The sequence below is a fragment of the Mycobacterium sp. AT1 genome (assembly GCF_002043095.1).
In the GTDB taxonomy this organism is placed as follows: domain Bacteria; phylum Actinomycetota; class Actinomycetes; order Mycobacteriales; family Mycobacteriaceae; genus Mycobacterium.
The window spans coordinates 1-57,671 of the sequence record NZ_MVOC01000012.1; the positions used below are offsets into that span (position 1 = coordinate 1).

Here is a 57,671-nt window from a genome sequence, read left to right on the forward strand (position 1 = left end):
CGAACGCGACCTCAACGAAGCCAGCTAGCTGGTGCTGGCCAGCGCGAACGGAAGCACCTCCGACGCGCCCGCAACCCTGACCACGCGCGCGGCCATCGTCAGCGTCCACCCGGTGTCGGTCATGTCGTCGACCAGCAGCACCGGTCCGGCCGCACCGGCGATCACGCCAGGATCGGGCGCCAGCCACGCACCGTGCAGTGCCGCGACCCGGTAGGCGGAGTTGGCCGCCGTCACCGGGCGTCGCTCCGGCGCGTACTGCAGCGTGCCGAGATCGGTCAGCCGCCCCAGTCGCGACAACTCGCGGGCCAGCGAGCCGATCAACAGCGGATGCCGATCGGAGTCCATCGCCAGCACCGCCGTCGGCCTCGTCGACCACTCCCACGACGCCAACACCTTCACCGCCGCCTGCACCACCTCCGCGGGCACCTCGGCGTCCGGTTCGTCGAGCAGTCGCCGCAGCCGCGCCCCCCAGCCGAGGTCGGTCAGCCTGCCGATCACCCGGCCCGGCGCCGGACCGTCACCGATCTTGCCGCTCAGTTTGACCCCGAGCTTCGCCAGCCCGGACGGCCACTGTTTGCGCGGTGCGATCTCCACCCCCGGCCGCATCAGCCGCTGGCGGGTGTCCTCGGCCGAGGACGGGTCGACCGAGGCGTCGTACTGCTTGCCGGTGCAGTTGTCGCAGCGGCCGCAACGCTCGCCCTCTGCGAGTTCCGGGTCGTCGAGCTGCCCCCGCAGGAACGCCATCCGGCAGCCCTCGGTCACCTGGTAGTCGAGCATGGCCTGCTGCTCGCGCTTGCGCGCCTCGTCTAGCTTTCGGTACCGCGCCTCGTCGTACTCCCACGGCACCCCGGTGCCGATCCAGCCGCCCTTCACCCGCCGCACCGCCCCGTCGACGTCGAGCACCTTCAGCACCATCTCCAGCCGCGTCCGGCCCAGGTCGACCAACGGCTCCAGCGCGGGCGTCGACTGTGGGCGCTCGGACTCCAGCGCGTCGATCACGTTGCGCACCATGACCTCTGACGGAAACGCCACCGACGAGAAGTACCGCCACACATCTTGGTCTTCGTGACCGGGCAGCAGCACCACCTCGGCACTCGCCGTCGACCGGCCCGCGCGGCCGACCTGCTGGTAGTACGCGATCGGCGAGGACGGTGCGCCCAGGTGGACGACGAATCCGAGGTCGGGCTTGTCGAAGCCCATGCCGAGCGCCGAGGTGGCGATCAGCGCCTTGACGCGGTTGGCAAGCAGATCCCCCTCCAGCTGCTCGCGCTCCGAGGTCTCGGTGGCTCCGGTGTAGGCGGCGACCGCGTGCCCCTGATCGCGCAACAGCGTCGCGACGTCATTGGCTTGGGCCACGGTCAGCGTGTACACGATGCCCGACCCGGGAAGTGAATCGATATGGGCGGCAAGCCATGCCGCTCGTTGGGCCGGGTTGTCAGCCTTGACCACCGACAGCCGAAGCGACTCGCGGTCCAGCCCGCCGCGCAGCACCAGGGTGTCCTTGCCGCCGACCCCGAGCTGGCTGGCAACGTCGTCGACGACGCGGTCGTTGGCCGTCGCCGTGGTGGCGAGCACGGGGACGTCGGTGCCCAGTTCGGCGATCAGCGTTCGGATGCGCCGATAGTCCGGCCGGAAGTCGTGGCCCCAGTCCGACACGCAGTGCGCCTCGTCGACGACGACAAGGCCCGCGTCGTGCGCAAGGGCGGGCAGCACCTCGTCGCGAAAGTCGGGATTGTTCAACCGCTCCGGACTGACCAGCAGCACGTCGAGATCGCCGCCCCGCACGCGCTCGTGGATCTCGGCCCAGTCGGTGACGTTGCTCGAGTTGATGGTGGCGGCGCGGACGCCGGCCCGGTCGGCCGCCTGCACCTGGTTGCGCATCAGCGCCAGCAGCGGCGACACGATGACCGTCGGACCGTGCCCGCTCGCGCGCAGCAGCTTGGCGGCGATGAAGTACACCGCCGACTTGCCCCACCCGGTGCGCTGCACCACTAGCGCGCGGCGCCGCTGCACGACGAGCGCCTCGATGGCGATCCACTGGTCGTCGCGCAGGACGGCCTGTGGTCCGGCCAGCTGCTCGAGGATGGTCTGAGCCTGCTCGCGGGTCGCCATGACGTACATGGTGCCCGCACGGTCCGACGTCCTAGAGGCCGAGGCAGCGTCGCAGGGCGGCACTGAGGTCGTTCGCGCGGTGGTCGCGCGGCGAGATGAGGTTGTTGACGTACCCGAAGCCGGTCTTGCTGTCGGCGTCCGCGAACCCGAGGCTGCCGCTGGCGCCGTCGTGCCCGAACGACGAATCGGACAGCAGCGGACGGAACGGGATGCCGTTGACCAGGAACCCCGTCGAGAATCGGATCCCCGGCGGGCTGAGCGCGGCGGACCACCCGTCCCCCACCGAGCGCACGGTGACGGCGTCGACGGCGGAGGCCGCGGACAACAGGGGCGCTCCGGTCAGGGGTGCCACCGCGGAGGCGTAGATCGTCGCCAGCGCGCGGGCGTCGAGGATTGCGTTGGCCGCCGGGATCTGGGCGGCGTGCACGGCCGGTGTGTTGAAGTCGCGCGCGCAGCCGTCGATCAGCGAGAAGGGGAACGCCGAACCAAGCGTGACGGTACGCACCGCGGGTGCCTTGCCGATGCGGCGCAGGATGGCGGGCATCGCGCGGTAGCCGGTCCGCAACAACCGCGACCGCGGCGCGTGCATTCGGGCCACCCGATGCTCGAGATCCGACGGCAATCCGATCCAGGCGTCGACGCCGAGCGGGTCGGTCAACCACGCGGCGAGCAGTGCGCCCGGCATCATTCCGGTGGCACGACGCAGGATCTCGCCGGTGAGCCAGCCGAACGTCAGCGCGTGATAGGCGAACGCGGTCCCGGGCTCCCACAGCGGACGCTGCGCCTCGATGGCCCGGATCACCGGCTCCCACGCCAGCACGTCCTCGAGCGTGAGATCGGCGTCCAACGCCATCAAACCCGCCCGGTGTGCGAACACGTCACGAATCACGATGTCCTGCTTGCCATGTGCGGCGAACTCCGGCCACACCGATGCGACGGGCGCGTCGAAGTCGAGCAGCCCGCGCTGATGCGCGAGGTACCCGCACAGCGCCATCAGGCCCTTGGAGACGGAGAACCCGATCGTGAGAGTGTCTGCCGCCCAAGGCCTTCCGGTGGTGACGTCCGCGACGCCGCCGTGCAGGTCGACCACCAACCTGCCGTCGTGGTGGACGGCGCACGCCGCGCCCATCTCGGTACCGCGACGGAAGTTCTCGGCGAAGGCGTCCGCGACCGGCCCGAAGCCTTCGTCCGCGAAACCGGAAATGTCAGTAGGCATACGTGTTGGCAGGCTTGGCGACTGGGGTGGCGCTGGTGACCGTCATGGTCGGGATGAAACCGTCCTCTGCGTGCGATGAGCCGGGCACGATCTGACCTTCGATCTGTAGCCAGGTGTCCTCGGAGTGGTCGGCGACCGACGGTGCCGCCGGCCCGGTCAGGTGGATGCGTGCGAGTTGGGCGTCGGCCGCGCAGCAGACGATGACGACCCGAGCAAGGTCGACTTGGTCCGAACCGTGCAACGTGAACCCGGTGAGCGTGATCGACCGTCCGGCAAGCGAATTCGTCGAGTCGGCAGCGGCCCGCATCACCACCTCTGGCAGCGAGACCGTCGGTGCGTCACCTGCGGGCAGCGGCGGAAAGGCACGTCGTTGCGGTGCGCTGACGGGGGCCGACGTGGCGCCACTGGCGTCAAGGGGCGGGGGGACGACGAAGGCGACCATCGCGATGGGGATCAGCAACAGCCAGCCGAGCCACGGTTGGTGCCGATGGCCATGCTCGTCCTCGTGGTCGTTTCGAGCCGATCGCAGGTCGCGCACGATCGCCACCAGGCCGAGCGTCACCAGCACCGCCGCCGCGACCGCGAGCCACGGCAGCAGCGCGGGCTTCACGTAGTTGAGGTAGGTGCCCTTCGCCAGCATCACCGCGGTGCTCAGCCCGACCAGCAGCAGCACCAGATTCTGGGTCACCCGGCTCACGAGCCACCGCCAAGGATCGCCAACCCGACGAGGGTCGCGATGACGCTGGCCACCACCAACGTGGCCGGACCGAAGCGCAGCGCGAAGGCGCGCCCGAACATGCCCGCCTGCATCGCAGCCAACTTCACGTCGAAGGCGGGGCCGACGACGAGGAACACCAACCGCGGCACCAGCGGAACCATCGTCAGGCTCGCGACGACGAAGGCGTCGGCCTCCGAGCACAGCGCCAGGACCGCCGCGAGGAGTGCCATCGTGACGACCCCGACCACGAGGTTGCCCGCGAGATGCTCGAACACCCACGCCGGAACCAGCACGTGCAGCGCCGCCGCGGCGGCCGCCCCCAGCACCAAATAGGAAGCGGCCTGCAGGAAGTCGTGCCGCGCCGCCTCGGTGAACACCGCCCACCGCGACGATCCGTCCGGCGCCGCCTCGGGCAGGTCGCGGGTGACCCACTCGTTCTTGCCGAACCGCGACCACAGCAGACCCATGACGACGGCGGTCGCCAGCGAGGCAACGCACCGCGCGAGCACCATGGCCGGCTGGCCGGGGAACGCCACGGCCGTCGCGACGAGCACCACCGGGTTGATCGCCGGCGCGGACAGCATGAACGTCAACGCAGCCGCTCCGTTCGTGCCGGGCCCGAAGAGCCTGCGAGCCACCGGAACGGAGCCGCACTCGCACCCCGGCAGCGCGGCGCCACCGACACCGGCCACCGCAACGGCCAGGGCGGGCCGACGCGGCAGCCAGCGTTGCAGCCGCTCGGCGCTGACGAACGCGGCGATCAAACCGCTGACCACCACGCCGAGCACCAGGAACGGGAGGGCCTGGACGAACACCCCGCAGAACACCGTCGCGGCCGTCCGCAGCCCGGAATTGCCTGCGACGAAACCGCTGACCACTCCGGCAGACAACGCCAACGCGATCAAGCCGACCAGCAGAACCTCGAGTGAACCGACGCGTCGTCGACTCTGGGGCGGGGCCGATGTCACGGCCCCATCCTGCCTCGCTTTTCTGTCAGGACGGTTGGGCCTACGCGGTTGCCGCTGCGTCCTGTTCGCGTTTGATCTCCAGGGCGATGTCGATGAGCTGGTCTTCCTGGCCACCGATCAGCTTGCGCTGCCCGGCCCGGTGCAGCAGCTGATGCGCAGGCACGCCGTAACGGTCGGCCTGACGAATCGCGTGCTTGAGGAAGCTCGAGTACACCCCGGAGTACCCCATCACCAACGCATTGCGGTCCAGCAGACACTCCTGCGGCATCGCCGGACGCACCACGTCCTCCGCGGCGTCGGCGATCTCGAAGAAGTCGATACCGGTCTTGACGCCGATCTTGTCGAACACCCCGATCATCGCCTCCACCGGCGCGTTGCCCGCGCCAGCGCCGAAGCGCCGGGTGCTGCCGTCGATCTGCTTGGCGCCCGCCCGGACCGCCGCCACCGAGTTGGCCACCCCCAGCCCCAGGTTCTCGTGCCCGTGAAAACCGACCTGCGCGTCCTCACCCAGCTCGGCGACCAACGCCTCCACGCGATCCGAGACGCCCTCGAGCACCAGCGCACCCGCGGAGTCGACGACGTAGACGCACTGACAGCCGGCGTCGGCCATGATCCTGGCCTGCGCCGCGAGCTTCTCCGGCGGAGTCGTGTGCGCCATCATCAAGAAACCGACGGTCTCCAAGCCCAGCTCGCGGGCCAGCCCGAAATGCTGGATCGACACGTCGGCCTCGGTGCAGTGGGTGGCAATCCGGCAGATCGAGCCGCCGTTCTGCTGCGCCTCCTTGATGTCCTCCTTGGTGCCCAAACCGGGCAGCATCAGGAACGCGATCTTGGAGTTCGTGGCCGTCTCGGCGGCCAGCTTGATCAGCTCCTGCTCCGGGGTCTTGGAGAACCCGTAGTTGAAACTCGACCCGCCAAGCCCGTCACCGTGGGTCACCTCGATGACCGGCACCCCCGCGGCGTCCAAGGCGAAGACAATCGACTGCACCTCGTCCTTGGTGAACTGATGCCGCTTGTGATGCGACCCGTCGCGCAGCGACGTGTCAGTCATCCGGACGTCCCAGCTCGCGTCGAAGAAGACCTCGGCACTCATGCGTGTCCTCCTGACACCGTCTGCTCTTCGCGCAAGCGCTCATCACCGGTAGCCCGCAGGCCGTCTTTGGCGATCTCCTCGCCGACCTTCGTCGCCGCGGCCGTCATGATGTCCAGATTCCCCGCATACGGCGGCAGATAGTCCCCGGCACCCTCGACCTCCACGAACACCGTCACCAACGCGTAGCCGCCGGAGTGCACCGACGGCGGGTCGAACTGCGGCTCGTTGAGCAACCGGTACCCGGGCACGTAGGTCTGCACCTGCGCCGCGACCTCCTTGATCGACGCGGTGATCGCATCCTGGTCGGCGTCCTCGGGGATCGCGCAGAAGATGGTGTCGCGCATGATCATCGGCGGCTCCGCCGGATTCAGGATGATGATCGCCTTGCCACGCGCGGCACCACCGATCACCTCCACCCCACGGCTGGTGGTCTTGGTGAACTCGTCGATGTTGGCCCGCGTGCCCGGCCCGGCCGACGCCGAGGACACCGACGCCACGATCTCCGCATACGGCACGTCCACCACTCGCGAGACCGCGTGGACCATCGGGATGGTGGCCTGCCCGCCGCAGGTGACCATGTTGACGTTCGGCGCGTCGAGGTGCTCGCGCAGATTCGCCGGAGGAATCACCCCTGGGCCGACGGCGGCCGGGGTCAAGTCGATCGCCCGAATGCCGGCCTCGGCGTAGCGCGGCGCGGCGGCGCGATGGACATACGCACTGGTCGCCTCGAACACCAGATCCGGCTTCTCATCCAAGCCCAACAACCAATCCACCCCCTCGTGGCTGGTCTCCAACCCCAGCTTGCGCGCCCGCGCCAAACCCTCGCTCTCGGGGTCGATGCCGATCATCCAGCGTGGCTCCAGCCACTCCGAGCGCAGCAGTTTGTAGAGCAGGTCGGTACTGATGTTGCCGGACCCGACGATCGCGACGGTTGCCTTATTCGGCATGGCTTCTCCTCATCGAAACGCTCACTCGAAAGAAAGACGGACTGAACCCAGCCCAAGGAAATCTGCGACGAAGTCGTCACCAGGACGGGCGTCAATCGCCCGCGTGCACGAGCCGGGCAGCACGATGTCCCCCGCCCGCAGCCGCACCCCGAAGTCGTCGACCTTGCGCGCCAACCAGGCCACCGCGGTGACCGGATTGCCGAGCACCGCATCGCTGCGCCCCTCGGCGACGACCTCACCGTTGCGGGTCAACACCGCGTCGACGTTCTTGATGTCAACGTCCTTCGGCGACACCCGATCGGCGCCCAACACCCAGCCCGCCGACGAGGCGTTGTCGGCAATCGTGTCACCCAACTTGATCTTCCAGTCAGTGATCCGGGTGTCGATCAACTCGATCGACGGCGCGAACGCGGCCGTCGCGGCGAGCACGTCGTCCTCGGTGCACCCGGCCCCCGGCAGATCGTCGGCGAGGATGAAGCCGACCTCGACCTCCACCCGCGGATAGAGGAACTTCCCGGCCGGGACCGCCCGGTCCTCGAAGACCTCCATGTCGTCGAGCAGGTGACCGTAGTCCGGCTCGTCGACGCCCATCATCTTCTGCATCGCCTCCGACGACAAACCCACCTTGTGCCCGACCACCCTCGCACCGGCGGCCACCCGCGCCCGGATGTTCAACAGCTGAATCTCGTAGGCGTCCACCACGTCCAGATCGGCATACCTGTCGGTCAACGGCTTCATCGGCACCTTGCCGCGCTCGGCCTCGGCCAGCTCGGCGGCCAGTTCGGCACGCACATCAGACGACAACATCGGTGAAGTCCCCTCGTTTCGTCGACCGGCACAGTTGTGGGCCGGCCGGGCAATTCTATAACGTGTTCTACATGACCCAACAGGAGTACGACGTCGTCGTGGTCGGAAGCGGCGCCGCCGGCATGGTGGCCGCACTCACCGCAGCCCACCAGGGACTCTCGACATTAGTCGTCGAGAAGGCTCCGCACTATGGAGGTTCCACTGCGCGGTCGGGTGGTGGCGTCTGGATTCCGAACAACGAAGTCCTCGAGAAGGACGGGGTGAAGGACACCGCCGAGGCGGCCCGCACCTACCTGCACACGATCATCGGCGACGCCGTCGAGCCCGAGAAGATCGACACCTATCTGGACCGCGGCCCGGAGATGCTGTCGTTCGTGTTGAAGCACTCGCCGTTGAAGCTGTGCTGGGTCCCCGGGTACTCCGACTACTACCCCGAGGCCGCGGGCGGCAAGCCCACCGGCCGGTCGGTGGAGCCGAAGCCGTTCGACGCCAAGAAGCTCGGCGCCGACGAGAAGGGACTCGAGCCGCCGTACGGCAAGGTGCCGATGAACATGGTGGTGATGCAGCAGGACTACGTGCGGCTGAACCAACTGAAGCGTCATCCGCGCGGCGTTCTGCGCAGCCTCAAGGTCGGCATCCGCGCGACCTGGGCGAAGTCAAGAGGCAAGAATCTGGTCGGCATGGGGCGCGCTCTGATCGCACCGATGCGGATTGGCCTCCAAAAGTCCGGTGTGCCAGTCGAACTGAACACCGCACTGACCGACCTGTACGTCGAGGACGGTGTCGTGCGTGGCGTCTACGTGCGGGACACCACCGGTCCGGAGAGCGCAGAGCCCCGGCTCATTCGCGCTCGCCGGGGCGTCATCCTCGGCAGCGGCGGCTTCGAGCACAACGAACAGATGCGGGTGAAGTACCAGCGCGCTCCGATCACCACCGAGTGGACCGTCGGCGCGGTCGCCAACACCGGCGACGGCATCCAGGCCGCCGAGAAGCTCGGCGCCGCACTGGAAATGATGGAGGACTCCTGGTGGGGCCCGACGGTGCCGCTGGTCGGGGCGCCGTGGTTCGCGCTGTCCGAACGCAACTCCCCCGGTTCGATCATCGTCAACACCAGCGGCAAGCGCTTCATGAACGAGTCGATGCCGTACGTGGAGGCGTGCCACTGGATGTATGGCGGCAAGTTCGGCCAGGGCGAGGGCCCAGGCGAGAACGTGCCCGCCTGGCTGATCTTCGACCAGCAGTACCGCGACCGCTACATCTTTGCGGGACTTCAACCGGGACAACGCATTCCGAAAAAGTGGCTGGAATCGGGCGTCGTCGTCAAGACCGACACGCTCGAGGAGCTGGCCGAGAAGACCGGCCTGCCGCTCGGTGAGTTCAAGGACACGGTCGCACGGTTCAACGGCTTTGCCCGCTCGGGCGTCGACGAGGACTTCCATCGCGGCGAGAGCGCGTATGACCGCTACTACGGCGACCCGACCGTCAAGCCGAACCCGAACCTCGGCGAGATCAACCACGGCCCGTTCTACGCGGCCAAGATGGTCCCGGGCGATCTCGGCACCAAGGGCGGCGTCCGCACCGACGTCAACGGCCGGGCGCTCCGCGACGACGGATCGGTCATCGACGGGCTGTACGCGGCAGGCAACGTCAGCTCACCGGTGATGGGCCACACCTACCCGGGTCCAGGCGGGACCATCGGCCCCGCCATGACGTTCGGATACCTCGCCGCGCTGCACCTGGCCGGCAAGGCCTAGCCGCATGCCGATCAACCTCGACGAAGCCCTTGGCGCCGAGCTTCCGCCGGTCGAGTTCTCCTGGAGCAGCAGCGACGTTCAGCTGTACCACCTCGGCCTTGGGGCAGGCGCGGATCCTCTCGATCCCCGCGAGCTCCGCTACCTCACCGACGGCACGCCTCAGGTGCTGCCGACGTTCGGCAGCGTGGCTCAGACGTTCCACGAGACCGCGGCGCCGACGGTGAAGTTCCCCGGCATCGACGTCGAGTTGTCCAAGGTGTTGCACGCCAGCGAAGCCGTCACCGTTCCCGGGCCCATCCCGCCGTCGGGGACCGGGCGGGCGGTCACCCGCTTCACAGACATCTGGGACAAGGGCAAGGCGGCGGTCATCTGGTCGGAGACGACGGTGACCACACCCGACGGCAACCTGCTCTGGACTCAGAAGCGCTCCATCTTCGCCCGCGGTGAGGGCGGCTTCGGCGGCGAGCGCGGCGCGTCGACGTCGGACGAACCGCCGGACCGCGCCCCCGACGTCGAGCTGTCCATCCCGACACTGCCGCAGCAGGCCCTGCTGTACCGGCTCTGCGGTGACCGCAACCCGCTGCACTCCGATCCCGAATTTGCCGCGGCGGCTGGTTTCCCCAAGCCGATCCTGCATGGGCTGTGCACCTACGGCATCGCCGCGAAGGCGCTCGTCGACCGGTTCCTCGACGGTGACGTGTCCCGCGTCGGCTCGTACGGCGCCCGCTTCGCGGGAGTCCTCTTCCCAGGCGAGACCCTGGTGGCACGGGTATGGGAGGACGGCGGGCGGCTGCTCGCCGTGTTCGTGGCACCGGATCGTGACTGCGCGGTCGTTCTCTCGGGCGTGGAGCTGACGCCCGCGTAGCGCACGGATTGCGGGCGTTCCCTGTGAGCGGTAGCCTGGCTATCCGTGGGGCTGTTTGCTGAATTTGAATCATCGCGTAGCGTTGGTTCGCATTACTCGGCTTCGCTGGCATTTCGTTGCAGTCGACTGTCCTGACGAAGTCGTTGCGGTGCACGAACTGGCAAACATGAATGTCCGTCAGCTTCATCCCAGGAGCCCGCACAGTTAGGCATCCAGTGCACTCGTCGTCCACGCCTTCGTTCACGCAGTCCAACCGTCTGCAACGACGTCTTCACGAACTCGTACCGGGAGGCGCCCACACCTATGCGCGGGGCTCCGACCAGTATCCGGAATGGATGGCTCCCGTCCTGTCCCACGGTCAGGGTGCCCGGGTGTGGGACGTCGACGACAACGAATACGTCGAATACGGCATGGGTTTGCGGTCGGTGACACTCGGCCACAACTACCGCCCAGTCGTCGACGCCGTGTGCGCCGCCTTGGGTAACGGCGTGAACTTCACCCGCCCCACGGTGCTGGAATTGCAGGCCGCTGAGGAGTTCTTGGATCTCGTTCCCAGCGCCGACATGGTGAAGTTCGCCAAGAATGGATCCGACGCGACTACGGCCGCCGTTCGGCTGGCGCGCGCGGCAACGGGGCGCACGAAGATCGCCGTGTGCAACCATCCGTTCTTCTCGGTCGACGACTGGTTCATCGGCACATCGGAGATGTCGAGCGGCATCCCGAATTCCGCCGTGCGCGACAGTCTGCGCTTCGACTACAACGACGTGGCGTCACTGGCGGCGTTGTTCGACGCTTCGCCGAATTCGATCGCCGCGGTGATCTTGGAAGCCGCCACCGGGATGGCCGAGCCGTTGCCCGGATTCCTCGAAGGAGTGCGCGCACTGTGCGACAAGCATGGGGCGGTGCTGATCTTCGACGAGATCATCACGGGTTTTCGGTGGTCCGTCCACGGAGCGCACAGCCTGTACGGGGTGACGCCAGACCTGTCCTGCTGGGGCAAGGCAATTGGCAACGGATTCCCCATCTCGGCGCTCGCCGGCCGGCGCGACATCATGGAGTTGGGCGGGCTGAACACCGATTCCGATCGCGTGTTCCTGCTCTCCACGACCTACGGTGCCGAAACGACGGGCCTTGCCGCGTTTCTCGCGGTGGCAGACACCTATCGACGCGAGGACCCCGTTGGCCAAATGGAGGCGTCCGGTCGGCGATTGGCTGCCGAGGTCAACGCGATCTCCAAGGATCTCGGCATCCTCGACTACTTCGAAGTCGCCGGCCGACCGTCGTGCCTGGTCTTCGTGACCCGCGATCCAGCGGGGCAACCCTCACAGCTCTATCGGACGCTGTTCCTGCAGGAGATGCTGAAGCGCGGCATCCTCGGACAGTCGTTCGTCATCTCGGCTGCGCACACCGACGCCGACATCACCGAGACCGTCGAGAAGGTAGGGCAAGCCCTGGCCGTCTACAGCCGCGCCATCGAGGCGGGCAGCGTGGACGGCTTCTTGGTCGGCAACCCGGTCGCACCAGCGCTGCGGCGTCTGGCCGCGCCGCGTCGCGTCGACGTCCGTTCAGAGGTCGACGCCTGACGGCCTCAGCGCATCACGCGCTGAGGCTGGCCGAATCCCAGCGCGCACCCGTAACCGTCTGGAACCACTCGACGACCGCCGCCAGGCCTTCCTCGAAGTCGACGGCCGGCTGATAGCCGATGGCCTGGATCTTGGAGATGTCCACGATCAGCTTCTCGGGGTCACCGGGCCGGTTGACTCCGGTGTAGCAGAGCAGCGGATCGAGACCGAGCAGCGCACACAGCGACGTGGCCAACGTGTCGATCGTCGACCCGCGGCCGGCACCGACGTTGTACGCCTCGCCGTTGAGTTCGCCGTTCTCGGCGACGATCATGGCCGCCCGCGCGGCGTCCTTGACGTACAGGAAGTCACGCACCTGGGTGCCGTCACCGTGGATGGGCAGCCGCTCCGCATCGACGCTCAACTTCGCAAGGAGATCGAAGACCACCTGCTTGCGCTGGCGGGGACCATAGGCGGAGAAGAACCTCACCGACGCCAGATTGAGCCCGTACAGCGGCGCGAAGACCGCGAGATACCGCTCCGCAGAGAGCTTTCCGACTCCGTACGGGGAGATCGGAACGGTCGGGTCCGACTCGCTGATGGGTACCCGGACGGCGTTGCCGTACACCGCCGCGGAGGACGCGAACACCATGCGACCGCCCCACGACGTCTCGCGGAGCGCCTCGAGCAACCGGAACGTGGACGCGAAGTTGATCTCGTAGTCGAATGACGGGGATTCAACGGATGGGGGCACATAGGCGTTCGCGGCGAAGTGAAAGATCGCCTCGGCGGGCTCGTCGCGGAGGTGCTTCTTCCAATCTAATTCTCTGACATCGCATTCCAGCATGGTGATGGAATCGGCCACGGCAGCGACGTTCTCGCGAGAACCCGAGGAGAAGTCGTCGACGACGGTTACCCTGGCGCCCCGTTCGACCAGCAACTCGACCAGGTGCGAACCGATGAAACCTGCGCCGCCGGTTACGAGCACGGGCTTGCCGTTCCAGTCGAACGAAGTCTTTGTGATCATTTCATCTCCTCGAGCACTTCCGTGGATGTCCTAGCGGGGCTTCCGAGCGCGGCCCGGTACGCCTCGACGGTTCGAGCTGCCACCGCGTCGGGCGAGAAGCGCTGCCGCGCAACGTCATGAGCTCGCCGTCCCATGTCCAAGCAAAGGTCCTGATCCTGCAACACGTTGAGCAGTCGATCCGCAAGTGCCGTCTCGTCTTCGGAGTCGACCAGGAAGCCGGTCTCGCCATCGACGACCATCTCGGAAACCCCACCGACCCGCGACGACACGACCGGCTTCCCTGCCGCCATCGCCTGAGCGATGATCGTCGGAGCGGTCTCCTCGCGCGAGAAGAGGACGACAGCACGGGCGGCCGATATCTCGTCACGCAGCCGGTCGTTGCCGACGAAGCCAACCCGGTCGACCGCACCGTCGAGACCCAACTCGGCGATCCGCGCCTCGACGACAGCGGCATACTCGGCATCGGGAGCGGGGCCCACCATCGCCAGTCGAGCCTCCGGCATGCTGTTGCGCATCAGCGCAAACGCATTCAACAGGCCAATCACGTTCTTTCGTGGGGTCAGCACGCCGGCGAACAACAGCCGAGGCGAGGTCGACCCCGACGGCGCCAGCTCGAAGAACGACGCGTCGGTCGGGTTCGCAATGCTGACCCGGCTGCCGCTGATCATCCCGTCCAGCCGCTCGGCGTCGTAGCGCGATATCGAGATCACGACCTTCGCCCTGCGCAGCACACGTCGAACCATGTTCTCCACCGGCATGATTCGCAACTTGTGCCGGAAGCCGTCGCGGGCCTGCAGTCTGATCTCCACGTGGGGAAGGCCGTGCACCGTGACGACGGAGTGCGCTCCACATCGGGTCGCGATGTCGCCGAACCAGCCGATCTCCTGACCGTGGACGACGTCGGGCTGGATGTGCGCGATCAGCTTGCGCGCCTTGCGGACGTCGAGAAACGAGCCGGTGATGGTGCGCAACCGATCCTGCCCACGGAGATAGTGGACCTCGACCTTGGGACCCTCCCGTCGATAGCTCGTCACTGCATCACCACGGTGGAACCGGATCACGGTGATGCCTTCGATGTCGTCGCACTCGGCGAGGCTCGGCACCAGCGTGCTGGTGACCGATTCGATGCCACCCTTGATTTCACCAGGCTGAAGGGGGTAGGCCCCGATCATCACGACCTTCATCAGACCCTCACCACTTCTTCGTCTTCTTGGTTGCGCTTCCTGAGCTTGGTCACGGTCTGTCCAACCGCTCGCCAGACTGCGTTCGACCAGGTCGGCGACAGGACACGCAGAGCGCCCAGATATACGACGGTCACCAGCAGGATCACCACGACGATCGATGCCAGCCCAGGAAGAAGGGACATCTGGTCGGAATGGAAGATCAGTTGCTCCACCGAGAGGGCCACGCCGAGCGCAGCCAACGCGGCAGCCAGTGGTGCCAACAAGCAGTTCGCGAGCTCACGGAGTGTGGCCCCCACCACCGAGCGGGCCACGAACACCATCGCGAAACCCGTGACGATCTGGGTAAGCGAAATGGCGGCGCCGACACCGACCAGTCCGTAGGGCAGCAGCAGCAGGATTACCGGCAGACCCACCACCAACTGAAGCGCTGCGGTCCAGATCAACAACGACGATCTACCGCTTGCCTTGATCACGTCGGCGGTAACCGAACACAACGCACTGCCGAGCCCAATTCCGGCCATCGCCTCGGTCGCGTTGCCCGCGCCCCGCCACTCCTGTCCGAGTAGCAGCACCACGATGGGCTCCCCCGCCACGGCCATGATCACTGCAATGGGCAGTGCGGCGAACCACAGCCAGCCGAGTGCACGAAGGAAGGCCTGCCGGAATCGAACGGCGTCACCGGCGATGCGCGAGAACGTCGGGAAGAGCACGTATCCGCAACATCTGATCACCATTGCGGTGGGAATCATGCCGATTCGAAAGGCGTATCGAAACTGTCCGAGCGAGGCGGCACCCAGGGCGCGTCCGACCAACATCTGTTCCGCAGATTCGCGGATTCGGTCAGCCAGGCCGTCGATCGCAACGGGCAGACCAAATCTCGCCATCTCGCGGTAGATCTGCCAGGAGAAGCGACCGCGGAATGGCCGCCAACGCGCCATCGACCAACTCATCACGACCCACACGGTCATCGACGCGTAGGACCCGATGACCATGGCCCACGCGCCGTAACCCAGCAGCGCGAAGACGATCGCGGTGCCGGCGAAGGAGATGGACACCGCCGGATCGACGAACATCCGACGCTTGAACTGAAACGCTCTCTGCATCAAGGCATCCGGCACGACGGAGAAGGCGTGCAACAGCATCACGCCAGAGCTCGCAGCCGCGATCAGGCCAGCCTCGTGGCTGTGAAAGATCCATCCGATGAGGGGAGAAGCCGCCAGGGTGGCAAGCGCGAGGAGCAGCCCGTTGACCGCAGTTGCGATGAGGGCCGTGTTCGCGGCGTCCTCGACGTCGTGCTCACGCTGGATGAGCGCATGCGCCATCGTGCCTTCGGTCATCATCAGGACGAATCCGACGAGGACCGCTCCAGCCGTGTAGACACCCACCTGCTCGGGCCCCAACAACCGACCCACGATGAGTGTTTGAGTAATCGAGACCACCTGGACGACGACCACACCGGACGCCGCCATCGCCATTCCTCGCTTGACCATGCCGGCGAGGCCCCCGGGGTGCTGGCGATCGAGTTCCTCCGTCACGCAATCTCACCCTCGGTCAGGCGAAACTTTGCGCGGGCCAACGCATGTTGCACACGGTTCTTGGGAGCATGCAGAACCCGCAGCAACCGCGGACTGAGCTCGATCATCCCCGCAACCAACGCAGCCCGAACCGTACGGCGGTATCGAAACGCTTCCCGGGCGGCGCCACGGGCACCCGCCACGTCGCCGTCGAGGAGCGCCCATCGCGCCCGTCGCATTGCCTGAAGGTAGCGAAACCGGCGCACCAATCGGGAGTTGGCTACGGCTTCCTCACTCACCGGGTAGGTCTCACACACACTCATGAAGGCCTTCTGAAACCTGTTCTCGAAACTCGCAATTCGAGAGGCGTCGTGCGATTCGGAGTCGCTGCGGACCCTGATCCGGGCTAGCCGGTCAGGCAGGATGCGGATGTCACGACCGGCGGCCGCCATGCTCAACCAGAGATGGACGTCCGGTTCGACGTCCTCGGCGCAGCGGTCATACCCGCCGTGTGCCTCCCACACGTCGCGGCGAATCGCACCCAGGTAGTGCGGTATGCCGTTGTCGAGCATCTCTTCCAGGGACACCGAACTCTGCGGACCAGGTACCGACCGCCATCCGATCGTGCTGAACCAACCCTTGGGCGGCACGCCGTCCTGAGGGTCTCTGAATAGGTCCGCATCACAACCGACGGCGTCGATACCGGGATCACCGTCGACCAACTCACTCACGCGCTCGGTGAAGGAGGACTCCAACAGGTCGTCGCTGTCCAGCAGGCAGACGTAGCGCCCCGCAGCGGCATTGGCGGCCGCGGTGACGCCCCCACGAACGCCCTTGTTCTCCTGTCGAATCAACTTGATCCGGGGGTCCGAGGTGAAACTTCCTACCACCGCAGCCATTTCATCGGAGTTCCCGTTGTCGACCACCACCAGCTCCCAGTCGGAGCGAGTCTGCGTCAACACCGACCGGATGGTCTCGCCGACGTACTTCTCGGTTTGATAGGCGGTCACCAGGTAGCTGATGAACGGCGTCGTCGTGGTTACCACGCGATGCCCTGATAATTCGCAGACCGGGACGCGCCTGCGGGGACGGGGAGACGCACCAGGTCGAGAATGATCTTGTCCGGGTCGGCACGCATGATCGCGTCGACGGCCTCTGGCGCCCGGGACCCGGCAATCAAGACCTCACCGTGTGCCAGGACCTCGTCGACGTCGTCGACCAACAGGTGGCCGACGTGCGGCAGGAGCTCGTCGATGTAGGTCCGGTTGGCTCCGATCACTCGCGACAGAGTCACGTTCGCATCGTGGATCAGCACGTCGAAACCCTTGCCGATGAGACGTTCGGCCATCTCCACCAAGGGACTTTCCCGCAGGTCGTCGGTGCCCGACTTGAAGGACAACCCGAAGATTCCCACCTTTCGCCGACCGGTGGCGACCACGAAGTCGACTGCGCGGCGGAGGTGAACCTCGTTGGACATGAGCACGTTTCCGAGCAATGGAACGTCGAGGTCGTTGCGCCGCGCGGTGTGCGTCAGTGCCCGGATGTCCTTCGGGAGGCATGACCCGCCAAAGGAGAAGCCGGGCTGTAGGTAGGCCGGACTGATATTCAACTTGGTGTCGGCCAAGAAGATCTCGGCGACGTCGTGTGAGTCCAAGTCCAACGCCGAGCAGATCGCGCCGATCTCGTTCGCGAAGCAGATCTTCACCGCATGGAAGCTGTTGTCGACGTACTTCGTCATCTCGGCGACCTTGACGACCGTGACGAACCGGGGACCGGGCAGCCCTTCGTAGAGACTCAGGACGGTGTCGCTGCTGCGCGAATCGGTAGCTCCGACAACGGTCTTGGGCGGATCGAGGAAGTCGTCGACGCTCGTCCCCTCGCGGAGGAACTCCGGATTGACGCAGACGCCGAAGTCGACGCCCGACTTCTTGCCGGACGTCTTCTCCAACAGCGGAATGAGCAGGTCTTCGCAGGTTCCGGGGACCATGGTGCTTCGGTACACCACGACGTGCCAGCGGTCCGTTTCGGCAAGGGCGGCTCCGATGTCCTTCGTCACCTGCTCGAGGGCAGTGGTCGACAGACCGCCGCTAGACGTGGACGGGGTTCCGACGCAGACGAGGGAGATGTCGGTGCTCGCAACGGCCATCTTGAAGTCACTCGACACCGTCAACATGCCGGAGGCGACGACCTCAGCGGTGAGCTCACCAATCTTGGCCTCCACCACGGGGGATCGGCCCTGTCGCAACGAGTCCATCTTGTCGGCGTTCACGTCGACGCCGATGACGTCGAATCCGCGCCACGCCATGCACACGGCTGATACGCACCCGACGTAGCCGAGGCCGTACACGCCCACCTTGACCTGCGAACCATTCATTTCGTATTCCCTTGGTTGGCCGCCGGTGATGGATGGACGCCAAGCACGGCGCCACCAGCGGTGCGTTCGATTACCCACTCGCGTCGAACCCGCTCTTCGAGCCAGCTCACGAATAGGAACTGACCATCGAGCACGATTCTGGGCTCGGTGATCGTGTTGGTATTGCTTGTCTGCAACAGCGTCAGCACCGCCAACGGCAGCGTGGCGCGACCCTGTAGCCCTACCAGCCAGGCTGGTTGTCTGGATTCGAGGCGATCCGAATGCCAGCCGAGATTGGTCTCGGCGTTCCCGCGAATCTCCTGCCATGGCAGCGGAGTCGTTGCGGCATAGGAAAGTCGAAGCACCGGTGTCCCGCCGATCTTGGCCAGGTGGCCGTGCTCCGTCGGCTCCATGTCAAGGGTTGGATGCAAGGGCCATGACACCGCAACGTCGTGTTCGGCGCACCCGTCGAGCAGATCGACGACGGCCACCGTGTCTTGGTCCGGCGGCGCGATGACCCAACGCCGGTGCACCACGGCGTCGTCGAGGCGACGGTAGCCATCGTGTTCGGCGTCGACGATTCCGCGACCGACGTCGACCGCATGCACCGTGGTCTTGGCGTGACTCCGCCAATAGAAGGGACCGCCGATGACGGATTGGTCGACGTCGTCGACGCATACCGTGGCGTGTGCGCGCGTGCCACGGTCGGCGTTTCGCCACGCCGGCTTGCCATAATAACTGCTGGTGCCGGGATCGACGATCAGATCGCGACCGTGCTCACTGAGCGTTATCGCGAGCGCGTCGGCGTGGCCGTGCGCGGCGATCGACAAGTAGCCCAGCGGGCCCACGTCCATGGTCAGACGTCGGCGGTCCGACCGCAGCACCGCCAGACCGCCGTCGGCGGCATAGAACCCGTCGACCGCCGATGCGATGTCCGTGCCACGGCCCGTCTCTCGGCCGGAGGGCTCCGACGACGCTGCCAGCCACGCCGACGTCAACGTCTGCACGCCCGCGGCCCGGCTTCCCGTGCTGGCCGCCACTATCGCCAGATGGTCACGCAAGGTGCGCTTGGGCTCGACGCCGAGCCGCAGCGCGAAGCCGTCGTCGTCGTCCCCGTAGGCAGGAACCGACTCGTCGGCGCCAAGAAGGTTTGCGAGGAAGCCGGCGTTGCGTTCCAAGGCGTCGGTCAAGGGCGACGGCACGCGGTCCCCACGCAAGCGCACGAGGGCGACGACCGTGGCCAACAGCTCCGCGGTGAACATCTGGTAGGCAACCGATTGTTCCGCGCCGGCTCCGTCCGGCAGGATCTGGCGATCCGCCTCCTGCGACAGGAGCCTGAATGCCCTTGGCGCCAATCGATTCGGGGCGTCGAGTTCGGGAAAGAGGAGGTGAACCACCAGCAGGCCGGCAATCTCTCCGACGAGGTGGTTGTTCGCCGAGCTGTACAGGGACCGCGCGGACCAGCAGTAGCGAGCGCTGGCGTCGAGCATGCGCACCACTCGCCGGTAGCGCTCGGTGGTGAACGACGGCGCATGCCTCAACCCCTGCATGGCTATGGCGACCGACATCGCCCTGATCCCCGCCTCGAAGGCGCCGCGCCAGGCGACACCCATGCCCACGGGATTCTGGTCGAGCCACGTGTCGAGTTCGTCGAATGCGGCGTCGGCGAAACGCGTGTCGCCGGTGAACAGCCAGGCCTGCGCAAGCACCGGCAGGTGCTGCAACCGGTTCAACTCCCATATCCACTTCGGATCACTCTGCGCCGCACGATGGTTGATGCGCTTCGCGGCGATCGTCGGCCAGTGATTACCGCTGATCGGATCGAAGTTCCAATCCACCGGCGCGCTCAGCGTCACGGTGCCGTAGCCGAAGTACGTCCGCTCGCCGCGGAGCAACTTCTCCGCTTCGCTCAGTAGCGCGGCGACGTCGACCTGGTGCGTTTCGGCGATGCGCTCCGCACGGGACTCGTTCAGTAGGACCGGCCTGTCGACGCCGTCGCGGAACGCCTGCGCGAGCGCAGCCCAGTCGCGGTTGGCATCCGTCAGGACCGTGACGTCTGCCCTTTCGCGCGGTTCACCAGCACCGAACAAGTCGGCACCGAGCCTGCGCACGCGCCAGGCCGCCTCCGACGGAGACATCGCCCCCGCCCGTCCCAAATACCAACCCAATGTCGACACGCGCTCCCCCTACTGCTGGCGATCTCGAGAACCATCAGCACGCACCAATTTGAGGAAATATTAACTTGCCTCTGCACTTCTGGCAAATTTATTACAGTTTCCTAGATCCACCGGTCTAGGACAGGTTTGCCTGGCCAGGCTGTGGCATGCTCGGGTCATGCACCACTACTCGTCCACACCGGCCAACCTGAGCCTCGGCCGTCGTCGATTCGTGCAGTTGTCGATGATCGGCGCGGCTGCGGCACTGACCGGTTGTACGACAGAGCCGAGTGCTCCACCCGAGCAGGCCCCCTTCACCAAGACGCAACAGGTCGACGACCGGCGCAGTCTGTTCGTAGGCGACTACAGCACAGGCGATTTCAGCCAGTGGTGGGTCCAGTGCAAGGGGTACAACGGCGAGGGAAGCGAGTTCAAGTCCGACTACTCGGCCAGCATCGTGGACGACCCCACCTACGGGAAGGCGGCTCGCTACGAAGTCCGCACCGGCGACGTGCCGCCATTCGGCGGGGGCGAACGCTCTGAAGTCAGCGGCACCGACGCATCCGGCGGCGCCGAGGGCCAAATCCGGTGGTACCAATTTGCTACGAAGTTCGATGAGAGCTTTCCCAGCAACCATTCTGCCCTTGGCTGGGGACTCACGAATCAATGGCACGGCGACGGGTCGCTCGGCAGCCCGCCCCTCAACTGGACCGTCGGAGAGCAGGACGGTCAGTGGACCCTCGTCGCCGAGCGGCAATCCGATCCCGGTGGCTACCTCGGCCAGCTACATCTGTTCCGAACGCCCATCAACCCCGGCTCCTGGCACGAGGTCAAGATGGAGGTCCTGTGGTCGACGTCGGACACCAAGGGTTACGTCCGGCTGTGGCTCAACGGCGCGCGCCAGACGTTCACGGACGGCAGCGACACATACTTCGTTCGAACACTGCTCCCGGGCAGCAGTCCAGCACCGACCGTCTACTACAAAGAGGGTTACTACCGCGAGAACGACATCCCGGCGACTGGAATCGTCTACCACTCTGGATTCGTCTGCGCGGCAGCCGAAGAGGAGCTGTAGACGTACCAGCGCTCCTCATCGGCTGCCGCCATGGCCGCACGACTCGGCTCAATGCGCCTTTCGCGCAATGACGTACACCGACGGTGCGGCGAACTCGCGGACGGGGCGGGCAGTGATCGTGCGCAGAGCCCGCTCCGACAGGCGCTTGCCGTACTTGAAGCGCAGGTAATCGCCGGTGAGGACGCGGACGTCGACGAACTCCTCGGCGACCAGCCCACACAGCTCATTCTCGGCAAACCCCGCATGGGCGCCGAGCTCATTGCGGAATCTGTTGGCGAGCCGGGCACGATAATCCGTCAAGTTCCATTGCAGCTTCTGCATGGCGGTGGCGCCGTACGAACCCACGTATCCCACCGCGCGATGACGATTCGGTGTTCCGATGTAGATGACACCACCCGGGCGTAGAACTCGGGCCAGCTCGCGCAGACTCTGGGCGGGATCGCTGACGTGCTCGATCACGTGGTGATAGAAGACGATGTCGAAACTGTTCGCGTTGAACGGCAAGTCGAGAACGCTGGCTGCCGTCAGCTCGAAGCCGTCGACGTCAGAGCCAAGGTCCGGATCCCATTCCTCGCCGATGTCCACGCCGGCGAGGGACCCACCGAGTTCCTTGCGGATGAACAGCGCCTCGTGCCCCTTGCCGCACCCCGCGACGAAGACGTGCGGGTCCGGCCCCACTCCGTCGACGGCACGCACCGTTCGGCAGAAGTGCTGTGCGCCGGCGTGTGTTTCGACCGGTGTGTCCGTTGCGGGAATCATCGTGCTCCTTGACTGTGAATTACATCGTTGGTGGGCAACATCTGCCGGTAGAACTGGACCAGGGCCTCGCTCGACGACGACCACGACAGCTGCCGTTCGACCCGGTGGCGGCCGAGCTCGCCCATCTCCCGTCGGCGGTGGGGGTCGTCGAGGAGTTCGTCGATCGCCTCTGCGAACGCGAATTCGTCGTTGTCGGCGACGTATACGGCTGCGCCGCCTGCCGAGACGCGCGCCTCGAGGAGCTCGAACGAGACGATCGGGCGCGCCATTGCCATGTACTCGACGACCTTGTTCATGGTCGAGACGTCGTTCAACGGATTGTGCGGGTCCGGCGACAAGCAAACATCAGCGGTCGAAAGGCATCGCCGCACGAACTCGTCGGGCACCCGTCCCGGAAACTCGACCATGTCGGACACTCCCAGGTCGTGCGCGAGCTCCACCACGTCGTCATAGGCGTCGCCGGCACCCATGAATATGCAATGCACGTCGTCACGACCGAGCTTGTGCCGCAGCATGCCCAGCGCCCGCAACGCGTAGTCGACGCCATCCTGCGGGCCCATCACGCCAAGGTAGGCAAGGAGGTACTTCCTGCCGCGCTTGAGATCTGGGTCCGGGTCACTCGGAACGAAGCGGTCGAGGTCGGGTGCGCTGCGGACGACGACCACGCGATCGGCCGCCACCTTGCCTCGCTCGATCGCGACCCGGCGATAGCTTTCGTTGGTCGAGATCACCCCGTCGGCAACGGCGAAGGTGAGACGTTCGACGAACCGCGTCATCCCGTGGAGCACCTTCGCGCGCCCGGGAAAGCGGGACAAGAACAGTTCCGGGACCAGATCGTGGTGGTCGAAGACGAACCGAGCTCCAGTCGGCCTCAGCAGCATCGCGATCAGGAAGAGCAGGTCCGGTGGGTTGCACGCGTGGACGACGTCGACCCGTCCCTCGAGACGAACCTTGATCGCCAACCGCGCGCTGTGCCACAGCGCAAGGCTGTACTCGCGGAGATACCCGAGCGGGCCGCCCGTCGCGGGGCGCAAGGGGTAGCGCAGGATCCGGACACCCTCGATCGTGACCTCCGGTTCCCGGTCTTGCTTGACCCCGGCCGGGCAGATGACGGTGACCTGATATCCGTTCTCGACCAACGCCAGGGATTCCTGCCAGACCCTGCGGTCGAACGGAACCGAAAGGTTCTCGACGAGAATCAATATGTGACGAGACATCCGTTGACCACATCCTCAATCGCTTCTTGTGCCTTGTTCACGCTGCGGTCCAGGGTGAATTCCTGCTCCACCCTGGCTCTGCCCGCGCGGCCAAACTCCTTGGCGACGCTTGGATTCGACAACAAATCCAAGATCCGCCCACTTAGACGTACTGAATCGTTCGGCGGCACCAGGTAGCCGGTTTCGCCGTCCCGGACGATCTCCGGAATTCCCCCTACCGCCGTGCACACCGCGGGTCGCGCAGAGGCCATCGCCTCGAGCAATGCAATCGGAAAGCACTCCACGGTAATCGAACTCAGCACGAACACGTCGATCGCCGCAAGCAGCCGAGCGATGTCGCCACGGGCGCCGGCGAAGTGCACGTTCGCGGTGAGTTCCAAGTCCTCACACAGTGTTTCCAGTCGCGTACGCATCGGCCCGTCCCCGACCACGAGGAACCTCGCGGTCGGTTCGACGTCGACTACGCGTCGAGCCGCCCGCAAGAACGTTTCGTGGTCCTTCTCGGGGCGCAGCGCCGCGACGATGGCCACCACCGGATCCGACGGGTCGACGCCGAACTCCGCGAGTATCGCCCGGCTCGGATCGACCGCGAAGCGTGCCGGGTCGACGCCGTTGTGGACGATGCGAATCTTGTCCGCCGGGTAGCGCAGCTCATCGGTCAGATAGTTGCGTTGCAGCTCGGCCACCCCGAAGTACCTGCTGGTGTGGCCCTCCAAGATGCGATCCAGCCAAGCCCGAACCCGGCCACGCGGGCGGGCGTCGCCGATGTTGTGCGCCCACACGATGGTGTGCTTCACACCGGCAATCCTGGCGGCAATCCGGCCGAGCGTCTCCGCGTTGTAACCCCGCATGACGACGACGTCGGGACGCGTGCGACGCAGGGTGGCGACCAGTGTGCACAGAGCGCGAACTGCCTGACGCTTGCGCAAGCGCAGCGCGGTGGCATCCACCCCGGCCTCGATCACCTCGGGGTACAAATCACCTTCTGCGCCAAGGCAAATCAGTGAAGGCGTGAAGCGCTCGGGGTCCATGCGCGGCAACAGGGTCGTCACGTGGCGCTCCGCCCCGCCCACCCGCAAGTCTGGCACCACGAACAATGCCCGGATCGGACGTCGGCTCATCTGGCCACCTCCCGGTAGAGCGCGTCGAGCTGCCGGGAGACCACGTCGACGTCATAGCGTTCCCGTGCTCGGGCGTATGCGGCCGCGCCGTAGCGGTCCCGGAGTTCGGCGTCCTCGATGACCTCGTCCAGCGCCTTCTCGATCGCGTCGACGTCACCGGCCGAGACCAGTACGCCACACCCCCCGCCGACCATCTCCGGCAACCCACCCGAATCGCCGGCGATCACGCACAGACCCCGCGCCATCGCCTCCAACACCGCCATGGGTTGTCCTTCGTTGAGCGACGGCAGGACGAGAACGTCTGCACGGTCGAGCAGTTCACCGACTTCGCTCTGCGGCAACCATCCAAACAGTTCGACGCTGTCTTCGAGGCCGAGTTCGTCGATGCGCCGTCTGGCCCGATCCACTTCACCGTCGCCTGCGATGGTGAGGGTCGCGGATCGCCCGCCGAGCCGAGCCCATGCGTCGAGCAGTCGGAACGTACCCTTGCGGTCGCCGATTCTGCCGAGGAAGACGACGCCGACCGACTGTCCCGGCTCCGGTTGCCTTGGTTCGTCGGCGACGTGAACGGCATTGGGGACGAGCACGACTCGGGCGCCTGGCGCGATCGAACGAAGTCGCTCGGCCCAGGTTTCACCGAGCGCCACGACCGCCGACGCATTCAGCAGGGTCGACCGAATGACCGCTTGCACCAGCGGCGGCGACCCGGCGAAGTACTCGTGAAAGCTGGATCCGTGGATGTGCAGCACCACGGGCACACCGGTGACGCGACTCATCCAGAACAGCGTCGCCTTCCTGATGAAGCTCGCGTCGGCGCTGGAATGCAGGTGAACAACGTTGGGCCGCAGTCGGATCAACTGCACCATGAATAGAGCGGCACCTCCGAGGAAGGCGGCCAACTTGACGGCCTTCGACCCGTCTCGGTGCGTGCTCACGTGCTGGACGCTCCATTCGCCCCAAAAGGGGGTGTCTTGCACGGCGCGAACATAGGTGGCGATCCCGCCCCGCGTACGCGTGCTAGTCGAGACCCACAGCGCCTGACGGTCAGCCATGCTGAAACGCCATTCGCTCATCGGGCTCGTCGGCCGGGACGCGCTGTTCTAGTGCGTGCCGTTGTTGACAGCCGATGGCCACGCCGACGATCAGGAACACCAATGCCGTTGGCAGATCGAGGAATCGAAGATCCACCGTGAAGCCCGCGTTGAGCATCACCGCGAACGCCGTGATCGCCGTAACCGCCAGCGGCTTACCCATCAGACCTTGGTCCGGCAGCGTCCGGTATGCGCGCCAAAGCTGCCTGCCCATCAACACGAGCGCGCAGACCCAGAGCAGCAATCCGACGACACCGAGTTCGGCGAGAATGCCCAGTTCGTTTTGGTGGGAGACGATGTTGTAACCGCGCTCCCACGGAACGTCTTGAGACCACTGCTGGTGGTGGAAGGTGTTCACGGGTCGAAATCGCCCGATGCCCCAACCGTCGATTGGCCTCTCCCTCGCCGCCCACAACGCAGTCTTGATGGTGTTGAGCCGGTCTTGGACTTCGCCCGCGGAACCTACGCCGCCCTCGCTGCGGTCCGAGCTGGTGAATCTCGACCAGTAGGCGACGATAGTCATTCCCAACACCGAGAGGGTCACCACGTAACCCCGGCGATAGCCCTTGGCCAGGATCGCCCCGAGGACCAGCACGACCACGCCGCTCAGCCAGGCCGCCCGCGTCTGGGTCAGGTAGATGCCGTAACCGCAGCCCAGCGCGATCGCCATTGCCGACCACCGCCGCCAGTTCGGCTCGCCTCCACGGCAAACGAGTTGGGCGGCAATGGCAATGCCGATCGCGAGGAGCACGCCGTTGCCCACCGGCTGATCCATCACGCCGACTGCACGACCCGCCCAGCCCCTCGCCTCCGGGTTCACGCCGAACTTCGGCCACACCCACTTCGACAGACCGTGCGACTGCATGATGCCGGTCAGTGCCGAGTAGCCGGCCATCAGGAGAACGGTCCAAAGTAGCGCTCGGACAGCGGAAGTGCGGTCGAACGTGAAGCGGCCGACCAGGTACATCGCCAAGGGGAGCAATGCCGCGAAGATGACGAACCGTGGCAACGCCATCGTGGTACCCGCCAATTCGTCGGCCGGCGCGTACTTGTGCTCGCTGAACAACGAGTAGACGTTCCACGACAGATAGGCCACCATCGCCCACCCGATCGCGTCGACGCCGCGTAGCCGGTTCTCCGTGCGAGCCATCCACAGGACGGTCGCCACTGCGAGGACCGCCAGGGACAACCAGAACACGTCGACGGGAACGTAGGGCTTCACGGCTTGCCGCAGCAGCAGCGTGGCCAGCATGGCGATGGCCGCGAGCACCGGGCTTCGCAGCGCGCAGAGTCCCGCGCCGATTGCGACGCTCACCAGGAACACCGCCTCGCCGAACCTCGCACCCGCGACCGCGCCGACCGCGCCGATCACCATCGCGGCGGCGAGGGGGACGGCGGCTGCCCTACGCCGCAGCAACAGGTCAGTCACCGACGAGGACCGGCGTCGACGCCGACTCCGTCGTGGGTGCCGTCGTGGGTGCCGCCGTGGGTGCCTTCGTGGCGGCAGCCCTCGGGACGGCGTCCCCATCCACCAGGACCGCACCGAGCACCGTCGCATGGACCTTCTGCATCGCCTCGGCGGCGGCCTTCACCTCGGGTGCGGTCGCCGACTTGGCGTCGACGACGAGGATCGTGAGATCCCCCGTCGTCGCGATGATCCGCGTCTCCGCAGCGGTCGCGGGCGGCGCCGCGACGACGATGAAGTCGGCGTCGGCACGGAGCTCGTCGAATACCTCGGCGACGCGCTCACGGGTCGTGTGCGTGAATTCGTCGTCGTCGACGCGTCCGGCAGCCAGGACCTTCAGTGCGTCGACGTCACCGGCGCGAAGCAGGGGGCGGACGAGGCTCCGATCACGAAGGCAAGCGAAGAAGCCGTCTTCCTGATCGTTGCCCAAACCGTTGTCCGCGGCCTCCACCAAGACGGTTCGGTAACCCTGGCTGCCCCACAGTTCGGCCATCTCGCGAGCCATCGCCCACGTGCTCTGGCCGGCCATGGTGCCCGCAAGGGTCACGACGGTCGACTTCGGCAGCAGTTCGAGACTCACGACGTTGACCAGCGACCGCACCTCGTTGCCACGGATGTCGTCCAACTCGGCGGTGCCACCGCTGGGAATGTGCGCAATCGGTTCGACGCCCGTCTTCTCACGAACGTCGGAGGCGGTCTTCACCCGTGACGACGTCGACGCCATCACGATCGCGGTGAGACACCCCAGGATCAATCCGCCGATGGTGCCCAGTCCAATGTTGCGTGCCACGGCGGGCGCCTGCTCGGAGACTCCACCCCGCGGCTCCAGTGCATAGAGCTGGTTGGTCGAGTCGTACTTCATGGTGAGGATCCGGTCCAGTAGCGTCGCCGCCGTTTGACTGTCCGGTCCCGCCGCGGGCGGCACCTCTCCGGTGGTGGTGATGGGCGGTGTGCGAAGCGCAGCCAATTGACCGCTCAGGTCGGCGATGCCCTCGGCATTGCCCTGCTGCCGAGCGTTGTTGACGTCTAGGCTGAACGCCTCGGCCATCGACTGGGCGGCGCTGGCGGCGAGATCCGGGTTGCCTGCCGTCGCTTCGATCGTGAGGATCGGGCTGTCGGCAGCCGTCCGCGCCTCGAACGCAACGTCGCTCGGAATCTGCTTCTCGGCTCGAAGCTGGTCGATCGTGGCGGGGTCGTTGAAGAGCTGGGCATACCCCGCCACCATCACCGCGTCCTGGTCCGGGGCCCGGCCAGGAGACGAGACGATCAGCACCGACTTGCCCACGTAGGTGGGCTGCGCCTGCGTCGACGTCCAGGTGGCGATGCCGGCGACCACCACCGTCACCGCGAGAGCGATCCAGCGCCTCGTCCAGATTTGGTGGAGGTATTTGGTGAGGGTCGTCATCGATTGCTTCCTTCGCTGATCCCGACTGATGTCTCGGGTGATTCCAGGTTGACGGGGGTGGTGCAGCCAACGGGTACGAGTCGTGTCTCCGGAACGTCAACCATCCATCGACCGTCGAGTTCGGGCATTGCGGCGCTCAACTCCGGCAACAGATCTGGGAGCGTCAAGTACACGCAATCTGGGTCGGCGACCAGAAGATCGCCGGGAGACACGATGGGAATGTCGGTTCCCGGCATCCGCCTGCCCTGCTTGGCCTCGGAGGCGTCGGCAACCGCTGTCAGCGTTCGGGAGTCGATGCCGGCACGGCTGAAGAGCGCCACCGCGCGCGAGGCGGCACCATAGGCCAGCACCGTGCGTCCAGCGTCCGACTCCGCGTCGAGCCAACGCCTCAGCGAGCCTGCGTGTCGATCCGCGCCTTCCTGAAGACGGCCAAGCACCGCGGGATTCGTGATGTCGAGGGCCTGCTCCATCGCGAGGATTCGCTGCACGGAGTCGTCCGGCTTCGCATCCCCCGGCACGGCCGCGAGCAACACCGTTCCGCCGTAGAGGTCGAACTCGAACGCAGTCACTACCTGCAGCCCGACGTCGGCCAGTAGGCGCATCAGCGCGGTGAGCGAATAGTAGGCGAAGTGCCCGTGCCGCAGGGCATTCCATTGGTCCTGCTCGACGATCGTGGCGATCGAGTGATACTGCAGCAGCAGCACCCCGTCGGGCTCGACCAGCTGCGCTCGCCGGATGAACGCGTCACGCTGGTCCGGCTCGTGCATGATGCCAAAGCAGTCGAGCACGACGTCGGCCCGCCCGGTTGTGGTGGTGAACCCGTGGTCGGTGAGCAACGGGATCCAGCTGCCGCCGTGGGGACTGCCGAACTCGTGGACACTGCTGCCCAGCAGCCACCCGGCGGACGCGACGCGCTCGACGGCCTCCGCGGCCTGCAGCACCAACGCCAGCGGTTCGACGCCTCGCGGTTCGTCGGCGAGCGTGTCGTCTTCAGCCAGCTGCGCCAACCCACAGTCGAGGCATGCGTCCATGGCCAGCGGGTGCGACGCCTCGTCGGCGCGGACCGGGTCCGATGCGAGTGGGAAGTAGTCGGCGGCAGGCACCGCGCCAAGGGTGAGCACCCGAGTCAATCCCGTTGTGCCGCAAGCTCTACACGCGGCAGCCGATGCGGGCTGGTCATACATCTGTCATGACCCGTCGCATCGACTCGTCCAAGACGCCAGCACTCCGCAGGGCCTCCAAGTGCGTCAGCCGGGTGAACTTCTTGTCGAAGTCGTCCGCGGTCAGACCCGCAGCCGCATATTCCCGGTAGAGTTCGGCGGCGCCATCCGGAATCGACCAGACCGCTTCGTATCCCAGCGCCTCACGGATCGCGGAGAAGTCGACGCGGTAGGACCGCGGGTCCGGGCCGGACTCGCCGGTGATGAGCAACGTGGACCCCGGCACCGCGTCGATGACTGCCTGCGCGATGTCGGAGACCCTGAGGTTGTTCGCCTCGGCGCCGACGTTGAATGCACGGCAGTGCACCTTGTCGACTGGCGCCTCGAGCGCGGTCAGGAATGCGGTGGCGATGTCCCGCGCGTGAACCAGCGGCCGCCACGGAGTGCCGTCAGACAGCACGCGAACGTCGCCGGTGAGGATGGCGTGTCCGACCAGGTTGTTCATCACGATGTCGGCGCGCAGCCGCGGCGAGAACCCGAAGGCCGTGGCGTTGCGGAGGAACACCGGTGAGAACGATTCGTCGGCGATGGCGGCGACGTCGTCCTCGACTCGCACCTTGCTTTCCGCGTAGGGGGTCAGCGGGCGCAGTGGGGCGTCCTCGGTCACCAACTCGTCGCCGGCCGACCCATACACCGAACACGTGGATGCATAGAGGAAGCGTTGCACCCCTGCATCTTTCGCCAGCCGAGCGAGTCGAACGGACGCGCCGTGATTGATGTCGTAGGTGATCTGTGGCGCCAAGGCGCCAAGCGGATCGTTCGACAGGGCGGCCAGATGAACGACGGCATCGAATCCGACGAGCTGCTCGCGCGTCACGTCCCGTAGGTCGACGCGGATGGCCGGCGGGTCCCACGGCTCCGGACCGAGCACGCAGTCCTCGAACAAGCCGGAGTCCAGACCGGTGACGTCGTGACCCGCGTCGCGCAGCATCGGGGTCATCACCGTGCCCAGATAGCCGAGATGGCCGGTTACCAGTACTCGCATGTCCTCGTCCTCTTACGCTGTCTCGTGGGCGCCAACGCGCCCGAAGTCGATGCTTGCCTTCTCCAGGGTGAAGCCTTCAGCGTGATCGCTTCGGCACTGGACTCCACGGACCCTGGAGAGGCCGAGGAACGCTTGCTCGTCGAACCAGTCATGACCGACCTGGGACGGATAGTGCTTCATCAGCAGTCGCGCCTTCTCCTCCGCAAGATGAGCACTCACGGGGTGAAATGCGTTGGGACGCGGGGTGTCCGTCTCCCACTTCAAGATCTCGTAGCCGAGTACGAGCTGGTCCCGGAACTCGGTCGGTATCAGCTTCGCAAGCAGCCGATGGTCTTGATGTGCGTCCTCACGCTGGGGACCGAACACCACCTGAGGGGTGCACGCTCTCCGGAACTCGTTGAGGTGAACCTTGATTCGGTCCCAATACGCCGGTGCACGGCCGTCCGGAATGTCGAGAACGGTGAGCGTCACGTCGGCGCCCGGGCAGAAGGCGTGAAGGGCTTCGACCTCTTCGGCCTCCCGCTCAGTCCCGCCGCCGGAGAGGACGAGCGCCCGAACCTTGAGTCCGGGACGGTCCCCCGCAAGGGTGAGCAGCGTGCCACCCATCCCGATGGCGATGTCGTCGCAATGCGCCCCGACAACCGCGATCTCGTCGACTCCGTCGGCGCCGAGAGAGATCATCACACCGCAACCGGGGCGGTGGTCGGATGCTCCCAGACCATCCACGGCCGGTCACCCTGGTGGTATCGGTTGTCCAATTCGGCTCGTTCCTTGAACGTGTCGGCGGGCTTCCAGAACCCGTCGTACTTGTAGCCGAACAGCTTTCCCTCTCCGGCCAGCGTCGTGCAGGCGTCCTCGACGAGACAGCCGCCGGGGGGCAGATGGTCGAACACCTGTTGCGACAGCACGAAGAAGCCGCCGTTCTCCCAGATCGGAAGCCTGGAGACCGCGATGATGTCCTTGACCTCGCCGGCTTCACTGACCTCGACGCAATGGAACGACGACTGCGGCGGAACGATCATCATCGACGCGGCCGCACCCGACTGGTGGAACTTCTCGACGATGTCGTCCATGGGCGCGTCGGATAGGACGTCCGCATAGTTGGCGAGGAAGTACTCGTCGCCGTCGAGGTAGGGGCGCACGCGCCGAAGACGTTCTCCGATGGCCGACGTGAGACCGGTGTCGACGAACGTGATGGACCAGTCGCTGATGTCCGACTGCATCAGTTCCACCTGGCCGCCCGACATCGTGAAGTCGTTCGACGCCGCTTCCTGATAGGTCAGGAAGTAATCCTTGATGTGTCCCGCACCGTAACCGAGGCACAGGATGAACTCCTTGTGGCCATAGTGCGCGTAATACCGCATGACATGCCAGATGAGGGGCCGCGGGCCCACCATCTGCATGGGCTTCGGCATGCCGTCATCGGCACTGTTGCGCATACGCATTCCGTATCCGCCGCAAAAGAGAACGACCTTCATGGTGACTTACCCTTCGTGATTCTGGACAGCGGCCGCGGCATGAAGGGTCGGCAGCGGGAATACGAGCTCGCCACCCCATTCCGCGATGTAGGCGAGTTGCTCGGTCAGCTCCGCCTCGAGATTCCACGGCAGTGCGAGCACCACGTCGGGACGGTCCTTGTCGATCTGCGCCGGTTCGTATATCGGGATGCGGGTCCCGGGCGTAAAACGTCCGTGCTTGTAGGGATTTCGGTCGACCGTGTACTCGAGCAGGTCGCTCCGAATGCCGCAGTAGTTGAGCAGCGTGTTGCCCTTCCCCGGCGCTCCGTACCCGACGACACGCTTACCCGCCGCGCGGCAGTCGAGGAGGAACCGGAGAAGTGTGTGGCGGATCTCCTCGGTCCGCCGGCCGAGCGCCAGGTAGCCGCCCACGTCGTGCAGGCCGGCCTCCTGTTCGATGCGGAGCACGTCTGCGACGCGCTCACTAGGCGGCCCCGCGACCTCAGCCGGGCGCGCCCAGACGCGGATCGAGCCGCCGTGAGTGGGGATCAGTTCGACGTCGACGACCGTCAGCCCCGCCGTCGCGAGAGCCCGAGACGCGGAAAGCACTGTGTAGTACTGAAAGTGCTCGTGGTAGATCGAGTCGAACTGGCCAAGACCGATGAGGTTGAGCGCGTGATGGACCTCGATGCTGATCCATCCGTCGTCGGCCACCACACCGCGCAAAGAGCGGGTGAAGCCAAGAAGATCCGGGATGTGCGCGTAGACGTTGTTCGCCACCACGAGGTCCGCGGGACCATTCTCGGCGCGGACGGACGCCGCGGTTTCCTCGTTGAAGAATGCGGTCTCCGTCGGAACGCCCTGCTCTCGCGCCGCGGCACTGACGTTGACCGACGGTTCGATGCCCAGGCACGGGATACCCCTGGCGACGGCGTGTTTCAGTAGGTACCCGTCGTTGCTGGCGACCTCGACGACGAAGGAATCGGCGTCGAGCGAGAGCCGGTCGGCGGCGGCGTCGACGTACTGCCTCGCGTGCTGGACCCAGCTGTCGGAGTACGACGAGAAGTACGCGTACTCGGTGAAGGTTTCCTCGGGGGTGACCAATGCGGGGATCTGCAACAGCAGGCAGTCTTCGCACAATCGAAGGTGCAGCGGATAGGTGGCCTCTGGCGAGTCGAGTTCCTCGCGAGTCAAGAACTTTTCGCATGGGGGCGTTGCCCCTAGGTCGACGACACTCATCAGGCGACTCGAGTCACACAGTCGGCAGCGCATGTCAGTTAGCTCCTCTTCGTCCCAGTACGGCGTGCAATGTCTTCGCAACGATCGGGACGTGCTCGGCTGTCAACCAGTCGTCGATGTTCGAAGGATCGAGGCGAACTACCTCTTCCCAGGGACGGTCGAAATCACGGCACCGCGTCGTCACCGATGCATGGCAACGGTCGCGGAGCCGGACGATGTCGGGCCTTGGCTCGGCGACGCCGTCGACGGCGCTCCGAAACCACGCAGATGGCGATTTTCGCAAATTGTCGGTGCTTAGCTGAATCTTCACGTTGTCGGCCACCCTCCCCTGTGGTGTGACGAACGTACCACTCGATAATTCACACCGCAATACGGTTTTGGCAAAGTTTCTGGGGGGGTCCGCCCGTATCGCCATCCGCCACCGTGCCATTCGCAGATGGTAGCCCTAGAAATGGGTCTTGAACTGCACATTCTGTAAACAGGGTGGGAAACGACGCGCGACAGCGAATTTACCCGTGCGTCATATTGCGTACGTCCGTGCAGTCTTAGCAACGTTTACTGTCAACACCCTGGACCGTCGGTCGACGGTCTCCCAAGTTCGCCGCTCTCCGGCGAAACGTGGATCGCGAACGCTCAGTGAGCAAATTCACTCACCGGTACCGCCGGTAGCGGTCACCGTGCGTCGGTCCGTCGACGCCAACTCCGATGCCGAGCCCGCACCGCGCGGTCGCGCGACGAATCGCGAAAAGGGGGCTAATTCGCGTCCCGTCGTACTGAACGGGCCTGATAACTTCAGGTCTGACGACATCTCCCGCGGGGATGCCGTCGGCACTGAACTACTGGGGAGGGCACTTCACGTGAAGATCACCAATGCACTGGCTACCGTCGCCGCCGCTGCCGCAGCTGGCGCCATCGGGTTCATCGGAACGCCGATCGCCGCCGCCGATGATCTGACGACGACCACGATCGGCAACGAAGCCAGGCTGACCAACGGAAACGTCGTCCAGGGCTGGACGATCACCGACCTGAAGGCCAGTACCGACCAGATCCCCTACCCGGTAGCGGGCACACTGTGGGAAGCCACCGCGACGGATCAGGCCATCGAGGGCAGCGTCACCCCGATCGTGTCGAATCTCAACGCGCGCGCCAAGAGCGGCGAGACCTACCGCGTTCTCTTCGGGGTCGCGAGCCCCCAGGGCGTGAACCCCGCGACGCTCGCCCAGGGCCAACGCACCACGGGCAAGGTGTACTTCGACGTCGTCGGCGACACTCCCGACAGCGTCGTCTACAACGCAGGCGGCCAAGACCTTCTGGCGTGGGTGCAGCCACCGCCCCAGCTCCCCACGCAGCGCGGCGGGGGCAGTTACTCGTCGTCACCTGCATCGTCGGCAACGCCGGCCACGCCGGCAGCAGTCCCGGGAGCGCCGATCGGCGTCGAGGCCGTCCCCGCGCCGGGCGCCGTCCTGCCAGCAGGCAGCGCGGGTACGCCGATTCCAGCCGGTAGCCAGGGCACGCCGATCGCGGGCAGCCAGGGCACGCCGGTCCCCGGCACCACCCCGATGACTCCCGCACCGCTTGGAACCGAGGGTGCGCCGCAGCCGGCCAGCGTTCAGGAGGGCACCGCGCCCACCGGAAGCCAGGGCACCCCGTTGCCCGCTGGCGCGCCCGCTGCCGCCGGAACACCGGCAGTGGCAGCCACGCCTGCCCCCGCGACGGCTCCGGCGGCTCCCTCGACGACCGTGATCGTGCCGCCCCCAGCCTGATCCACGATCAGGAGTGGCTCGACCACCAGACGTACAGCTGGTCGAGGTTGGGACCCTTCACTGCGCCGTCGACCGATGCGAGCATCACCTTGCCGTTGTCAGTCCAGGCCAGAGTGGGCACGCCGTCCCGATAACCGCAGACGAGCGTGCCGCTGACCAGCTGTGGGGTTGCGTTGCGGCGCCACGCTCCCGGTGACTGAATGTTGCCGGGGCAGTTGACCACCCGCATGTCGGCCACGACTGCGCCGAATGCAGTTTGCAGTGCCGCGACGTCCTCGAACGAGGTGAAGGTCGACGCCGGCGGCCCACCCGCATCGGTGTTCTGGGTGCAGCCGACCTTGGCCACCGCTGCTTGTGGCACGTCGACCGGCGTGCACGAGTTGGACGAGTAACCCGGAGGTATGGCTCCGCGCAGCCGTTGCAGCGCTGCGGGATCGACAGTCGACGTCATGGTCGACGTCACGTCTGCCGCCGACGAGTCAGATCCGCTTGACGACGGCCACAGCGCCCAAACCGCAAGGGCGCCAATGACGACCGCCGCCACGCCCGCGGCCACCATGGGTCCGACAGGGAACTGCTTGGGCTTGCTCGCCGCCGTCCGGGGGTCGACCGTCAACGGCTCGGTGAAGAGGTTGGCGAAGGTGCCTTCCGCGGGCGGCGGTCCGTAGTTCGGGGGCGCGACCGCCGCACGCGGACCTAGCGCCGCGATGTTCTCGCTCAGGGCGCGCGCGAAGTCCGAGCAACGGGCGAAACGACTTTCGGGTCGCTTGGACAGCGCCACGGTCAGCACGGGATCGAGCGCGGCGAGTTCCGGTCGCGTCGCCGCCAGCGTCGGCGGCTTCGAGTTGAGGTGGTCGTGGATCACCTCGGCGGGGTCCGAGCTGGGGAACAGTGGCTCGCCAGTCAGAAGCTGGTATGCCGTCGCGGCGAGCGCGTACTGGTCGGCGCGGGGTCCGACCTCGTCACCGGACAGTTGCTCCGGTGCGCAGTAGGCGACGGTCCCGATGGCCGTCGTCGCGGCCGAGACGTCGTCGGCCTCGTTGACGTCGCGGGCAATGCCGAAGTCCGTCAACAGGATTCGCTGTTCGCCGTCGTCATCGAGATGGGTCAGCATGATGTTGGCCGGCTTGACGTCGCGGTGCAGAAGACCACGCTTGTGAGCGCTGTCCAGCGCGCTTGCGACGGCGGTGACGATGCGCGCCACGTCGTCGGCTGGCATCCCGGCGGGATGGCGTTCGGCGACGAGTCGCGATGCGTCGAGGCCGTCGACGTAGTCCATCGAAATCCACAGCTGGCCGTCCGCCTCGCCACGATCGTGGACCCCGACGATGTTGGGATGCCACAGCGTGGAGGCGAGGTCTGCCTCGCGGTTGAAGCGCGCGCGGTACTCGGTGTCGGCCGACCATGCCGACGGGAGCAGCTTCAGCGCGTCGCGCCGTGGAAGTCGGGGATGCTGCGCAAGGTACACCCGACCCATTCCGCCGGAGCCCAGCAAGCCGACGATCTCGTATCCGGCGAAGGTCTGACCGATGGTCAACTCGTCGTCCGGCAAGGATGGGTTCGACGGCCACTCGTCTGGCGGCGAACTCATTCCCATACCTCCGAGTCGCTCAATCTGACCTTTACATGCGCACGCGTCAGTAACGAGCGTAGTGCTCGGCGATCACATATTGCGTTCGAGGCCATCTCCGCGTTGCGGTGCAGCGACGGGCGCCGGGCCCGCGCCGTGGGGTGCGGGACCGGCGGCGGCGTGGTCGAGCGGAGGCCGAGCATCCCTTCCGGCCCGCTCCCGATCCTCGCGTTCCCGCTCCTCGCGCTCCCGCTGCTCGGACGACGGCTCTTGGCCCGCGCCTGCATCGTCTCTGGTCTGCTGCGGCGGAGCGGCGCCCGCCCCGCCCGCTCCCTGACCGGCCGACGGCTGACCGCCGCCGGACTGGCCACCGGAGCTGCTCGGAGACCCGCCGCCACCCTGGGCCGACTGCATGGCCTGCTGAATCATCGAACCGAATTGACCGGCCTGCTGACCGAGTTGCTGCGCGGGCCCACCGGCCTGCTGGGCCATCTGCCCGACCTGACCCAGCATCTGGCCGAGCTGACCGACCGATTGGCCACCCTGGTCGTCGGCGTTGTCGTAGGCGCTCTGAGCCGACGTCAGCTTGCCGGCGAACATGGTCTCCTTGGCCTGCAGCGCAGTCACGCTCGTCGCCATCGTCGCCGCCAAGGTCGGCAGCACTCCGGCGATCGTCATGCTCATCGCGTCCTCGCCGGGAGGAAGCGAAGGAATCGGGGGCAACTCGACACTTGCGGGATCCCAATTCAGGTTGTCCGGTGTCTGCATCGGACTACCACTCATCGTCGACCTCCTCTTCTCCGTAGTCCAGCGGCGGCGGAGCGGACAGCGTCGAGCCGGTGCCTCCGCTTTCGCCGCGCTGCTGGCCCATCATGCCCATGCCGCCACCCATGCCGCCCGCGCCCGCGGCGACCGGCGCCAAGCCCGCGATCCCCCCGCCACTCGCGCCTGCCGGCCGTACCGCCACGTCACCGGAGCTGCCGACCAGACTGGCCAGCGCCGGGGACTGTGGCGAAAGGCCGCCGGACCCCGGCAAACCCGCCGCCTTCACCATGCCGCCGCCGGCACCCGCACCCGAGCCGCCCGCCAAGGGGTGGTTGGAGAACGCCGAGAAGGGCGACGATCCCGCGCCGGTGCCGCCCTTGCCGCCCGCCGACATCAGCTGCTGCAACGGCTGCATGATCTGCTGCAGCGGCTGCATCAGCTGTTGCGGCGCCTGGGTCAACATGCCGCCGATCTGCTGCGGCAGTTGCATCGCCATCTGGCCCATCTGCATCATCATCTGCATCGCCTGCTGCGAACCCTTGTCCGCGGCCTGCGACACCTGAGCGGTCCCCGGAGGGGCTCCCGGATTGGGGATGTTGGGCGGCACGCCGAGCCCGGATGCCAGTTCGGCCGAGTTGGCGTTGACCATGGCGATGTTCTGCGACAGACCCATCTTGATGCGGCTCTGGACCAGCTCCTGGGCGTTGCCGAACGGCATCGCCGACAGTGCCTCGCATTCGTGCTGAACCTCTTGGGCGGTGACGTTCACCAACATCTTCGTCTTGGCGACGGTGGCCTCCATGGTCCGCAGCTTCAAGGCGATCGCCGCGGCCTGGGCGGCATTTGCCTCGTGACCGGCGACGATCGTGGTCGCCTCGCCACCGGCGGCGACGCCACCGGCCCCCAAGAACTGGTCGGCCATCTTCATCACCTGGCCCTGCTGCTGGGGCACCACCGAGCCGGATATCTTGGCAGCCAGCGCCTCATACTGCGCCGCGGCGGCCGCCAGAGACTCCTCGTCGACGTTCGGCCAACCGGGCCCCGTCACCGTTTGTGAACCAAACGGGGTGCTGTCGGGTGGAACACCCACGACACGACTCCCTCCCGCGAGATGTTGCTACGTAGGTCGAGATTACCGCCGATTCGGACCACCCGAGTGCACGATTAACCGAGGATGAGCCCCGAGGTCGGCACGCCCGTGCCCGCCGTAACCAGGACGTGCTCCACGTCGGGCACCGGGTTGACCGAGGTTCCCCGCAACTGCCGCACCCCTTCGGCGATGCCGTTCATGCCGTGAATGTAGGCCTCGCCGAGCTGGCCGCCGTGGGTGTTGATCGGCAGCCGTCCGCCGATCTCGATCGCGCCGTCGGCGATGAAGTCCTTCGCCTCACCCCAGCCGCAGAACCCGAGCTCTTCGAGCTGGATCAGGGTGAACGGGGTGAAGTGGTCGTAGAGGATCGCCGTCTGAATGTCGGTCGGCTTCAAACCGGACTGCGCCCACATCTGCTTGCCGACCAGACCCATTTCGGGAAGACCGTCGAGTTCCGGGCGGTAGTAGCTGACCATCGAATATTGATCAGGGCTGGCGCCCTGGGCGGCGGCCTCGATGACCGCCGGCCTGTTCTTCAGGTCCTTCGCCCGCTCGGCCGAGACGATCACCAGCGCCACTCCGCCGTCGGTCTCCTGGCAGCAGTCGAGCAGGCGCAGCGGCTCTGCGATGAACCGGGAGGCCTGGTGCTCCTCGATGGTGATCGGCTTCTCGTAGAAGTAGGCCTTCGGGTTCTTGGCGGCGTGCTTGCGGTCGGCGACCGAGATCGCGCCGAAGTCCCTGCTCGTCGCGCCGGACAGATGCATGTACCGCTTGGCGATCATCGCCACTTGCGCTGCGGGAGTGGATAATCCGTGTGGATAGGAGAACGAGTTGTCAACGCCGGTCGAGTCGGCGTTCTCCACCAGGCGCATCTGCACCTGACCGAACCGCATGCCGGAACGTTCGTTGAAGGCCCGGTAGGCCACCACGCAGTCCGCGACCCCGGTCGCGACGGCCATCGCGGCCTGTTGCACGGTGGCACAGGCTGCCCCGCCGCCGTGATGGATCTTGGAGAAGAACTTGAGGTCCCCGATGCCCGTGGCACGCGCGACCGCGACCTCGGTGTTGGAGTCCATCGTGAACGTGGTCATGCCGTCGACGTCGGCGGGCGTCAGCCCCGCGTCGTCGAGCGCGTCGAGAACCGCCTCGGCCGCGAGCCGCAACTCGCTGCGTCCGGAGTTCTTCGAGAAGTCGGTCGCGCCGATTCCGACGATCGCCGCCTTGCCGGACAGGCTCACGCGTCTGCTCCCATCACGAGGGTCGCGTTGGCTATGACGTGATCGCCAAGGCTGTTGGCGCCCACGATCTTCAGTGTGATCACGTCGTCGACCACGGCGGTGACCTCACCGGAGAACGTCACCGTGTCGTAGGCGTACCAGGGCACGCCGAGCCGCAGCCCGATCGACTTGATCCTCGCGTTGGGGCCTGCCCAGTCGGTGATGAAGCGCTCCACCAGACCGGTGTCGGTGAGGATGTTGACGAAGATGTCCTTGGACCCCTTCGCCTGGGCCTTGTCGCGGTCGTGGTGGACGTCCTGATAGTCCCGCGTGGCAATGGCCGTCGACACGATGAACGTCGGGTCGCCGTAGAGCTTGAGCTCGGGGAGCTTGGCTCCCACGTCGACGGCGCTCACGCGACGGGCTCCCATGCGTAGTTGGTCCAGGCAGGCCCGACGTCGTTGGCCGGGAAGTCGATGTACATGGCGCGCACGGGCATTCCGATCTCCACACTGGCGGGGTCGACGTTGCGGAGTTCACCGAGCATCCGGACGCCCTCCTCGAGTTCGACCAGCGCGATGACGAACGGCGGGGTCCGGCCGGGCACCTTCGGCGCGTGGTGCACCACGAAGCTGAACACCGTGCCCTTGCCGCTGGCCACCTGGAAGTCCGTGGTCTCCTCGCGGTCGAGCCACAGCGCCGGGACCGGCGGATGCTGCAACGTCCCGTCGGCACGCTTCTGGATGCGCAGCTCGTGGGCGTTGACGCCGTCCCAGAAGAACCTGGTGTCCTTCGACGACGCGGGCCGCATGGCGTTGTCGGCGTCCAGGTCGTCGGGCACCGTGCTCGGTGTTGGCGCAGTTTCTCTGTCCGCGGGGATGAACTTCATGATGCGCCACATCATTTCGGCGACTGGCTCTTGACCGACGGACCAGGTGATGGTCTGCGTGATGAAGTACGCCTCGCCGAGCGCCGTCCGTTTGGGACCGACGACGTCGGTCAACTCGGCGGTCACGCTGACCTCCTCGCCGGGACGGAGGTAGCGGTGGTAGGTCTGCTCGCAGTTGGTCGCCACGACGCCGACATAGCCTGCGTCGTCGAACAATTCGAGGATCTTGCCGAGCGGATCGTCGTCGGGGCGGACGCCACCCAAGCCCATCATCGTCCACACCTGGATCATCGCGGGCGGCGCGACGACGCCGGGGTGGCCAGCGGCCTTCGCCGCCTCCTCGTCGCGGTAGATCGGGTTGGCGTCGCCGAGGGCGTCGGTCCAGTGGTCGATCATCGGTTGGTTGACCGGATGACGGCCGACCCGCGGCTTGCTCTTGCCCTCGGCCTTGACGCGTTCGGCCGCGGCCCGGATGTCGTCGATACCCACTACCGTGCCGAACTTTCTTCGCGCAAGCGGCTCATCGTGGCACCCGGGGAACGTTCAGACCCGACGCGGCGATCATCTCGCGCATCACCTCGTTGACGCCGCCACCGAAGGTGATCACCAGGTTGCGCTTGGTCTGGCTGTCCAGCCATTCGAGCAACTCGGCCGTTGCCGATTCGGCGGGGTTGCCGTACTTGCCGACGATCTCCTCGGCGATCCGGCCGACCCTCTGAATGCGTTCGGTGCCAAAGACCTTCGTGGCAGCGGCGTCGGCGACGTTGATCTCCTCACCGCCGGCGGCGACCTGCCAGTTGAGCAGCTCGTTGATTCGCCAGATCGCCTTGATCTCACCGATCAGGCGGAGGACGTCGTCGTGCTCGATCGGGGTGACGCCGTTGCCGCCCGGCTTGGACGCCCACGCGTGCACCTTGTCGTAGATGGCCGCGACCTTGCCTGCTGGTCCGAGCATCACGCGCTCGTGGTTGAGCTGGGTGGTGATGAGGCGCCAACCGGCGTTCTCCTCGCCGACCAGCATCTCAACGGGCACGCGGACGTCGTTGAAGTACGTCGCGTTGGTGTGGTGCGCACCGTCGGACAGGATGATCGGCGTCCAGGAGTAGCCGGGATCGGACGTGTCGACGATGAGAATCGAAATGCCCTTGTGCTTAACGGCTTCCGGGTCGGTCCGAACGGCCAGCCAGAGATAGTCGGCGTCGTGCCCACCGGTGGTCCAGATCTTCTGGCCGTTGACGACGTACTCGTCGCCGTGGCGGACGGCGCTGGTGCGCAACGACGCGAGGTCGGTGCCCGCCTCGGGCTCGGAGTATCCGATGGCGAAGTGCACGTCACCGGACAGGATGCCGGGCAGAAACTTCTTCTTCTGCAGGTCGGTGCCGTACTTCTGCAGCGTCGGGCCGACGGTCTGCAACGTCACCGCGGGCAGCGGAACGTCCGCGCGCGCCGCCTCGTTGACGAAGATCTGCTGCTCGATGGGGCCGAACCCGTGGCCGCCGAACTCCTTTGGCCACCCGACGCCCAGCTTGCCGTCGGAACCCATCCGCTTGATGACCGCGCGGTAGGCCTTGCCGTGCCGGTCGGTCTCCATCTCGGCGGCTTCCTCCGCCGAGATGAGATTGCTGAAGTACTGGCGCATTTCAGCCTGCAGCTGACGCTGCTCGGGGGTCAGTTCGATGTACATTGCGCTCCCACCAGTTCGAGCCGATGTGCAGGACCACCCAACAGCCGGGTCAGATCCTTGATCGTGGAGTAGTAGCGGTTCATGGGATAGGTGATGTCCATGCCCATGCCGCCGTGCAGGTGATGACACGTCTGCATCACCGGTGGCGCCTGCGAGGACAGCCAGTACCCGAGGACGTCGAGGTCGTCATCCGCGTCGCGTCCCTCCGAGAGCCGCCAGATCGCCGAGGTCGCGGCCAACGAGATGGTGCGAGAGGCGATGTAGACCTCGGCCAACTGCGCCGCCACGGTCTGGAACGTCGACAGTGGCCTGCCGAACTGTTCGCGTTTTGCCACGTAGTCGGCCGTGAGCCGCAGGGCACCGGCCACCAGCCCGGCCGCAAAGGCTCCGGTCGACGCCAACACCAACTGGTTGACGCGATGCACGGTGTCCGCGCCGGTCAGCACGTCGGATTCCGGCACGATGACGTCGGCGAACGTCACGGCGTATTCGTCGGAGCCGTTCGCGGTCGGCGTCTTGGTCAGCGTCACACCGTCGGCCGTCGCCGACACCACCACGACACCGCCGTCAGTCGTGACGAGAATCCAATCAGCCTGTCCCGCATAGGGAACGCCGATCTTGGTACCGGAGAGCTTGCCGCCGGACAGATTGGTCGACGGCCTCTCCGGCAGCGACGACCCCGGCTCGTTGAGCGCCGCTGTCAACACGCCCCCGACCGCCACACCCGCCAGGAAGCGGTCCTGCTGCTCGTCGGATGCCAACGCCAGCAGCGGAATCAGGCCGTACCCGAGCGTTGCGAGGGCGGGGCTCACGGTGCCGTGCCGACCGATCTCGGTCAACGCGGTCGTGATCTCGGGTAGCCCCAGTCCGTCACCGCCGAGCCGGTCCGGCACGCCGAAGGCGATGACACCGCCGGCGACGAGCGCGTCCCAGGTGTTGTCCCTGTCGAGCGCAGACGTCACCACGTCGGCAACGGCTTGCTGTCCTTCGTCAGGACTGAAGTCCACCCGAATCCTCCTTGATTCCTTGGGGAATACCGCCGGTCGGAACTAGCCGATCGGAATTAGGCGCTCGCGCCGGTGTAGTCGACCTGCCAGTGCTTGATTCCGTTGAGCCATCCCGACCGTAGCCGCTCGGGCTCACCGACGGACTTGAGATCCGGCATGTGGTCGGCGACGGCGTTGAAGATCAGGTTGATCGTCATCCGCGCCAGATTGGCGCCGATGCAGAAGTGTGCACCCGTGCCGCCGAAGCCCACGTGCGGGTTCGGGTCACGCAACACGTTGAACGTGTGCGCATCCTCGAAGACGTCTTCGTCGAAGTTGGCCGAGCGGTAGGACATGACCAGCCGCTGGCCCTTCTTGATCTGCACACCGGCGAGCTCGGTGTCCTCCAGTGCGGTCCGCTGGAACGCCGACACCGGGGTGGCCCACCGGATGATCTCGTCGGCGGCGGTCGACGGGCGCTCCTTCTTGTAGAGCTCCCACTGATCCGGGTGGTTCGCCATCGCGATCATGCCGTGGGTGATCGAGTTGCGGGTCGTCTCGTTGCCCGCCACCGCCAGCATGATCACGAAGAAGCCGAACTCGTCGTCGGAGAGCTTCTCACCGTCGATGTCCGCCTGGACGAGGGTGGTGACGATGTCGTCGGTGGGGTTCTTGCCCCGCTCGTCGGCCATCGCCATGGCGTACATGATCAGCTCCATGGACGACTGCGCCGGGTCGACGTCGGCGTACTCCGGGTCTTCACCGGCGGTCATCTCGTTGGACCAGCGGAACAGCTTGTCGCGATCGTCCTGCGGCACACCGAGAAGACCGGCGATCGCCTGCAGCGGCAGCTCGCAGGACACCTGTTCCACGAAGTCGCCGCCGCCCTCGGCCGCAGCGGTCTTGACGATGTTCTGGGCCCGCTGGGCGAGCTCCTCCTCCAGTCGGCCTATCGCACGCGGGGTGAAGCCGCGGGAAATGATCTTGCGCAGCCGGGTGTGCTGTGGCGCGTCCATGTTGAGGAGAACCGCGCGCTGCATGTCGATCGCCTCGCGCGTCATCTCCTTCGGCCACACCGGAATGGCGCCGTCGGGCGAGCTGCCGAAGACGTCGCTGCGACGCGACACCTCCTTCACGTCCGCGTGCTTGGCCACCAGCCAGTAGCCCGCGTCGCCGAAGCCTCCGGTGCCCCCGGGTACGTCGACCCAGTGAACGGGGTCGGTCTTACGTATCTCGGCGAGCTCTGCGACGGGAAGGCGCTCGAGATTCAGCGCAGAGTCCAGGAAGTCGAAGTCAGAGGGAAGATTGAGGGGTGCCATGTGTGTGCGCTCCTAATTGCAACGTGTTCTAGTGCCAGTAAAACATGGCTTCACCGCAGATCAAAGGCGCGGGGGCATCACAGCTTGTCAGAGTAATGAAACGTGTTCTAGCCTGACGGAATGGGTAACCCTGTCATCGTCGAAGCCACCCGCAGCCCGATCGGCAAGCGCAATGGCTGGCTGTCCGGACTGCACGCCACCGAGCTGCTCGGCCTCACGCAGAGAGCTCTCGTCGAGAAGGCGGGAATCGATCCCGGGTTGGTCGAACAGGTCATCGGCGGCTGTGTCACGCAGTTCGGCGAGCAGTCGAACAACATCACGCGTGTGGGCTGGCTGACGGCGGGTCTGCCCGAACACGTCGGCGCCACCACGATCGACTGCCAGTGCGGCAGCGCCCAGCAGGCCAACCATCTGATCGCGGGCCTGATCTCCGTCGGCGCGATCGACGTCGGCATCGCCTGCGGAGTCGAGGCGATGAGCCGAGTCGGCCTCGGCGCCAACGCCGGACCGGACCGTTCGATCATCCGGGCGTCGTCGTGGGACATCGACATGCCCGACCAGTTCAACGCGGCGGAGCGGATCGCCAAGCGCCGCGGCATCACCCGCGAGGACATCGACGCCTTCGGGTTCGCCTCGCAGCAGAAGGCCAAGGTCGCCTGGGCCGAGGGCCGCTTCGACCGCGAGATCAGCCCGATCGTCGCGCCGGTGCTCGACGAGAACAAGCGCCCCACCGACGAGCGGGCGCCGGTCACGCGCGACCAGGGCCTGCGCGACACCACGCTCGAAGGCCTGGCTCAGCTGAAGCCGGTGATGGAAGGCGGAATTCACACCGCGGGCACGTCGTCGCAGATTTCCGACGGTGCGGCCGCAGTGCTGTGGATGGATGAAGACAAGGCGAAGGCCTTGGGCCTCAAGCCCCGCGCCCGCATCGTCAGCCAGGCGAACGTCGGCGCCGAGACGTACTACCACCTCGACGGTCCTGTGCAGTCCACCGCCAAGGTCCTGGAGAAGGCGGGAATGAAGATGGGCGACGTGGACGTCGTCGAGATCAACGAGGCCTTCGCGTCAGTCGTGTTGTCGTGGGCACGCGTGCACAACCCCGACATGGACAAGGTCAACGTCAACGGGGGCGCCATCGCACTCGGGCACCCGGTCGGCAGCACCGGTGCGCGGCTCATCACCACGGCCCTGCACGAGCTGGAGCGCACCGACAAGAGCACCGCGTTGATCACGATGTGCGCCGGCGGAGCGCTGTCGACCGGCACCATCATCGAGCGGATCTAGTGGAACCTGACCCCGACCGCGTGGCGGCCGCACAGGCCTACATCAGCGCGCTCGCCCACCACCGGGCCGACGACGTCCCGTTCGCACCGGATTGCACCCGGGTCGAGGTGGGTCTCAAGACGGGATTCTCGGGAGAACACCTGCGGCGCAGCCTCAACCGTGGTCCGCAGTACCGGATCATCGAAGAGACCACCACACCGGAGTTCACCGTCGTCGGCGAGGCGCTGCGGGCGAAGTTCGACGTCATCACCAAACCGTCGCTTGCCGGCAGACGGGTGTGCGCCCACGTCGACGAGACCTTCCTCTTCACCACCGACGGCAAGATTCAACACATCAGGGCCGACATCCGGCCCTTCATCAAGCGATAGCGTGGCACCAGTGACCAGCCCGAAGCCAGACCCGTCCCGCCCACTGAACGCCAAGCAGATCGAAGGCCTGAACTCGGCCAAGGTTGGCACCGCCATCAAATGGATGTCCAAGGCGCAGACGTTCGTCTTCAAGAAGACCAAGGGCAAGATCGGCAACAAGTTCCTCAAGGGCACCGAGGTCGGGATTCTCACGACGATCGGCCGCAAGTCGGGCGAACCCCGCGACAGCCCCCTGCTCTTCCTGCAGGAGGGTGAGCGCATCGTGCTGGTCGCCTCGCAGGGCGGCCGGGCGACCAACCCGATGTGGTACCTGAACCTGGTCGCCAACCCGAAGGTCACGTTCCAGACCAAGAGCGGGGTCCACGCGCTCACCGCGCGCGAGGCCACCGACCAGGAACGTGAGCAGTACTGGCCGAAGCTCGACGCGATGTATCCAGACTTCGTCAACTACCGGTCCTACACCGACCGCAAGATCCCGATCGTCATCTGCGACCCCTAGTCAGGTTTGCGACGGATCGCTCCCGGCTACGTACAGCCCGTGGTCGACGTCGCCGAGAAGATCCGCAATTCAGGCGCACTCGCGCTCGCGCTGAAGTACTTTTCGCGCGCCCACGTGGCGGTGTACCAACGCACCAACGGCAAGCTGGGCGCTCGGCTGCTGTGGTTTCCCGCAGCGCTGCTCACCACCACCGGCCGCAAGTCGGGCGAATCGCGAACCACCGCGACGTTGTGCCTGCGCGACGGCGAGAGGGTCGTCCTCCCCGCGTCGTTCGGCGGCCGCGACGGCAATCCCGCGTGGTATCTCAACCTGATGGCCAATCCCGCTGTGCAGGTGCAAGTCCGCGACCAACACCTGTCGATGACGGCGCGGGACGCGACCGACGAGGAGCGGCGGCGCTACTGGCCGGTGCTGGTCAAGATGTACCCGCCGTACAAGGGTTACCGCGACGCCACCGACCGGGTGATCCCGCTGGTGGTGTGCGAACCCGATCAGGCCCCGTAGACCGGGACCGACGGCCGCGCCTTCGCGAGAAGGTCGGTGACGACGGGGGCCAGCTCGGCGGGATCCCACCGGGCACCCTTGTCGACCTGTGGTCCGTGCGCCCAGCCCTCCGCGACCCGGATGTTGCCGCCCTCGACTTCGAAGACCTGACCGGTGACGTCGCGGGATTCCTTGCTGCCCAACCACACCACCAACGGAGAGACGTTCTCCGGGGCCATCGCGTCGAACGCGGCGTTCTGGGTGGACATCATCTCGGCGAACACGGTCTCCGTCATCCGGGTGCGCGCCGACGGGGCGATGGCGTTGACGGTGACGCCATAGCGCCCCATCTCGGCCGACGCCACCAGGGTCAGCGCCGCGATGCCAGCCTTGGCCGCGCTGTAATTGGCTTGTCCCACACTGCCTTGCAGGCCGGCACCCGAGCTGGTGTTGATTATCCGGGCGTCAACGGCGTCCCCCGCCTTGGACTTGGCCCGCCAGTACGCGGCCGCGTGCTTCATCGTCGCGAAGTGCCCCTTGAGGTGCACGGCGGTGACGGCGTCGAATTCCTCTTCGCTGGTGTTGGCGAACATCCGATCGCGGACGATGCCGGCGTTGTTGACCAACACGTCGAGCCCGCCGAAGGCGTCGACCGCGGTCTGGATGAGCCCTTCGGCCTGCGCCCAGTCGGCGACGTTGGCCCCGCTGGTGACGGCTTCGCCTCCGGCAGCGGTGATTTCGTCGACCACGCTCTGGGCTGCACTGCCGCCGCCTGCCGGGGAACCGTCGAGCCCGACCCCGATGTCGTTGACCACGACGCGCGCACCTTCGGCGGCGAACGCCAGCGCGTGCGCCCGTCCGATACCGCCGCCAGATCCCGTGACGATGACTACCCGGCCGTCAAGCAAGCCCATGTACGTTGTCTCCTCGGTTATTTGATTGCAGTGGTAGTGGAGAGGTAGTGCGGCGGCTCTCCGCCGCCGTGCACCTCGAGCGATGCTCCGCTGATGTAGGACGCCAGGTCGCTGGACAGGAACGCGGCCGCCCAGCCGACGTCGGCGGGCTTGGCGAGCCGGCCCAATGGGACGTTGGCCGAGATGGCGGCGACGGACTCCGCGTCACCGTAGAAGAGTTCGGACTGCTCGGTCTCCACCATGCCGACGACGAGCGAGTTCACCCGCACCTTGGGCGCCCACTCGACGGCCAGTGTGGCGGTGAGGCTTTCGACACCGGCCTTGGCCGCGCCGTAGGCGGCCGTGCCTGGCGTCGGCCTACGGGCGCTCACGCTGGAGACGTTGACGATGCAGCCGCCGTTCTCCTGGTTCTGCATGTGCTCGTTCGCGTGGTGCGACACCGACAGTGGCCCTAGCAGATTGAGTTCGATGATCTTGGTGCTGAACCTGGCCGACGCGTCGGCGGCGAGCACGTACGGCGAGCCACCCGCGTTGTTGACGACGACGTCGAGGCGGCCGTGGCGTTCGACGATCCCGTCGACGAGTGCCTTGACCGAGTCGTCGTCGCGGACGTCGCAGGGGACGAACTCGTACGGCAAGCCGTCCACCGGGCGGCGGGCGCACGTGACGACCGTCGCGCCCTGACCGGCGAATACGGCGCTGATGCCAGCGCCAACTCCGCGCACGCCGCCGGTCACCAGAACCACACGGCCGGCGAGTCGAAGATTGATTCCAGCCGCGTCGGTCACTGTGCTAGCGTACCAAGCAAGTGCTTGCTTAGGTAGCCGCCCCAGGAGTTGGTATGACGATCACCACCAAGACCGTGGAACCGGGCATCGTCTCGGTCACCGTCAACTATCCACCCGTGAACGCCATCCCCTCGCGCGGGTGGTTCGAACTTGGCGACGCCATCACCGCCGCCGGGCGCGACAGGAACACCCACGTGGTGATCCTTCGCGCCGAGGGCCGGGGCTTCAACGCGGGCGTCGACATCAAGGAAATGCAGAAGACCGACGGGTTCACCGCACTCATCGACGCCAACCGCGGCTGCTTTCACGCCTTCCGCGCCGTGTACGAATGCGAAGTCCCCGTCGTTGCCGCCGTCAACGGATTCTGCGTCGGCGGCGGGATCGGACTGGTCGGCAACTCCGACGTAATCGTCGCATCCGACGACGCGAAGTTCGGTCTGCCAGAGGTGGAGCGCGGTGCGCTCGGCGCGGCCACGCATCTGTCGCGACTCGTCCCGCAACACATGATGCGCCGGCTGTTCTTCACCGCCGCCACGGTCGACGCCGCCACCCTGCACCAGTTCGGCTCCGTGCACGAGGTGGTGCCCCGCGCCGAACTCGACGAGTCCGCGCTGCGCGTCGCCCGCGACATCGCCGTCAAGGACACCCGCGTGATTCGGGCGGCCAAGGAGGCCCTCAACCTGATCGACGTCCAACCACCCAACGCCAGATACCGCATGGAACAGGGCTTTACGTTCGAGCTCAACCTGTCTGGCGTGGCCGACGAGCACCGGGATGCGTTCGCAGGAACTTCGAAGGGGAAAGAGTGACCGACAAGACAACGTCGTTGGACGAGGCCGTCTCGTCGATCGAGAGCGGCATGACCATCGGAATCGGTGGCTGGGGGTCGCGGCGCAAGCCGATGGCTCTCGTCCGTGCCCTGTTGCGCACCGACGTCACCGACCTGACCGTCGTCACCTACGGCGGGCCCGACCTCGGCCTGCTGTGCTCAGGGGGCAAGGTCAAGCGCGCCTACTACGGCTTCGTGTCGCTGGACTCGCCTCCGTTCTACGATCCGTGGTTCGCCAAGGCCAGGACCACCGGTGCGATCGAGGCTCGCGAGATGGACGAGGGCATGTTGCGTTGCGGGTTACAGGCTGCCGCGCAACGACTTCCGTTCCTCCCGATCCGGGCGGGCCTCGGCAGTGACGTCCGCACGTTCTGGGGTGACGAGCTGAAGACCGTGAAGTCCCCGTATCCCACCGGAGACGGCTACGAAGAACTCGTCGCCATGCCCGCGCTGAATCTCGACGCCGCGCTGGTGCACCTCAATCTCGGTGACGCACACGGCAACGCGGCCTACACCGGCATCGACCCCTACTTCGACGACCTCTTCCTGATGTCGGCGACGAAGCGGTTGATGAGCGTCGAACGGGTGGTCTCTACCGACGAGCTCGTCGCATCCGTTCCCCCACAGGCACTTTTGGTCAACCGAATGATGGTCGACAGCGTTGTCGAAGCCCCCAACGGGGCACACTTCACCACCGCCGAACCGGACTACCGCCGCGACGAGAAGTTCCAGCGCCACTACGCCGAGGCCGCCGCGTCCGAGGAAACGTGGGCGGAGTTCGTCGACGTCTACCTCTCGGGCAGCGAGGCCGACTACCAGGCCGCCGTCCGCAAATTCGCCGAACAGCAGGGAGCTGCGCGATGACCGCCGAAACGACTGCCGCCACCCGCGCCGAGGTATGCGCCGTCGCATGCGCCGAATTGTTCCGTGACGCAGGCGAGATCATGGTCAGTCCGATGGCGAACATGGTGTCCGTCGGGGCGCGGCTGGCTCGTCTCACCTTCTCCCCCGACATCCTGCTGACCGACGGCGAGGCCCGCATCCTGGCCGACACGCCCCCGCTGGGGGCGACCGGCGCCATCGAGGGCTGGATGCCGTTCGGCCGCGTCTTCGAGACCCTCACCTGGGGTCGACGCCACGTCGTGATGGGCGCCAACCAGATCGACCGCTACGGCAATCAGAACCTCTCGGCGTTCGGCCCCATTCAGCACCCCAAACGCCAAATGTTCGGCGTGCGTGGCGCTCCAGGAAACACCGTCAACCACGCCACCAGCTATTGGGTTGGCGCACACTCCGCGCGGGTGTTCGGCAACTCCGTCGACGTCGTTTCCGGCATCGGCTGGGACAAGGTCGACGCCGACAACCCCGCGTTCCGATTCGCGTGCGTCTACCGCGTGGTGAGCAACCTGGGCGTCTTCGACTTCAACGGACCCGACCGTCAGATGCGCGCCGTGTCCCTGCACCCGGGGGTGGAGGCCGACCAGGTCGCCGAGAACACGTCGTTCGAGGTGCACGGGCTGGCCGAGGCCGAGGTGTCCCGCGTGCCGTCGGACGAGGAATTGCGCCTGATCCGCGAGGTGATCGATCCGAAATCGTTGCGCGATCGCGAGATTCGATCGTGAGCCACCTCAAGACACCGCTCACCGAGCTGCTCGGGATCGAGCATCCCGTCGTGCAGACCGGCATGGGCTGGGTGGCCGGTGCCCGGCTCGTCACGGCGACGTCGAATGCGGGCGGGCTCGGCATCCTCGCGTCGGCGACGATGACGCTCGAAGAACTGGCGACCGCCGTGACGAAGGTCAAGGCCGCCACCGACAAACCATTCGGCATCAACATGCGTGCCGACGCTGGCGACGCCGGAGACCGCGTCGACCTCCTGATCCGCGAAGGAGTCAAAGTCGCCTCCTTCGCCTTAGCACCAAAGCCCGACCTGATCGCGAAGCTGAAAGAGGCCGGTGTGGTGGTCATCCCGTCGGTCGGCGCGGCCAAACACGCGAAGAAGGTCGCCAGCTGGGGCGCCGACGCGGTGATCGTGCAGGGCGGCGAGGGCGGTGGCCACACTGGTCCGGTCGCCACGACACTGTTGCTGCCGTCGGTGCTCGACGCGGTGGACATCCCCGTCATCGCGGCGGGCGGGTTCTTCGACGGCCGAGGCCTCGCCGCCGCACTGTCGTACGGCGCCGCGGGCGTGGCGATGGGCACTCGCTTCCTGCTGACGTCGGACTCGACAGTGCCCGACGAGGTCAAGCGGCGCTACCTCGACTCGGCCTTCGATGCGACCGTCGTGTCCAAGCGGGTGGACGGCATGCCACACCGGGTGTTGCGAACCGGGCTCGTCGAGAAGCTCGAAAGCGGTTCGCCGGTGCGCGGTTTCACCGCGGCGGTGCTGAACGCCCAGAAGTTCAAGAACATGTCCGGCATGACGTGGCGCTCGATCGTCAAGGACGGCCTCGCCATGCGCCGCGGCAAGGAACTGACCTGGTCGCAGATCGTGATGGCGGCCAACACGCCGATGCTGCTGAAGGCGGGGCTGGTCGAGGGCAACACCGACGCCGGCGTGCTGGCGTCGGGTCAGGTGGCGGGCATCCTCGACGACCTGCCGTCGTGCGCGGAGCTCGTCGCCTCGATCGTCGACGACGCGGTGACGCACCTACGGGCCGCTGCGGGCCACGTCGTCGACTGACGCGGGCGCCGTTCGTGAATCTCACGACGCAACACGCCGTTGACGCGTCGCGGGATTCACACTAAACGGGCGGACGACGCCGCGCTCGCGTAGCGCCGACTCCACCCGCGAGACGTATTCCCGTCGGCGGTACCGCATCATGTCGCGGCTGACCCGAACCATCAGCCAGTCCAATGCCGTCAGCTCGAATTGCTTGTCGATGTCGCGCTGGCGTACGGCCGGGTCGGTCCAGTGCTGCGGACCGTCGTACTCGATGGCCGATCTTGACGTCCTCGTAGGCCATGTCGAGCCGGGCGATGAACTCCCCATATCGCCCGAATACCTCGAATTGCGTCGTCGGAGCCGGTAACCCCGCGTCGATCAACGCCAGCCGGGCTACGGTTTCCCGGGGCGATTCGGCCCCGCCGTCCACCAACGGCAGCACGGTACGCAGTCGCGGAAGACCTCGCGCGCCCGGGTGGGCTGCCATCACCGCCTCGACGTCGGAGGGGGTGACGTGCGTGGCGTTGGCCAAGGCGTCCAGGAGCTGAACGGCGGCCACCCGACCGGTGGTCCGCCGCCCCAGGTCGAAAGCCGTTCGCGCAGCGGTGGTCACGGGAATCCCGTCGCAATCCTGCGCCTCGCCGAGCGCGAGGGCGTCGGTGTGCACGACGAGGTTTCGCGGAGGCTTGCGGTTGTCGTGAATCAGTTCTGCAGGCCGAGCGCCGTCGACCCACTTCGCACCCAACATCGCCGCCGCCGACGGACCGGCCACCACGGCGCGCCGGTGCGACCACAGCCACGCCGCCTTGGCACGTTCAGTGGCGGACGGTTCGATTCCCCATGGGACGTAAACCCCGGGATACAGCGGTTCGTACAGCGTCCGCATCGCGCGTTCGGGAATCAGCCGCGCGGCCAACGCCTCCGCCCCGACGAAGGGCCACTGCAGGTCTGCCATGGCCGAATACTGCCGCGGGCCACCGACAGCCCGCGCTGTGTGAATCTGGCGACGTGACCCGCCGACGCGGCGTCGCCAGATTCACGAATGGGCTAGAGCCGCTCGATGATCGTCACGTTGGCCGTGCCGCCGCCCTCGCACATCGTCTGCAGGCCGTAGCGGCCGCCGGTGCGCTCGAGCGTGTTCAGCATCGTCGCGAAGAGCTTGGCGCCCGTCGCCCCCAACGGGTGTCCGAGCGCAATGGCGCCGCCGCTCGGGTTGACCTTCGCGGGGTCGGCGCCGGTGTCCTTCAGCCACGCCATCACCACCGGCGCGAACGCCTCGTTGATCTCGACGGTGTCGATGTCCTCGATCGAGAGCCCCGTCTTCTCCAGCGCGTAATGCGTGGCTGGAATCGGGCCGGTCAGCATGTACACCGGGTCGGCGCCGCGGGCGCTGACGTGGTGAATCCGGGCGCGCGGCGTCAACCCGTGGTCCTTGACCGCCTGCTCGGAGGCGATCAGCACCGCGCTGGCACCGTCGGAGATCTGGCTCGCCATCGCCGCGGTCAGCCGACCGCCGTCGACGAGGGTCTTGAGCCCGGCCATCTTCTCCAGCGTGGTGTCGCGCGGACCCTCGTCGGTGACGAAGCCGTCCACCGGGATGATCTCGTTCTCGAAGTACCCCGCGCGGATCGCCTCCTGCGCGCGGTGGTGGCTCGTCAGCGCGAACTGCTCCATCTCCTCACGCGAGATGTTCCACTTCTCGGCGATCATCTCCGAGCCGCGGAACTGCGAGATCTCCTGGTCGCCGTAGCGGTGCAACCAGCTCTTCGACTCGTTGGTCGGCGAGGTAAAGCCGAACTGCTCGCCGACGATCATCGCCGAGCTGATCGGAATCTGGCTCATGTTCTGCATGCCGCCCGCGACGATCAGGTCGGCGGTGCCGGACATGATCGCTTGTGCGCCAAAGGAAATGGCCTGCTGGCTGGAGCCGCACTGCCGGTCGACGGTGACGCCTGGCACTTCCTCGGGGAAGCCCGCGGCCAACCACGACAAGCGGGCGATGTTGCCGGCCTGGCCGCCGATGGCGTCGACGCATCCGGCGATCACGTCGGTGACGGCCCCCGGGTCGACGTCGTTGCGGTCGAAGAGGCCGCGCCACGCGGCGGCACCGAGGTCGACGGGGTGAACACCGGAGAGCCCTCCGTTGCGCTTGCCGACCGCGGTTCGCACGGCGTCGACGATGTAGGCCTCACCCATGTGTTCAATCTCCTTCGTTGGTGATTCCGCCGAGCACGATGGCGAGGTACTGCCTGCCAACCTGCTCGGCTGTGAGTGGTCCACCGGGTTGGTACCAGCGGACGGACACCCAGGTCGTGTCGCGGATGAATCGGTACACCAGGTCGACGTCGAGGTCGGCGCGCAAGCTTCCCTCGGCGACGCCCTGTTTGAGCACGTTGACCCACATGGTTCGTTGTTCGCGGTTGCGTTCGTCGACGAAGGCGAACTGCGGTAGCGAGGACAATCGCTTGGCTTCGTCCTGGTAGATGACGACCTGCGCGTGGCGGTCTTCGATGGCTTCGAACGACGCCATGAACAGTCCCTCGACGCGCTTCAGCGGATCGGTCTCGCTTTCGACGATCTCCTGGTAGCGGCCGAAGAGCCAGTCGAGGAAGTCGCGAAGGACCTCCTCGACCATCTGCTCCTTGGACTTGAAGTGGTGATAGAGGCTGCCGGAGAGGATTCCCGCGGAATCTGCGATGTCGCGAACGGTGGTGGCCCGCAATCCGCGTTCGGCGAACATGGCCGCGGCGAGCTCGAGAAGTTCGTCGCGACGAGTCGGAAGCGCCTTGTCCACATGATCAGAGTATCAACCAAGCGCTTGCTCGGCTAGCTGGTACTCCGCCACTGCGCGCACTCGTCCGCCGGCGGCGTGCCGTCGTGGTTCGCCACGGTGCGCGACAGGTTGAAGGCAAACCAGGGATCCGGGGCGTCGTCACGGTATCTCGCGCACTGTCTCATCGCTTCGGGCAACCGGGCCAATGCGGGGTCTACGTCCGTCGAGAGAGACAGCAGGTACTCCGCGTCCAACTGTCCCGTCTGCTCGTAGCGGTCGACGTTGCGGTCGGCGATCAGCCGCTCGGGGTTGATCGCCGCCACCACTAGCAGCGTCATCGCTCCGGTGAACAACACGGCGCGAGGCAGCCGTCGACCGGTCATCCCGACGCCCGCCACCGCGACGAGGACGAACACCACGCCGAGCCACGACTCGATGGCGACGACCATGACGCGCTGCACGCTGAAGCCGTACGCCTGCTGGTAGAGCCACATCCGGTGGATGGCCGAGATCACCACCACCACGGACGTGACGCACGTCGTGCCGACCAGGATGCGGAGCAGTCGCCGGTCGGCGCTTGAGGCGCGGCCCGCCACGCGAACGACCACGCTGATCACCAGCAGCGTCAACGCCGAAACCCAGAGCAGCTGCCAGAACCCCTGCCTGGCGTACTCGGCGTAGGTCAGACCCTCGGTCTCCAAGACGTGGTCGTGACCCCCGAAGAGCACGGCCGCCTGGACGACGACGAAGGTCACGAACAACGCGTCGAGCACACCAAGCGGTATCCCCCACTCCCACCTCGGAACGGGCCGCCTCTGCGCCGGAGCCATGGCGTCGATCCGCGGTGCGAACCGGACGAGGTAGCCGCCGCCGAGGACGAAGGCGACGACCATCCCGAAGACCAGCACACGCGAGACCACGTCGTCGACGGCGAAGGACGGCACGACGTTGCCGACGACGTGAGCGAAGGCGGGGTCCGCCGCGGCGAACAGACCGCCGAATACCACCAGAAGTGCCACCGTGATGGCCAGCACCGCGGCGACTCGGCCCAGCTTCGGCGCGGACGACCCGTGTGGAATGAGCGCCGGGGTCGCCCGCCCCGCCCACGCCGACACCCGGGCGGGAAGCAACGACGGCAGGAACGGTGCGACGGCCACCGCGGTCCAGGTGCGCCCGCCGACCAGCGTGCACCACCCAACCAACCAGGCAGCGACGAGGCAGAGCACCCCGAGCCACTGCGCCGCCAGCACGGCGGGTACCGCGAGCAACGCCAGGGTGAGCCCGATTCCGAGCCATTCCACCCGGGTGGGACGACGCTCGCTGGTGCCGAAGACGACGGCGAAGATCATCACTCCCGCAACCAGATAGCCGATGCTCAGCACCGTTGGGCGCCACAGCGCCGAGCCGAGTACACCGACGACGAGCGCCGCCAGGACGACGCGGCGGGGCGCCCGTGCCAGCGGGTCGAGCGGCCACACCCGATGCGTCCACAGCGTCCAGCCGGGCTCGCCGTGCCGAGGTGGCAACGGGCCGAGCAGCGGCGGAAGGCCGGACGGCTGCTGAGTCATCGTCACGCGACCTGCTCCTTCGACTGGGGGATCGTCACGCCAATGCGGCAACCCGGGCCGCCGTCCATCACTTCTATTGTCCCGCCATGCAATTCGACCGCCCAGCGGGCGATCGCCAAACCGAGACCGGTGCCACCGGCCGACGTGGCGCCGCGGGTGAACCGCTCGAAGACCCGTTCGCGTTCGGCAGCCGGAATACCCGGCCCCTCGTCGGCGACCTCGATTCGCAGCTCGGAGTCCTCCGACGACGCGAGAACCGACACCCGGCCGCCGGTCGGACTGTGTCGAATCGCGTTGTCCACAAGGTTGACCACCACCTGACGCAGGCGGGCGGGATCGGCGACCGCGGCCAGGTTGACTGGTGTCGCCGAGACCACGACGTCGACGCCGTCGGTCGACACCGATGCGTGGGCGACGGCGTCGACCAGAAACTCGTCCACTCGAAATACGCTGAGCTGCAGGGTGATGACACCGCTCTCCACGCGGGAGAGGTCCAACAGATTGGCGACCAGTTCACCGAGGCGCTCGGTCTGCGCCAACGCGATCCGCATCGTCTCGGTGTCGGGTTCGACGACGCCGTCGACGACGTTCTCCAACACGGCGTGCAGAGCGGTGATCGGCGTCCGAAGTTCGTGGGAGACGTTGGCGATCAACCCGCGGCGGTACTCGTCCTCGGCGCCGAGGTCGGCGGCCATCTGGTTGAATGCCGTTGCCAGTTGGCCTATCTCGTCCCGCGACGTGGCGCGCACCCGCCGGCTGTAGTCACCGCGCGCCATGGCCCGTGCCGCGGCGGTCATCTGCCGCAGAGGGGACGTCATGCCGTGCGCGAGGAATTGCGTGAGGATCAGCGACGTGGCAAGGGCTGCGAGCAGCGCATAGCGGAACTGCCAACTGGCGCCGATCCAGA

At 66.5% G+C, this 57,671-nt stretch carries 52 protein-coding genes and 1 pseudogene (1 of these 53 running past the window's edge); 13 read left to right on the top strand and 40 right to left on the bottom strand.

The window, feature by feature from the left end; genetic code table 11:
• Positions 1 to 24: 24 nt before the first annotated feature.
• From B1790_RS06755 to B1790_RS06785, 7 genes are read right to left on the bottom strand one after another with little or no spacing between them, the layout of a single operon-like run.
• Positions 25 to 2,112, bottom strand: coding sequence for a RecQ family ATP-dependent DNA helicase (locus tag B1790_RS06755; RefSeq protein ID WP_079922543.1), 2,088 nt, complete (start codon positions 2,110 to 2,112; stop codon positions 25 to 27).
• 31 nt (positions 2,113 to 2,143) lie between these two features.
• Complete coding sequence (locus tag B1790_RS06760) at positions 2,144 to 3,328, bottom strand: serine hydrolase (RefSeq protein ID WP_079922454.1); 1,185 nt, start codon at positions 3,326 to 3,328, stop codon at positions 2,144 to 2,146.
• Positions 3,318 to 4,025: a TIGR03943 family protein gene (locus B1790_RS06765; protein ID WP_079922455.1), complete on the bottom strand. Its 708-nt coding sequence runs from the start codon at positions 4,023 to 4,025 to the stop codon at positions 3,318 to 3,320. The genes B1790_RS06760 and B1790_RS06765 overlap by 11 nt, the downstream gene beginning before the upstream one ends.
• Positions 4,022 to 5,014, bottom strand: a complete 993-nt coding sequence (locus B1790_RS06770) for a permease (protein ID WP_079922456.1) — start codon at positions 5,012 to 5,014, stop codon at positions 4,022 to 4,024. The genes B1790_RS06765 and B1790_RS06770 overlap by 4 nt, the downstream gene beginning before the upstream one ends.
• Before the next feature lie 40 nt (positions 5,015 to 5,054).
• On the bottom strand, positions 5,055 to 6,107 hold the full coding sequence (dmpG, locus tag B1790_RS06775) for a 4-hydroxy-2-oxovalerate aldolase (protein ID WP_079922457.1): 1,053 nt from the start codon (positions 6,105 to 6,107) through the stop codon (positions 5,055 to 5,057).
• Complete coding sequence (locus B1790_RS06780; protein WP_079922458.1) at positions 6,104 to 7,054, bottom strand: acetaldehyde dehydrogenase (acetylating); 951 nt, start codon at positions 7,052 to 7,054, stop codon at positions 6,104 to 6,106. Before B1790_RS06780 ends, dmpG begins: the two co-directional genes overlap by 4 nt.
• Before the next feature lie 21 nt (positions 7,055 to 7,075).
• Complete coding sequence (locus tag B1790_RS06785; RefSeq protein ID WP_079922459.1) at positions 7,076 to 7,861, bottom strand: 2-keto-4-pentenoate hydratase; 786 nt, start codon at positions 7,859 to 7,861, stop codon at positions 7,076 to 7,078.
• Positions 7,862 to 7,932: 71 nt separating this feature from the next.
• Here B1790_RS06785 and kstD point away from each other — a divergent pair, with 71 nt between their 5' ends.
• The 3 genes from kstD (at position 7,933) to B1790_RS06800 (ending at position 12,063) form a co-directional block, all read left to right on the top strand.
• The gene (kstD, locus tag B1790_RS06790) at positions 7,933 to 9,615 is read left to right on the top strand and encodes a 3-oxosteroid 1-dehydrogenase (protein ID WP_079922544.1); all 1,683 of its coding nucleotides are present in this window, start codon (positions 7,933 to 7,935) and stop codon (positions 9,613 to 9,615) included.
• Between the two features lie 4 nt (positions 9,616 to 9,619).
• Complete coding sequence (locus tag B1790_RS06795) at positions 9,620 to 10,480, top strand: MaoC/PaaZ C-terminal domain-containing protein (protein WP_079922460.1); 861 nt, start codon at positions 9,620 to 9,622, stop codon at positions 10,478 to 10,480.
• Between the two features lie 215 nt (positions 10,481 to 10,695).
• Positions 10,696 to 12,063: a glutamate-1-semialdehyde 2,1-aminomutase gene (locus B1790_RS06800; protein ID WP_233164976.1), complete on the top strand. Its 1,368-nt coding sequence runs from the start codon at positions 10,696 to 10,698 to the stop codon at positions 12,061 to 12,063.
• A gap of 13 nt (positions 12,064 to 12,076) precedes the next feature.
• On the opposite strand, the gene B1790_RS06805 is transcribed toward B1790_RS06800, so the two are convergent.
• Genes B1790_RS06805 through B1790_RS06830 form a run of 6 tightly spaced genes read right to left on the bottom strand, consistent with a single transcriptional unit; the run spans position 12,077 to position 20,297 of the window.
• Positions 12,077 to 13,069: an NAD-dependent epimerase/dehydratase family protein gene (locus B1790_RS06805; RefSeq protein ID WP_079922462.1), complete on the bottom strand. Its 993-nt coding sequence runs from the start codon at positions 13,067 to 13,069 to the stop codon at positions 12,077 to 12,079.
• Positions 13,066 to 14,253 (bottom strand): glycosyltransferase family 4 protein, encoded by a 1,188-nt coding sequence (locus B1790_RS06810; RefSeq protein ID WP_079922463.1) that lies wholly within the window; start codon positions 14,251 to 14,253, stop codon positions 13,066 to 13,068. The genes B1790_RS06805 and B1790_RS06810 overlap by 4 nt, the downstream gene beginning before the upstream one ends.
• Positions 14,253 to 15,788, bottom strand: a complete 1,536-nt coding sequence (locus B1790_RS06815; RefSeq protein WP_079922464.1) for a lipopolysaccharide biosynthesis protein — start codon at positions 15,786 to 15,788, stop codon at positions 14,253 to 14,255. The genes B1790_RS06810 and B1790_RS06815 overlap by 1 nt, the downstream gene beginning before the upstream one ends.
• The gene (locus tag B1790_RS06820) at positions 15,785 to 16,813 is read right to left on the bottom strand and encodes a glycosyltransferase family A protein (protein WP_079922465.1); all 1,029 of its coding nucleotides are present in this window, start codon (positions 16,811 to 16,813) and stop codon (positions 15,785 to 15,787) included. The genes B1790_RS06815 and B1790_RS06820 overlap by 4 nt, the downstream gene beginning before the upstream one ends.
• Positions 16,807 to 18,141: a nucleotide sugar dehydrogenase gene (locus B1790_RS06825; protein ID WP_079922466.1), complete on the bottom strand. Its 1,335-nt coding sequence runs from the start codon at positions 18,139 to 18,141 to the stop codon at positions 16,807 to 16,809. Before B1790_RS06825 ends, B1790_RS06820 begins: the two co-directional genes overlap by 7 nt.
• Positions 18,138 to 20,297: an alginate lyase family protein gene (locus B1790_RS06830; RefSeq protein ID WP_079922467.1), complete on the bottom strand. Its 2,160-nt coding sequence runs from the start codon at positions 20,295 to 20,297 to the stop codon at positions 18,138 to 18,140. Before B1790_RS06830 ends, B1790_RS06825 begins: the two co-directional genes overlap by 4 nt.
• Positions 20,298 to 20,454: 157 nt before the next feature.
• Here B1790_RS06830 and B1790_RS06835 point away from each other — a divergent pair, with 157 nt between their 5' ends.
• Positions 20,455 to 21,351, top strand: a complete 897-nt coding sequence (locus B1790_RS06835; RefSeq protein WP_233164977.1) for a polysaccharide lyase — start codon at positions 20,455 to 20,457, stop codon at positions 21,349 to 21,351.
• A 48-nt stretch (positions 21,352 to 21,399) separates the two neighbouring features.
• Here the strand turns inward: B1790_RS06835 and B1790_RS06840 are convergent, their stop codons facing one another.
• The 11 genes from B1790_RS06840 to B1790_RS06885 form a co-directional block, all read right to left on the bottom strand.
• Positions 21,400 to 22,110: a class I SAM-dependent methyltransferase gene (locus tag B1790_RS06840; RefSeq protein WP_079922468.1), complete on the bottom strand. Its 711-nt coding sequence runs from the start codon at positions 22,108 to 22,110 to the stop codon at positions 21,400 to 21,402.
• On the bottom strand, positions 22,107 to 23,327 hold the full coding sequence (locus tag B1790_RS06845; RefSeq protein WP_079922469.1) for a glycosyltransferase family 4 protein: 1,221 nt from the start codon (positions 23,325 to 23,327) through the stop codon (positions 22,107 to 22,109). Before B1790_RS06845 ends, B1790_RS06840 begins: the two co-directional genes overlap by 4 nt.
• Positions 23,309 to 24,448 carry a glycosyltransferase gene (locus B1790_RS06850; RefSeq protein ID WP_198951934.1) on the bottom strand — a complete coding sequence of 380 codons (1,140 nt, stop codon included), beginning with the start codon at positions 24,446 to 24,448 and terminating at the stop codon, positions 23,309 to 23,311. Before B1790_RS06850 ends, B1790_RS06845 begins: the two co-directional genes overlap by 19 nt.
• Positions 24,445 to 25,383, bottom strand: coding sequence for a glycosyltransferase family 4 protein (locus tag B1790_RS06855; RefSeq protein WP_233164978.1), 939 nt, complete (start codon positions 25,381 to 25,383; stop codon positions 24,445 to 24,447). Before B1790_RS06855 ends, B1790_RS06850 begins: the two co-directional genes overlap by 4 nt.
• Before the next feature lie 109 nt (positions 25,384 to 25,492).
• Positions 25,493 to 26,968: an O-antigen ligase gene (locus B1790_RS06860; protein ID WP_158083780.1), complete on the bottom strand. Its 1,476-nt coding sequence runs from the start codon at positions 26,966 to 26,968 to the stop codon at positions 25,493 to 25,495.
• A complete protein-coding gene (locus B1790_RS34625) occupies positions 26,961 to 28,409 on the bottom strand; it encodes a hypothetical protein (protein WP_158083781.1) in 1,449 nt (482 codons plus the stop codon). The genes B1790_RS06860 and B1790_RS34625 overlap by 8 nt, the downstream gene beginning before the upstream one ends.
• Positions 28,406 to 29,593: a class I SAM-dependent methyltransferase gene (locus B1790_RS06865; RefSeq protein WP_079922472.1), complete on the bottom strand. Its 1,188-nt coding sequence runs from the start codon at positions 29,591 to 29,593 to the stop codon at positions 28,406 to 28,408. Before B1790_RS06865 ends, B1790_RS34625 begins: the two co-directional genes overlap by 4 nt.
• The gene (locus tag B1790_RS06870; RefSeq protein ID WP_079922473.1) at positions 29,586 to 30,614 is read right to left on the bottom strand and encodes an NAD(P)-dependent oxidoreductase; all 1,029 of its coding nucleotides are present in this window, start codon (positions 30,612 to 30,614) and stop codon (positions 29,586 to 29,588) included. The genes B1790_RS06865 and B1790_RS06870 overlap by 8 nt, the downstream gene beginning before the upstream one ends.
• A gap of 12 nt (positions 30,615 to 30,626) precedes the next feature.
• Complete coding sequence (locus B1790_RS06875) at positions 30,627 to 31,295, bottom strand: PIG-L deacetylase family protein (RefSeq protein ID WP_079922474.1); 669 nt, start codon at positions 31,293 to 31,295, stop codon at positions 30,627 to 30,629.
• Positions 31,295 to 32,092: a glucose-1-phosphate cytidylyltransferase gene (locus B1790_RS06880; RefSeq protein ID WP_079922475.1), complete on the bottom strand. Its 798-nt coding sequence runs from the start codon at positions 32,090 to 32,092 to the stop codon at positions 31,295 to 31,297. Before B1790_RS06880 ends, B1790_RS06875 begins: the two co-directional genes overlap by 1 nt.
• Before the next feature lie 6 nt (positions 32,093 to 32,098).
• Positions 32,099 to 33,343 (bottom strand): class I SAM-dependent methyltransferase, encoded by a 1,245-nt coding sequence (locus tag B1790_RS06885; RefSeq protein ID WP_079922476.1) that lies wholly within the window; start codon positions 33,341 to 33,343, stop codon positions 32,099 to 32,101.
• A gap of 824 nt (positions 33,344 to 34,167) precedes the next feature.
• On the opposite strand from B1790_RS06885, the gene B1790_RS06890 reads away from it, so the two are divergent.
• Positions 34,168 to 35,073, top strand: a complete 906-nt coding sequence (locus B1790_RS06890) for an MPT63 family protein (RefSeq protein WP_079922477.1) — start codon at positions 34,168 to 34,170, stop codon at positions 35,071 to 35,073.
• A 7-nt stretch (positions 35,074 to 35,080) separates the two neighbouring features.
• Here the strand turns inward: B1790_RS06890 and B1790_RS06895 are convergent, their stop codons facing one another.
• The 9 genes from B1790_RS06895 to B1790_RS06935 all read right to left on the bottom strand — a co-directional run bounded on the left by B1790_RS06895 (position 35,081) and on the right by B1790_RS06935 (position 44,593).
• Complete coding sequence (locus B1790_RS06895) at positions 35,081 to 36,664, bottom strand: serine/threonine-protein kinase (RefSeq protein WP_079922478.1); 1,584 nt, start codon at positions 36,662 to 36,664, stop codon at positions 35,081 to 35,083.
• A 72-nt stretch (positions 36,665 to 36,736) separates the two neighbouring features.
• Positions 36,737 to 37,426 (bottom strand): hypothetical protein, encoded by a 690-nt coding sequence (locus tag B1790_RS06900; protein ID WP_079922479.1) that lies wholly within the window; start codon positions 37,424 to 37,426, stop codon positions 36,737 to 36,739.
• Positions 37,416 to 38,498 carry a hypothetical protein gene (locus B1790_RS06905; RefSeq protein ID WP_079922480.1) on the bottom strand — a complete coding sequence of 361 codons (1,083 nt, stop codon included), beginning with the start codon at positions 38,496 to 38,498 and terminating at the stop codon, positions 37,416 to 37,418. The genes B1790_RS06900 and B1790_RS06905 overlap by 11 nt, the downstream gene beginning before the upstream one ends.
• A gap of 74 nt (positions 38,499 to 38,572) precedes the next feature.
• Entirely contained in the window at positions 38,573 to 39,730 is a 1,158-nt protein-coding gene (locus B1790_RS06910) for a lipid-transfer protein (RefSeq protein WP_079922547.1), read from the bottom strand.
• A gap of 2 nt (positions 39,731 to 39,732) precedes the next feature.
• The gene (locus B1790_RS06915) at positions 39,733 to 40,146 is read right to left on the bottom strand and encodes a MaoC family dehydratase (protein ID WP_079922481.1); all 414 of its coding nucleotides are present in this window, start codon (positions 40,144 to 40,146) and stop codon (positions 39,733 to 39,735) included.
• On the bottom strand, positions 40,128 to 41,093 hold the full coding sequence (locus B1790_RS06920; protein WP_079922482.1) for a bifunctional MaoC family dehydratase N-terminal/OB-fold nucleic acid binding domain-containing protein: 966 nt from the start codon (positions 41,091 to 41,093) through the stop codon (positions 40,128 to 40,130). The genes B1790_RS06915 and B1790_RS06920 overlap by 19 nt, the downstream gene beginning before the upstream one ends.
• A 31-nt stretch (positions 41,094 to 41,124) precedes the next feature.
• The gene (gene fadE29 / locus B1790_RS06925; protein WP_079922483.1) at positions 41,125 to 42,288 is read right to left on the bottom strand and encodes an acyl-CoA dehydrogenase FadE29; all 1,164 of its coding nucleotides are present in this window, start codon (positions 42,286 to 42,288) and stop codon (positions 41,125 to 41,127) included.
• A complete protein-coding gene (locus B1790_RS06930; RefSeq protein ID WP_079922484.1) occupies positions 42,273 to 43,295 on the bottom strand; it encodes an acyl-CoA dehydrogenase family protein in 1,023 nt (340 codons plus the stop codon). The genes fadE29 and B1790_RS06930 overlap by 16 nt, the downstream gene beginning before the upstream one ends.
• A gap of 56 nt (positions 43,296 to 43,351) precedes the next feature.
• The gene (locus B1790_RS06935; RefSeq protein WP_079922485.1) at positions 43,352 to 44,593 is read right to left on the bottom strand and encodes a cytochrome P450; all 1,242 of its coding nucleotides are present in this window, start codon (positions 44,591 to 44,593) and stop codon (positions 43,352 to 43,354) included.
• A 120-nt stretch (positions 44,594 to 44,713) separates the two neighbouring features.
• On the opposite strand from B1790_RS06935, the gene B1790_RS06940 reads away from it, so the two are divergent.
• The 4 genes from B1790_RS06940 to B1790_RS06955 are packed head-to-tail and all read left to right on the top strand — an operon-like array spanning position 44,714 to position 47,248.
• Positions 44,714 to 45,877 carry a steroid 3-ketoacyl-CoA thiolase gene (locus B1790_RS06940; protein WP_079922486.1) on the top strand — a complete coding sequence of 388 codons (1,164 nt, stop codon included), beginning with the start codon at positions 44,714 to 44,716 and terminating at the stop codon, positions 45,875 to 45,877.
• Positions 45,877 to 46,245, top strand: a complete 369-nt coding sequence (locus B1790_RS06945) for a hypothetical protein (protein WP_079922487.1) — start codon at positions 45,877 to 45,879, stop codon at positions 46,243 to 46,245. Before B1790_RS06940 ends, B1790_RS06945 begins: the two co-directional genes overlap by 1 nt.
• 10 nt (positions 46,246 to 46,255) lie before the next feature.
• Positions 46,256 to 46,744, top strand: a complete 489-nt coding sequence (locus B1790_RS06950) for a nitroreductase family deazaflavin-dependent oxidoreductase (RefSeq protein WP_079922548.1) — start codon at positions 46,256 to 46,258, stop codon at positions 46,742 to 46,744.
• 39 nt (positions 46,745 to 46,783) lie between these two features.
• On the top strand, positions 46,784 to 47,248 hold the full coding sequence (locus tag B1790_RS06955; protein ID WP_079922549.1) for a nitroreductase family deazaflavin-dependent oxidoreductase: 465 nt from the start codon (positions 46,784 to 46,786) through the stop codon (positions 47,246 to 47,248).
• Here the strand turns inward: B1790_RS06955 and B1790_RS06960 are convergent.
• Together B1790_RS06960 and B1790_RS06965 are read right to left on the bottom strand one after the other, a co-directional pair.
• Entirely contained in the window at positions 47,236 to 48,141 is a 906-nt protein-coding gene (locus B1790_RS06960) for an SDR family oxidoreductase (RefSeq protein WP_079922488.1), read from the bottom strand. The two genes, B1790_RS06955 and B1790_RS06960, sit on opposite strands and share 13 nt — an antisense overlap.
• 17 nt (positions 48,142 to 48,158) lie before the next feature.
• The gene (locus B1790_RS06965) at positions 48,159 to 48,929 is read right to left on the bottom strand and encodes an SDR family oxidoreductase (RefSeq protein WP_079922489.1); all 771 of its coding nucleotides are present in this window, start codon (positions 48,927 to 48,929) and stop codon (positions 48,159 to 48,161) included.
• 53 nt (positions 48,930 to 48,982) lie between these two features.
• Here B1790_RS06965 and echA20 point away from each other — a divergent pair, with 53 nt between their 5' ends.
• From echA20 to ipdC, 4 genes are read left to right on the top strand one after another with little or no spacing between them, the layout of a single operon-like run.
• Positions 48,983 to 49,738 (top strand): (7aS)-7a-methyl-1,5-dioxo-2,3,5,6,7,7a-hexahydro-1H-indene-carboxyl-CoA hydrolase, encoded by a 756-nt coding sequence (gene echA20, locus B1790_RS06970; protein ID WP_079922490.1) that lies wholly within the window; start codon positions 48,983 to 48,985, stop codon positions 49,736 to 49,738.
• Entirely contained in the window at positions 49,735 to 50,622 is an 888-nt protein-coding gene (gene ipdA / locus B1790_RS06975; RefSeq protein ID WP_079922491.1) for a cholesterol ring-cleaving hydrolase subunit IpdA, read from the top strand. The genes echA20 and ipdA overlap by 4 nt, the downstream gene beginning before the upstream one ends.
• A complete protein-coding gene (gene ipdB, locus B1790_RS06980; RefSeq protein ID WP_079922492.1) occupies positions 50,619 to 51,380 on the top strand; it encodes a cholesterol ring-cleaving hydrolase subunit IpdB in 762 nt (253 codons plus the stop codon). Before ipdA ends, ipdB begins: the two co-directional genes overlap by 4 nt.
• Entirely contained in the window at positions 51,377 to 52,441 is a 1,065-nt protein-coding gene (ipdC, locus tag B1790_RS06985) for a (3aS,4S,5R,7aS)-5-hydroxy-7a-methyl-1-oxo-octahydro-1H-indene-4-carboxyl-CoA dehydrogenase (RefSeq protein WP_079922493.1), read from the top strand. Before ipdB ends, ipdC begins: the two co-directional genes overlap by 4 nt.
• 21 nt (positions 52,442 to 52,462) lie before the next feature.
• On the opposite strand, the pseudogene B1790_RS06990 reads toward ipdC, so the two are convergent.
• The 5 genes and pseudogenes from B1790_RS06990 to B1790_RS07010 form a co-directional block, all read right to left on the bottom strand.
• A pseudogene (locus tag B1790_RS06990) lies at positions 52,463 to 53,378 on the bottom strand (hypothetical protein).
• A 92-nt stretch (positions 53,379 to 53,470) separates the two neighbouring features.
• Positions 53,471 to 54,619: a steroid 3-ketoacyl-CoA thiolase FadA6 gene (fadA6, locus tag B1790_RS06995; protein WP_079922494.1), complete on the bottom strand. Its 1,149-nt coding sequence runs from the start codon at positions 54,617 to 54,619 to the stop codon at positions 53,471 to 53,473.
• A 4-nt stretch (positions 54,620 to 54,623) separates the two neighbouring features.
• Positions 54,624 to 55,217: a TetR family transcriptional regulator KstR2 gene (kstR2, locus tag B1790_RS07000; protein WP_079922495.1), complete on the bottom strand. Its 594-nt coding sequence runs from the start codon at positions 55,215 to 55,217 to the stop codon at positions 54,624 to 54,626.
• Between the two features lie 32 nt (positions 55,218 to 55,249).
• Positions 55,250 to 56,764 carry a DUF4153 domain-containing protein gene (locus B1790_RS07005; RefSeq protein ID WP_079922496.1) on the bottom strand — a complete coding sequence of 505 codons (1,515 nt, stop codon included), beginning with the start codon at positions 56,762 to 56,764 and terminating at the stop codon, positions 55,250 to 55,252.
• A 2-nt stretch (positions 56,765 to 56,766) separates the two neighbouring features.
• Positions 56,767 to 57,671 carry the 3' portion of a HAMP domain-containing sensor histidine kinase gene (locus B1790_RS07010; protein ID WP_079922550.1) on the bottom strand. Its footprint extends 46 nt past the window's final position, so 905 of the gene's 951 nt are visible here — the last part of the coding sequence; its start codon lies off the right edge, out of view; its stop codon occupies positions 56,767 to 56,769.

What these genes read in the sequence shown, in the direction of transcription:
- B1790_RS06755 (WP_079922543.1), bottom strand. Translation starts at nt 2,112, where the DNA reads ATGGCGACCCGCGAGCAGGCTCAGACCATCCTCGAGCAGCTGGCCGGA.
- B1790_RS06760 (WP_079922454.1), bottom strand. Translation starts at nt 3,328, where the DNA reads ATGCCTACTGACATTTCCGGTTTCGCGGACGAAGGCTTCGGGCCGGTC.
- dmpG (WP_079922457.1), bottom strand. Translation starts at nt 6,107, where the DNA reads ATGAGTGCCGAGGTCTTCTTCGACGCGAGCTGGGACGTCCGGATGACT.
- B1790_RS06780 (WP_079922458.1), bottom strand. Translation starts at nt 7,054, where the DNA reads ATGCCGAATAAGGCAACCGTCGCGATCGTCGGGTCCGGCAACATCAGT.
- B1790_RS06785 (WP_079922459.1), bottom strand. Translation starts at nt 7,861, where the DNA reads ATGTTGTCGTCTGATGTGCGTGCCGAACTGGCCGCCGAGCTGGCCGAG.
- kstD (WP_079922544.1), top strand. Translation starts at nt 7,933, where the DNA reads ATGACCCAACAGGAGTACGACGTCGTCGTGGTCGGAAGCGGCGCCGCC.
- B1790_RS06795 (WP_079922460.1), top strand. Translation starts at nt 9,620, where the DNA reads ATGCCGATCAACCTCGACGAAGCCCTTGGCGCCGAGCTTCCGCCGGTC.
- B1790_RS06805 (WP_079922462.1), bottom strand. Translation starts at nt 13,069, where the DNA reads ATGATCACAAAGACTTCGTTCGACTGGAACGGCAAGCCCGTGCTCGTA.
- B1790_RS06810 (WP_079922463.1), bottom strand. Translation starts at nt 14,253, where the DNA reads ATGAAGGTCGTGATGATCGGGGCCTACCCCCTTCAGCCTGGTGAAATC.
- B1790_RS06825 (WP_079922466.1), bottom strand. Translation starts at nt 18,141, where the DNA reads ATGAATGGTTCGCAGGTCAAGGTGGGCGTGTACGGCCTCGGCTACGTC.
- B1790_RS06835 (WP_233164977.1), top strand. Translation starts at nt 20,455, where the DNA reads ATGCACCACTACTCGTCCACACCGGCCAACCTGAGCCTCGGCCGTCGT.
- B1790_RS06840 (WP_079922468.1), bottom strand. Translation starts at nt 22,110, where the DNA reads ATGATTCCCGCAACGGACACACCGGTCGAAACACACGCCGGCGCACAG.
- B1790_RS06845 (WP_079922469.1), bottom strand. Translation starts at nt 23,327, where the DNA reads ATGTCTCGTCACATATTGATTCTCGTCGAGAACCTTTCGGTTCCGTTC.
- B1790_RS06850 (WP_198951934.1), bottom strand. Translation starts at nt 24,448, where the DNA reads ATGAGCCGACGTCCGATCCGGGCATTGTTCGTGGTGCCAGACTTGCGG.
- B1790_RS34625 (WP_158083781.1), bottom strand. Translation starts at nt 28,409, where the DNA reads ATGACGACCCTCACCAAATACCTCCACCAAATCTGGACGAGGCGCTGG.
- B1790_RS06865 (WP_079922472.1), bottom strand. Translation starts at nt 29,593, where the DNA reads ATGTATGACCAGCCCGCATCGGCTGCCGCGTGTAGAGCTTGCGGCACA.
- B1790_RS06870 (WP_079922473.1), bottom strand. Translation starts at nt 30,614, where the DNA reads ATGCGAGTACTGGTAACCGGCCATCTCGGCTATCTGGGCACGGTGATG.
- B1790_RS06875 (WP_079922474.1), bottom strand. Translation starts at nt 31,295, where the DNA reads ATGATCTCTCTCGGCGCCGACGGAGTCGACGAGATCGCGGTTGTCGGG.
- B1790_RS06880 (WP_079922475.1), bottom strand. Translation starts at nt 32,092, where the DNA reads ATGAAGGTCGTTCTCTTTTGCGGCGGATACGGAATGCGTATGCGCAAC.
- B1790_RS06885 (WP_079922476.1), bottom strand. Translation starts at nt 33,343, where the DNA reads ATGCGCTGCCGACTGTGTGACTCGAGTCGCCTGATGAGTGTCGTCGAC.
- B1790_RS06895 (WP_079922478.1), bottom strand. Translation starts at nt 36,664, where the DNA reads ATGAGTTCGCCGCCAGACGAGTGGCCGTCGAACCCATCCTTGCCGGAC.
- B1790_RS06900 (WP_079922479.1), bottom strand. Translation starts at nt 37,426, where the DNA reads ATGAGTGGTAGTCCGATGCAGACACCGGACAACCTGAATTGGGATCCC.
- B1790_RS06915 (WP_079922481.1), bottom strand. Translation starts at nt 40,146, where the DNA reads ATGGGAGCCCGTCGCGTGAGCGCCGTCGACGTGGGAGCCAAGCTCCCC.
- fadE29 (WP_079922483.1), bottom strand. Translation starts at nt 42,288, where the DNA reads ATGTACATCGAACTGACCCCCGAGCAGCGTCAGCTGCAGGCTGAAATG.
- B1790_RS06935 (WP_079922485.1), bottom strand. Translation starts at nt 44,593, where the DNA reads ATGGCACCCCTCAATCTTCCCTCTGACTTCGACTTCCTGGACTCTGCG.
- B1790_RS06940 (WP_079922486.1), top strand. Translation starts at nt 44,714, where the DNA reads ATGGGTAACCCTGTCATCGTCGAAGCCACCCGCAGCCCGATCGGCAAG.
- B1790_RS06960 (WP_079922488.1), bottom strand. Translation starts at nt 48,141, where the DNA reads ATGGGCTTGCTTGACGGCCGGGTAGTCATCGTCACGGGATCTGGCGGC.
- echA20 (WP_079922490.1), top strand. Translation starts at nt 48,983, where the DNA reads ATGACGATCACCACCAAGACCGTGGAACCGGGCATCGTCTCGGTCACC.
- ipdB (WP_079922492.1), top strand. Translation starts at nt 50,619, where the DNA reads ATGACCGCCGAAACGACTGCCGCCACCCGCGCCGAGGTATGCGCCGTC.
- fadA6 (WP_079922494.1), bottom strand. Translation starts at nt 54,619, where the DNA reads ATGGGTGAGGCCTACATCGTCGACGCCGTGCGAACCGCGGTCGGCAAG.
- B1790_RS07005 (WP_079922496.1), bottom strand. Translation starts at nt 56,764, where the DNA reads ATGACTCAGCAGCCGTCCGGCCTTCCGCCGCTGCTCGGCCCGTTGCCA.